This is a genomic window from Chitinophaga pendula, assembly GCF_020386615.1.
GTDB classification, from domain to species: Bacteria; Bacteroidota; Bacteroidia; order Chitinophagales; family Chitinophagaceae; genus Chitinophaga; species Chitinophaga pendula.
Genome location: NZ_CP077769.1, coordinates 4613720 through 4671390, shown reverse-complemented (window position 1 = coordinate 4671390; position 57671 = coordinate 4613720). Strand labels below are relative to the sequence as shown.

37 protein-coding genes (2 of these 37 running past the window's edge) are annotated in these 57671 nt (G+C 47.9%); 18 read left to right on the top strand and 19 right to left on the bottom strand.

The genetic code is table 11. The features are described 5' to 3' along the window. The 3 genes from KTO58_RS16700 to KTO58_RS16690 all read right to left on the bottom strand — a co-directional run. Positions 1–176, bottom strand: the beginning of a protein-coding gene (locus KTO58_RS16700; RefSeq protein ID WP_095838279.1) for a ParB/RepB/Spo0J family partition protein. 757 nt of this gene lie to the left of the window's left edge; 176 of the gene's 933 nt are visible here — the first part of the coding sequence; its start codon is at positions 174–176; its stop codon lies beyond the left edge, outside the window. Then, positions 160–981, bottom strand: coding sequence for a ParA family protein (locus tag KTO58_RS16695; protein WP_095838280.1), 822 nt, complete (start codon positions 979–981; stop codon positions 160–162). Before KTO58_RS16695 ends, KTO58_RS16700 begins: the two co-directional genes overlap by 17 nt. Before the next feature lie 162 nt (positions 982–1143). Beyond that, positions 1144–1824 (bottom strand): metal-dependent hydrolase, encoded by a 681-nt coding sequence (locus KTO58_RS16690; RefSeq protein ID WP_095838281.1) that lies wholly within the window; start codon positions 1822–1824, stop codon positions 1144–1146. A gap of 724 nt (positions 1825–2548) precedes the next feature. On the opposite strand from KTO58_RS16690, the gene KTO58_RS16685 reads away from it, so the two are divergent. The 9 genes from KTO58_RS16685 to KTO58_RS16645 all read left to right on the top strand — a co-directional run bounded on the left by KTO58_RS16685 (position 2549) and on the right by KTO58_RS16645 (position 16565). Then, positions 2549–3808, top strand: a complete 1260-nt coding sequence (locus KTO58_RS16685) for a metallophosphoesterase (RefSeq protein WP_095838282.1) — start codon at positions 2549–2551, stop codon at positions 3806–3808. A gap of 123 nt (positions 3809–3931) precedes the next feature. Beyond that, positions 3932–4885: a hypothetical protein gene (locus tag KTO58_RS16680; RefSeq protein WP_095838283.1), complete on the top strand. Its 954-nt coding sequence runs from the start codon at positions 3932–3934 to the stop codon at positions 4883–4885. Between the two features lie 404 nt (positions 4886–5289). Then, positions 5290–5892 (top strand): porin family protein, encoded by a 603-nt coding sequence (locus KTO58_RS16675; protein ID WP_095838284.1) that lies wholly within the window; start codon positions 5290–5292, stop codon positions 5890–5892. A 287-nt stretch (positions 5893–6179) separates the two neighbouring features. Continuing rightward, on the top strand, positions 6180–8582 hold the full coding sequence (gene lon / locus KTO58_RS16670; RefSeq protein WP_095838285.1) for an endopeptidase La: 2403 nt from the start codon (positions 6180–6182) through the stop codon (positions 8580–8582). Positions 8583–8758: 176 nt separating this feature from the next. Further along, on the top strand, positions 8759–9778 hold the full coding sequence (porQ, locus tag KTO58_RS16665; RefSeq protein WP_095838286.1) for a type IX secretion system protein PorQ: 1020 nt from the start codon (positions 8759–8761) through the stop codon (positions 9776–9778). Positions 9779–9964: 186 nt separating this feature from the next. Further along, complete coding sequence (locus tag KTO58_RS16660) at positions 9965–10552, top strand: RNA polymerase sigma-70 factor (RefSeq protein WP_095838287.1); 588 nt, start codon at positions 9965–9967, stop codon at positions 10550–10552. Between the two features lie 75 nt (positions 10553–10627). Continuing rightward, positions 10628–11605, top strand: a complete 978-nt coding sequence (locus KTO58_RS16655; protein ID WP_095838288.1) for a FecR family protein — start codon at positions 10628–10630, stop codon at positions 11603–11605. 32 nt (positions 11606–11637) lie between these two features. Next, the gene (locus KTO58_RS16650; RefSeq protein WP_095838289.1) at positions 11638–14994 is read left to right on the top strand and encodes a SusC/RagA family TonB-linked outer membrane protein; all 3357 of its coding nucleotides are present in this window, start codon (positions 11638–11640) and stop codon (positions 14992–14994) included. A gap of 11 nt (positions 14995–15005) precedes the next feature. Next, a complete protein-coding gene (locus tag KTO58_RS16645; protein WP_095838290.1) occupies positions 15006–16565 on the top strand; it encodes a SusD/RagB family nutrient-binding outer membrane lipoprotein in 1560 nt (519 codons plus the stop codon). Between the two features lie 61 nt (positions 16566–16626). On the opposite strand, the gene KTO58_RS16640 is transcribed toward KTO58_RS16645, so the two are convergent. The 3 genes from KTO58_RS16640 to KTO58_RS16630 all read right to left on the bottom strand — a co-directional run bounded on the left by KTO58_RS16640 (position 16627) and on the right by KTO58_RS16630 (position 23754). Then, positions 16627–18996, bottom strand: a complete 2370-nt coding sequence (locus KTO58_RS16640; protein ID WP_095838291.1) for an ABC transporter permease — start codon at positions 18994–18996, stop codon at positions 16627–16629. A gap of 159 nt (positions 18997–19155) precedes the next feature. Then, on the bottom strand, positions 19156–21264 hold the full coding sequence (locus tag KTO58_RS16635) for a T9SS type A sorting domain-containing protein (protein ID WP_225859796.1): 2109 nt from the start codon (positions 21262–21264) through the stop codon (positions 19156–19158). 276 nt (positions 21265–21540) lie between these two features. Beyond that, a complete protein-coding gene (locus KTO58_RS16630) occupies positions 21541–23754 on the bottom strand; it encodes a glycosyl hydrolase family 8 (RefSeq protein ID WP_095838293.1) in 2214 nt (737 codons plus the stop codon). Between the two features lie 290 nt (positions 23755–24044). Between KTO58_RS16630 and KTO58_RS16625 the strand changes: the two genes are divergently transcribed. Then, entirely contained in the window at positions 24045–24521 is a 477-nt protein-coding gene (locus KTO58_RS16625; RefSeq protein WP_095838294.1) for a VOC family protein, read from the top strand. Between the two features lie 153 nt (positions 24522–24674). Here KTO58_RS16625 and KTO58_RS16620 read toward each other — a convergent pair whose 3' ends face one another. Together KTO58_RS16620 and KTO58_RS16615 are read right to left on the bottom strand one after the other, a co-directional pair. Next, the gene (locus KTO58_RS16620) at positions 24675–25385 is read right to left on the bottom strand and encodes a LytR/AlgR family response regulator transcription factor (protein ID WP_095838295.1); all 711 of its coding nucleotides are present in this window, start codon (positions 25383–25385) and stop codon (positions 24675–24677) included. Next, entirely contained in the window at positions 25382–26413 is a 1032-nt protein-coding gene (locus KTO58_RS16615) for a sensor histidine kinase (protein WP_095838296.1), read from the bottom strand. The genes KTO58_RS16620 and KTO58_RS16615 overlap by 4 nt, the downstream gene beginning before the upstream one ends. Before the next feature lie 164 nt (positions 26414–26577). Between KTO58_RS16615 and KTO58_RS16610 the strand changes: the two genes are divergently transcribed. The 4 genes from KTO58_RS16610 (at position 26578) to KTO58_RS16595 (ending at position 32485) form a co-directional block, all read left to right on the top strand. Continuing rightward, positions 26578–27393, top strand: a complete 816-nt coding sequence (locus KTO58_RS16610; RefSeq protein WP_157752897.1) for a DUF3108 domain-containing protein — start codon at positions 26578–26580, stop codon at positions 27391–27393. Positions 27394–27531: 138 nt separating this feature from the next. After that, positions 27532–28122 (top strand): RNA polymerase sigma-70 factor, encoded by a 591-nt coding sequence (locus KTO58_RS16605; protein WP_095838298.1) that lies wholly within the window; start codon positions 27532–27534, stop codon positions 28120–28122. A gap of 56 nt (positions 28123–28178) precedes the next feature. Next, the gene (locus KTO58_RS16600) at positions 28179–29198 is read left to right on the top strand and encodes a FecR family protein (protein ID WP_095838299.1); all 1020 of its coding nucleotides are present in this window, start codon (positions 28179–28181) and stop codon (positions 29196–29198) included. A 77-nt stretch (positions 29199–29275) separates the two neighbouring features. Continuing rightward, on the top strand, positions 29276–32485 hold the full coding sequence (locus tag KTO58_RS16595; protein WP_095838300.1) for a TonB-dependent receptor: 3210 nt from the start codon (positions 29276–29278) through the stop codon (positions 32483–32485). A gap of 66 nt (positions 32486–32551) precedes the next feature. Here the strand turns inward: KTO58_RS16595 and KTO58_RS16590 are convergent, their stop codons facing one another. The 5 genes from KTO58_RS16590 to KTO58_RS16570 all read right to left on the bottom strand — a co-directional run bounded on the left by KTO58_RS16590 (position 32552) and on the right by KTO58_RS16570 (position 38282). Beyond that, entirely contained in the window at positions 32552–34015 is a 1464-nt protein-coding gene (locus tag KTO58_RS16590) for a thaumatin family protein (protein ID WP_095838301.1), read from the bottom strand. A gap of 67 nt (positions 34016–34082) precedes the next feature. After that, entirely contained in the window at positions 34083–35135 is a 1053-nt protein-coding gene (locus KTO58_RS16585; protein ID WP_095838302.1) for an ArsO family NAD(P)H-dependent flavin-containing monooxygenase, read from the bottom strand. A gap of 8 nt (positions 35136–35143) precedes the next feature. Continuing rightward, positions 35144–36043, bottom strand: a complete 900-nt coding sequence (locus KTO58_RS16580; protein WP_095841530.1) for a helix-turn-helix domain-containing protein — start codon at positions 36041–36043, stop codon at positions 35144–35146. Positions 36044–36144: 101 nt separating this feature from the next. Then, positions 36145–37734 (bottom strand): Na+/H+ antiporter, encoded by a 1590-nt coding sequence (locus tag KTO58_RS16575; protein WP_225859795.1) that lies wholly within the window; start codon positions 37732–37734, stop codon positions 36145–36147. A gap of 71 nt (positions 37735–37805) precedes the next feature. After that, positions 37806–38282, bottom strand: coding sequence for a hypothetical protein (locus KTO58_RS16570; protein ID WP_095838303.1), 477 nt, complete (start codon positions 38280–38282; stop codon positions 37806–37808). A gap of 36 nt (positions 38283–38318) precedes the next feature. On the opposite strand from KTO58_RS16570, the gene KTO58_RS16565 reads away from it, so the two are divergent. Then, on the top strand, positions 38319–38531 hold the full coding sequence (locus KTO58_RS16565) for a hypothetical protein (RefSeq protein ID WP_157752898.1): 213 nt from the start codon (positions 38319–38321) through the stop codon (positions 38529–38531). Positions 38532–38617: 86 nt separating this feature from the next. On the opposite strand, the gene treA is transcribed toward KTO58_RS16565, so the two are convergent. The 6 genes from treA to ahcY form a co-directional block, all read right to left on the bottom strand. Beyond that, the gene (gene treA, locus KTO58_RS16560; RefSeq protein ID WP_095841532.1) at positions 38618–40219 is read right to left on the bottom strand and encodes an alpha,alpha-trehalase TreA; all 1602 of its coding nucleotides are present in this window, start codon (positions 40217–40219) and stop codon (positions 38618–38620) included. 9 nt (positions 40220–40228) lie between these two features. Beyond that, positions 40229–43147 carry a TonB-dependent receptor gene (locus tag KTO58_RS16555; protein WP_095838304.1) on the bottom strand — a complete coding sequence of 973 codons (2919 nt, stop codon included), beginning with the start codon at positions 43145–43147 and terminating at the stop codon, positions 40229–40231. Between the two features lie 50 nt (positions 43148–43197). Further along, the gene (locus tag KTO58_RS16550; RefSeq protein WP_095838305.1) at positions 43198–44142 is read right to left on the bottom strand and encodes a FecR family protein; all 945 of its coding nucleotides are present in this window, start codon (positions 44140–44142) and stop codon (positions 43198–43200) included. A gap of 83 nt (positions 44143–44225) precedes the next feature. After that, complete coding sequence (locus tag KTO58_RS16545) at positions 44226–44747, bottom strand: RNA polymerase sigma-70 factor (RefSeq protein WP_157752899.1); 522 nt, start codon at positions 44745–44747, stop codon at positions 44226–44228. Positions 44748–44934: 187 nt separating this feature from the next. Beyond that, positions 44935–45681 carry a pyridoxine 5'-phosphate synthase gene (locus tag KTO58_RS16540; protein ID WP_095838307.1) on the bottom strand — a complete coding sequence of 249 codons (747 nt, stop codon included), beginning with the start codon at positions 45679–45681 and terminating at the stop codon, positions 44935–44937. Between the two features lie 136 nt (positions 45682–45817). Continuing rightward, positions 45818–47146 (bottom strand): adenosylhomocysteinase, encoded by a 1329-nt coding sequence (gene ahcY / locus KTO58_RS16535; protein WP_095838308.1) that lies wholly within the window; start codon positions 47144–47146, stop codon positions 45818–45820. 515 nt (positions 47147–47661) lie between these two features. Here ahcY and KTO58_RS16530 point away from each other — a divergent pair. The 3 genes in view from KTO58_RS16530 to KTO58_RS16520 are tightly spaced (at most 40 nt apart) and all read left to right on the top strand, a layout consistent with a single transcriptional unit that may run on beyond the window. After that, positions 47662–55848, top strand: coding sequence for a Calx-beta domain-containing protein (locus KTO58_RS16530; RefSeq protein WP_198315214.1), 8187 nt, complete (start codon positions 47662–47664; stop codon positions 55846–55848). Positions 55849–55888: 40 nt separating this feature from the next. Beyond that, positions 55889–56803, top strand: coding sequence for a PorP/SprF family type IX secretion system membrane protein (locus KTO58_RS16525; RefSeq protein ID WP_095838310.1), 915 nt, complete (start codon positions 55889–55891; stop codon positions 56801–56803). A gap of 22 nt (positions 56804–56825) precedes the next feature. Continuing rightward, positions 56826–57671: the 5' portion of an OmpA family protein gene (locus KTO58_RS16520; RefSeq protein WP_095838311.1), read on the top strand. The gene runs 1053 nt beyond the window's last position; 846 of the gene's 1899 nt are visible here — the first part of the coding sequence; its start codon is at positions 56826–56828; the stop codon falls past the right edge of the window.

Sequence of the window (57671 nt, the reverse complement as noted above, 5' to 3'; positions counted from 1 at the left end):
TTGACCTCAATCTGATCGAGCGGGATGCGTTCGATGCTGGTAGCAGCCGCCACTACTTTTGTGTCGAGGGCGGACGTTGTTTGTTTGAGGTCAGTATCTATATTCTGCAGCAATGAGCGGATACCTTTACCCAATGCTTCTTTCTTGCTCGGTTCTTTCTTACTCTGATTGGTCATTGTTGACAGCTAAGATTTTGTCTTTGGAATTGAGTTTAGTAAAGTTATGTTTTTGCAGGATTTCTTTGGCGAGGTTGAGGTAGTTGATAGCGCCGGTGGAAGCTGCATCGTACATAATGACGGATTTACCGAAGGAGGGGGCTTCGCCCAGTTTGGTATTCCGGTGGATGATGGTATTGAATACGGACTCTTCGAAGTGTTGTTTTACTTCGTCTACGACCTGGTTGCTGAGGCGGAGGCGGCCATCGTACATGGTCATGAGGATGCCTTCGATCTCGAGGTCGGTATTGAGCCGGCTTTGAACGATTTTGATGGTATTGAGTAGTTTACCCAGTCCTTCGAGGGCGAAGAATTCGCATTGAACGGGGATGATGACGGAGTTGGAGGCGACGAGAGCGTTGACGGTGATGAGGCCGAGTGAGGGGGAGCAGTCGACGATGACGAAGTCGTAATCGTCTTTGACGGCATCGATCACTTGTTTCATTACGCGTTCTCTGACCGGGTGGTTGATGAGTTCGAGTTCGGCGCCTACGAGGTCTATATGGGAGGGCAATACTTTCAGATTGGGGGTGTCTGATTCGAGCACCACATCTTTCGCTTGCACATCATTCACCATGCAATCATACAGGCTTTGCTGTATGTTGCGCAGGTCAAAACCGAGACCGGTAGTGCTATTAGCCTGGGGGTCAGCGTCGACCAGCAGTGTCTTGTATTCCAGCACTGCCAGGCTGCTGGCGAGGTTGATAGCACTTGTTGTTTTTCCTACGCCACCTTTCTGATTGGCGATTGCAATTATTCTAGCCATTTTGTAATTGAATGTTCTAAGGTTATTTATAGGATAAATAAGGGCAGGCAGTGGTGTGCTTTTTCAGGGCGCATTGTGCTGCCATGTGAATAAATAATTTGTAAGAACATATCTCCGGCGTGATGGGGGCCGGTATTGTCATCTTCAATTGATCCTTTATTCCTATACCTCGGTGGTACTGCCTATAGCTGGCAGTAACAGATTCAGTCCGGCTGTACTGAATGTTTCTTTCGCTTTGTTCTGATCTATTTTGATATATCCGAAGGTATCGTAGTGAACGCCGATTATTTTTTGGCATTCGACGAATTCTGCTGCTATGGTGGCGTCTTCTATGCCCATTGTAAAATTATCTCCAATTGGGAACACTGCAAAGTCGAGGGATGCGAATCTCGGGATGAGTTGCATATCGAAAGTGAGTGCGGTATCGCCGCTATAGTAGAAGTTACCCTCTGATGTTTTGAATACGAAACCTACGGGGTTGCCGCCATATCCGCCGCCTGGCAGGCTGGAGGAGTGTTGTGCGACTACGCATTTTACGGTACCGAATTCGAATTCCCATTTACCGCCCGGATTGAGGGGGTGTGTTTTTTCGATGCCCTGGCTTTGTGCCCATTCGGCTACTTCGAAGGCGGCCACAACGGTGGCGCCTGTGCGGCGGCCGATGGGGATGAGATCGGCGACATGGTCGTCGTGTCCGTGGGTGACGAAGATATAGTCTGCCTGGATGGTGTTAATATCTATTTTGCTTGCCAGCTCATTATGGGTGATGAACGGGTCAAAAAGGATATGTTTCCCTTTGATCTCTACTGCGAAGCAGGCGTGGCCGTAATAGGTAAACTTCATGCCGGAACAAACTTATGGTATCAAAAAATAGCCAGTTATAGAAACGTAAATAAATCATTATCAGTACAATACAGTTAAAAACAAGCTATATTATCTGAAAATGACCTCTTTCCCCAACTGACAGGACCTGACAAAAATACAACGAATCGCCAAATATCGGGAGTGGGAAGGTATTTATTTATTCACAAGCGGTGGGAACGGAAATTGTTAATTAGTTCATAATTAACAAATTATAAAAAGGGTTTAACAGCATTCCCGGCGTTTTCCCCGAAGCACTGTTAATAAAACAGCAGTGGAAAAATGTGGATATCTTATTAGCTATCAAGTGAATGTGCGGGGTTTGTATAGGCATTGTATAAGCGAGGTATAGGCATTGTATAAGCGATGTATAAGCGTTGTATAGTGATGGTATAGGGGAGATATACTGAAAGTATAGGAGCGGTATATGGTGGTATAGGGGTTGGTTATAGGTTAATTATAGGAATGCTATAAGAATGCTATAGGAATGATACAGGAGCGTTATAGGGAGGTTATTGGAAAGGGCGGGTGTTGCCGCTATGTGATGACAAAATGGTGACAAAGATGCTGAAATAATTCTGCTGTTGGTTCGTCTTCTTGCTATACCGGTGATGTAGGCATGGAAAGGTCTATGTAATTTAATTTTTTGCAACAGGCATCATGTGGTACCTTTCGCCGAGCAATTTACTTATGTAATATAAAGATAATGCGACCTGGATTTAGTTCTATTTTATTGTTGTTATTGACACTGTGCCTGGATATTTATGTATTCATGGCGATCCGTACGGTATTTATTGGTGCATCGCCGAAGTTGCGGCTGACGGTATTTACGATCTACTGGGTGATCAGTGGGGCGGCGTTGTTGTTATTGTTATTGATGCCGTATGTGAATTACCGGGAGTGGCATCCGTTGGTGCGATCGTATGCGATGGCGTTGTTGATGGGGTTGTTCCTGGCGAAGTTGTTGGCGGCGGTGTTTTTGTTGTTGGATGACGGTCGCCGGTTGGTGCAGTGGGCGATCCGTCAGTTTAACGGGCAGACGAAGGATCTGGCGCCGGCGGCGGGGATCAGCCGTTCGCAGTTTTTTACGCGTTTGGGGTTGTTGGTAGGCGGTAGTTTTTTTGCGACGCTGGTGTATGGATTTTCGAACAAGTACAATTACAAGGTGCATAAGATGAAGTTGCGTTTTCCTAATCTGCCGGCGTCGTTCCGGGGGATGAAGATTGTGCAGATATCGGATATCCACAGTGGTAGTTTTAATGACAAGCCGGCGGTGGAGAAGGGGATTGCGTTGATCAATGCGCAGCAGGCGGACCTGGTATTGTTTACGGGTGATCTGGTGAATGACCGTGCGGTGGAGATGGAGCCGTATATGGATATTTTCAGCCGGTTGAAGGCACCGTTGGGGGTTTATTCAACGTTGGGTAATCATGATTACGGGGATTATGTGCCCTGGACGGATAAGGATGCGAATGGTTACAGTGCGATGCGGCATGCGAACCTGGAGCGGTTGAAGCAGATACACGGGGAGATGGGTTGGCGATTGCTGATGAATGAGCATGTGATGCTGGAGCGTGGTGGGGAGCAGATTGCGTTGTTGGGTATTGAGAACTGGAGTGCGATGAGTCGTTTTCCGCGTTATGGCGATATGAAGAAGGCGTATGAGGGCAGTGCGCAGGCGCCGTTCAAGATATTGTTGTCACATGATCCGACGCATTGGGATGCGCAGGTGCGTACGGAGTATCCTGATATTGATCTGACGTTGGCGGGGCATACGCACGGGATGCAGTTTGGGGTGGAGATACCGGGATTGAAATGGAGTCCGGCGCAGTATATTTATAAAGAGTGGGCGGGATTGTATCAGCAAGGTGCGCAGCATTTGTATGTGAACCGGGGGTTTGGGTTCCTGGGTTATCCGGGGCGTGTGGGTATCTTGCCGGAGATCACGGTTATTGAGCTGGTGTAGGGGATACCACTGAACTATGCATGCAGCCGGAGGTGCCTTAATAGTCAATACCGTACCGCATTTTAGATTTTGGGATTTGCGCTTTGGTGGGTATATTGTGCCTGTAATATCAACCAAAAATGCATGCGATGGTCACTGTTTATTATATTCTTTCTGCTCAATAATGTAGCGGTAGGCCAGGCGTTGAAGGAGTTAGAGCGGCAGCTTGACTCATTACTGAATAAACAAAAAAAGAGTGAACTAATTATAGGTGTGGGATATGGTAACAATCCCGCCTATTCGGAGAAGCGGTTGCGTTTTGAGCAATCGCTGGAGTTAAAGCCTTTTGTTTCTCCTTCTCTTACGTATTATCACAAGAGTGGTTTTTTTGCCAGCGCGAGTAATTATTACATTTTCAATGGCAGTAAGCAACCCTGGTTTGAATGGGATTTTTCTGTAGGGTATGATTATACGGAGCATGATGATTTTCTTGCTGGTATATCGTATACCCGTTATCTATATGCCGACTCGGCGAATGTGCCGTTGACGCCTATTCTCAATGAGGCTTTTGCTTATTTCTATTACCGCAGGTGGTGGTTACAGCCAGGTGTGAGTATTGATATGGGCTGGGGTCGGGATAAGGATGTTATTGGTCCGTTTGATCATACTTTGCAGGGGTATGATTTTAATGTGATAGCGGTGTTACGGCATCCATTTATTTTCCTGGATGTGTTACGGAAGAAGGATGCGTTGTTGATGACGCCTTCTTTTGGATTGACGATGGGGACGGCTGCTTATGACAGTCATTTGTTGCGTCGTGCAGGTATTGCAGCGAGTGCGTCATGTGATAAGGGGCCGGAAGGTAATAATGGCGGTGCGCCGATCTTTAATATTCCGAATGAGTTTACGATACATGCTTTCAGTGCATTTTCGCCGAGGGCATTGGATGTGACGATGAGTGTTTCTTATATCGTAGGTCCGTTTACGTTTAATCCTTCTTACACTTTATATCGCCCATTGGGTATGGATCAGGGTCTGGCGGGTTATTTCAGTGCGCGTATATTTTATACATTACTGAGTGGGGGTAAGTGGCAATAGCTATTTTCTTTTTACGGCAGGAGATATGGTCATTGGGGTTTGTTATTCTGTCGGGCGGACAATTAATAGTAGCCAAAAGAACGTATCCAGTACCCTTTATATTGTTGGTATCTTAATAAATACCGGATCGGCTGTAAGTGTTGTAGTACCTATATTTTTCCTAAAAAATTTTTCTCCTTATAATCTATTGCTTTCCAATATAGTTGGTATTTGGCTGGCGGAGTATATGCGTTCCGTCAGCAGTATGTATATATGCTTTTGGGAAACGAGCATGGAATTTGTTTGTAAAAAAAAGTTAAAGTTGCATAGGGGGGGTAGGTATGAATTACGTCTTATAAAGGAATTTGCAACGTTAGAGATCAATCTTCTTTTTAAATTTTAACCAGTTATAAAACAACAACAACATGAAAAAACTGTTTCTCGTGATGGCAGTATTAGGTATAACTGCCCTGTCCACGGTACAAGGCCAGAGTCTTATCCGCTTTGGTATTAAAGGTGGTGCCAACCTTGGAAAACTGCAGGGTAATGGTTACCAGGATGGCTTCAAACTGGGTTATCACCTGGGAGGTCTCGTACAGGTTAATTTTTACAAAGGCTGGGGTGTGCAAGGTGAGGTGATCTTCTCTCAGAGCACTACCCGTACAGTAGATAACTTCAGTGAGATTTACAAAGGAGAGAATATCAGCACAGATGCTAACGGCAAGAAGATTAAACTGAACTACCTGAGTATTCCGATCCTGGCGAGCATTCCTTTGGGTACTCCCCGTGTGAAATTGCAGTTAGGCCCTCAGTACAGCATTTTGCTGAGTGATAAGAACGTGATCCAGGGTGCGAAGCAGGCTTTCAAGAGCGGAGATTTTTCTGCTGTAGGTGGTTTGTGGGTGCAGCTGCCTGTTGTAAACCTGAGTGCCCGTTATATTGTTGGTCTGAGCAATGTTAGTGATATTGCTGCTACTGACAAATGGAAGAACCAAGGCATACAGTTGGGTGTGGGTGTAACATTCTAAGGAAAATTATACGGCAACCTGTATATGAGGGGCTGACCTGAGGGTTGGCCCCATTTTTTTTGTGTTTTTTTGAGGGGGGTGTGGGCGGTATTTTCAGGGGGAGGGGTGTGGATATTTGTTATTTTATAATGAGCCTATTATAGTCGCCCTTAGTTAACTTTGCCGACCGTATAGCGGGGATGGACCCTTGGCATTAATCTTGACTATATAGGTATCATACTAATAATAAGGGGTTTTTTACAAAAAAGCTGACAAATTGTCTTTCCCCAGGAGCTTAAAAAATTGCGATGAACAGATTTTATTTAGGTAATTCAGAAGAAGAAATGGAGTTCATGCCTATTATCCCTTTGAATGAAGAAGGCGATGGACAGGAAGACGAGGAGATACCCCAGGAGCTGGCATTATTGCCGCTCAGAAATACTGTGCTTTTTCCGGGCGTAGTGCTACCGATCACGGTGGGCCGGGATAAGTCGATCAAGGCGGTTACTGATTCTTACAAGACTGACAAAATGATCGGTGTTGTGGCGCAAAAAGACAGTAACGTGGAAGATCCTAATATTGCTGATATTTCCGAAGTAGGTACGGTGGCCCGGATCATCAAGCTGATCAAGATGCCGGACGGTGGTACTACTATCATTATACAAGGCAGAAAGCGATTTAAGATAGAGGAGATTACTACGGAGGAGCCTTATTTCAAGGCCCGTATTGAGGTATTGAAGGATGAGATCGCGGAGAATGATGAGGAGTTTGATGCTTATGTATCTTCTATCAAGGATCTGGCTGGCCAGATCATACAGCTTTCGCCGAATTTGCCATCTGAAGCGAGTATTATCCTTAAGAATATAGAGAATCCATCTTTCCTGGTGCATTTTGTGTCTTCCAACCTGAACTGCGATTTAAAAGATAAGCAGCAGCTGTTGGAAATCAATAATTTGCGTACCCGTGCGGAATTGTTACTGAAGTTATTGCAGGTGGAGTTGCAGTTGGCGGAGTTGAAGAATAAGATCACTAACAAAACGAAAGCGGACCTGGACAAGCAGCAGCGGGAGTATTTCCTACAGCAGCAGATGAAGTCTATCAAGGAGGAGTTGGGTGGTGATACGAATGACCGTGAGGTGAAGGAGATGTTGCGGAAGGCGGAATTGCGGACGTGGCCGGCGGCGGCGGCGGAGTTGTTCAAGAAGGGGATTGAGAAGCTGGAGCGTATGCATCCGAGCACGCCGGATTATTCGGTGGTGTATAATCACCTGGACCTGATGTTGGATCTTCCCTGGAATGAGTATACGACGGACAGTTATGATCTGAAGAAGGCCAAGAAGGTATTGGATAATGATCATTACGGCATGGATAAGATCAAGGAGCGTATCCTGGAGTATTTGGCGGTATTGAAACTGAAGGGGGACATGAAGTCGCCTATTCTGTGTTTTGTGGGACCTCCTGGTATTGGTAAGACATCGCTGGGGCGTTCTATTGCGAATGCGATCGGCCGGAAGTATGTGCGGTTGAGCCTGGGAGGGTTGCATGATGAGAGTGAGATCAGGGGTCATCGTAAGACTTATATTGGTGCGATGCCTGGCCGTATTTTGCAATCTATCCGTAAGATCAAGTCGTCTAACCCGGTGATGATACTGGATGAGATTGACAAGATCGGGAATGATTTCCGTGGCGATCCCAGTTCTGCGTTGCTGGAGGTGCTTGACCCGGAGCAGAACGGTACTTTTTACGACAATTACCTGGAGCTAGAGTATGACCTGAGCAAGGTGTTATTTATCGCGACGGCTAATAATATTAACGCTATCAGTCCGGCATTGCGGGACCGTTTGGAGATCATTGACCTGAGTGGTTATTCGATAGAGGAGAAGGTGGAGATTGCGAAGCGTCACCTGTTGCCCAAGCAGAAGGAGGCGCATGGGCTGAAGGATGTGAAGATACGATTCAGTACGTCGGTATTGGAGCGGATCATACAGGATTATACGCGTGAGAGTGGGGTGCGTGAGTTGGACCGGTTGTTGGCGGCGGTGATGCGTGCATTGGCGAAGGATGTGGCATTGGAGGTACCGTTGCCGGAGGTATTTACGGAGGATACGGTGGAGCGGATATTAGGTAAGAGTAAGTATTCCAATGAGATATACAAGGTAGGTCATCCTCCGGGGGTGTCAGTGGGGTTGGCGTGGACGTATGTGGGCGGCGATATCCTGTTTATCGAGACGAGCCTGAGTGAAGGGAAGGGAGAGTTAAAGCTGACGGGTAATCTGGGTAATGTGATGAAGGAGTCTGCAGTGACGGCATTGAGCTATATACAGGCGAATGCGGCGGCGTTGAAGATAGATCCGAAGTTATTGCGGGAGCGTAATGTGCACTTGCATGTACCGGAGGGTGCGGTACCGAAGGACGGACCCAGTGCGGGTATTACGATGCTGACGGCGTTGGTATCTGCCTTTACGGGTCGGAAGGTACGATCGTACCTGGCGATGACGGGGGAGATCACTTTACGCGGGCAGGTATTGCCGGTGGGAGGTATTAAGGAAAAAATATTGGCCGCAAAACGTGCGGGTATCAAAGAAATTATACTCTGTTGGCAGAATGAGAAGGATGTGAAGGAGATCAATGCAGATTATATTAAGGGATTGAAGTTCCATTTTGTGAAAGAAATGAACCAAGTCCTGGAAATTGCGTTATTAAAAAGGTAAGTGTTAAGTATTACCGCCATTCCTGGCAGTAACCAATTTCCTTTCATTCGTGTTCTTGTTGTTATCACGAGTGAATATCATGTTGATTGTTTTAAGGGTTAAAAAAGCAAAGCCATCCCGGTAACCGTGGGTGGCTTTGTTATTTTTATGCGCTAATTAATTATTTTGTGCACGCCATGCGCATATACCTGATCCTATTTTTATTCCTTTTTCCTGCGGCGCCTGTGATGGCGCAGTTGTTGGGTGGCCAGTCTGTATATTCTTTTCTGGAGCTGCCTGTTTCTCCTCAGCTTACGGCTTTAGGGCAGGTCAATGTCAGTCAGCAGCATCAAGACATTACTTTATCGGCGATGAATCCTGCGTTATTGCGGCCGGCTCATGACGGGCAGTTGTCGGCCAGTTATGCCCGTTATTTTGGGGATGTGCAGTATGGGCATGCGATGGGTGGTTATTATGCGGAGGGTATCGGGATGACTTTTGCGGGAGGTATCCGGTACATTAACTATGGTAACCTGACGCATACGGATGCCGGTGGTAATGTGCTCGGTACTTTTACGCCCCGGGATATGGTGGTGCAGGTGAGTGCTTCGCGGCGGTACTTGCAGCGATGGCGTTATGGGGTGACGGTGAAATATATCAGTTCGCGTTATCAGGTGTATCGTTCGAGTGGAATAGGGGTAGATGTGGGTATTACTTACCAGGATACGACGCATGGGTTGCAGATAGGGTTGGTGGCTAAAAACATGGGGGGGCAGTTACGCGCTTATGTGTCCGGTATGCGGGAGCCATTACCTTTTGATTTGCAGATCGGTATTTCGAAAAGATTGACGAAGGTGCCGTTGCAGTTGTCGGCGGCATTGCATCACATTCATCAGTTTGACATCCAGTATGGGGGAGCTGGTATCGACGGGGAGGAGGGGAGTAAGGGCAGTGGTATTGACCGTTTTTTCCGGCATGCGGTGGTATCGGCGCAGTGGTATATAGGCCGTTATGTAGAGTTGGACCTGGGGTATAATCATTTATTGCGGAAGGAGCTGGCCTGGCAGCAGGCGGGGTTGAGCGGGTTTTCGGGAGGGGTGGGTATTGTAACGAGGAAGTTGCAGTTGCGTTATGCGCGGTCGTGGTTCCAGCAGGGGAGGGCTTTTAACCAGTTGGGGGTGCAGGTATCGTTGCCGGCGTTCCGTATGAAAGTATAGGGTATTTTGTAAATCTCTTTGTAGCATGTCAATATTTGCTATCTTGTAAGCACCAAAATCATCGTTTTACTACCATTGATATTATTTTTATTTTAAATGATCCACACTTGCTTTGTACAGCCGGTTTGTGAGCTGCTATAGCTATATATTTGACACTTATTTCTTATCGTTGTAATTGTTGTATTTATGGTCCATTCAACGGATGAAGAACTATGCCTTCAGATCGTGGAGAGCAGTCAACCAGCTTTTCGTGTACTCTATGAGCGGTACAATAATGCTATTTTCTGTTATGCGTTGAAGTTGTGCGGATCGCGGGAGATGGCGTTGGACGTGGTGCAGGAGGTGTTTCTGCGGGTGTGGGTGAAGCAGAAGACGTTGAATCCCTCGTTGTCTATCAAGGCGTACCTGTTCAAGTGTGCGCGTAACTTTATATTAGATCATCTGAAGAAGGCGGTGTATGATGAGCAATTCCGATTTAATTTCCTGAATTCCTATGAACATGACCCGGCGCCGGTGGTGAATGCTTTGTATTCGAAGCAGCTGGAGGAGATCCGGATGGATGCTATCGGGCAGTTGCCGGGGCAGCGTCAGTTAATATATAAGCTTAGTAAAGTAGAGGGACTTACCAACCAGGAGATCGCTTCTCAGCTGGGGCTATCTATCAATACTGTCAAGGACCAGTTATCGAAGGCTTCGCGTTTTATCCGTCAATATCTTCATCAGCACGCTGACCTGGCGGTGCTACTTGTCGCTTTTATCGAGGTGGCAGCCTAATAAAAAAAATTTTATGGCAGGATCGTACGATGCTATTAATAGATCGTATTACTATATATACACTACATTTTCGACATGGGACAACAGGCAGTGATCAGGGAATTATTTATCCGTTATGCAGCGGGGAAATCGTCTGTGGAGGAGCGGGCAGCGTTGCTGGCTTATCTGCAAGGTGATCCTTTTCCGGAGGCTATTCCCCCTGTGGAGGAGTTGTATGTGAACGACCGGATTGCGCCTATTACTGTAGCGGAGTCGGAGGCTATCTTTCAATTTATTGTGCAGCAGCCGGTGGCAGCGCGGGAGATACCTATGCGTCCATACCGATGGTGGTTGCGTATAGCGGCGGTATTGCTGCCTTTGGTGGCGGTGAGTGTGTTGTTGTATCACTACCTGCGAGCACCTGCTATGATCCGGTATTCGAATACCGGTACCGAGGTGCGGGTGATATCGTTAGCGGACGGTACGCGTATACATCTGAACCGGCATAGTGCGATACGGCTTGCTAAAAATTATCTGCAGCAAGTGAGGTGTGAGGTATGGTTGGAAGGGGAGGCTTTCTTTGATATAGCGCGGGATGCGAACCGCCGGTTTACCGTGCATGCGGATGTGTTGGAAGTGAGTAACCTGGGTACGGCATTTAACATTAACACCAATGGTGGTAACCCGGTTGTTATCTTAAACTCTGGGGCGGTGAAAGTGGCTGCTATGCAGGTATCTACGGTGCGGATACTACGGCCTGGGGAGGCTGCGTATTTTGATGCCGGCAGTCGTGCGTTGCGGGTACAGCGGACGGATACGTTGTATCATACTGCTTGGAAGTATAACCTGTTACCGTTCCGGGCAGCTAGATTGGAGGAGGTGCTGGAGACGATCCGTCAACATTATCATATAGACACTATTATATTTAAAGAGGAAGGAATAAGGGGGCAACAATTTACCGGCTATCTGACATCGAACAATCTGAAGCAGGCATTAGTCACACTGGAACAAGTATTTAATTTAAAGATCACACAGGAGAACAATCAAATCGTTGTGAACAATAAGAAGTCCTAACCAAGTCAACGTACTATAAGTAAACATTTATTATGAAAACAATTAAATCAACCGGCATCCGGCTGGTAATGGTTGCGGGCATGCTATGCGGTGCCGGCGTCCATGCGGGGTATGGCGGTGGAAAAGCGTATCACGAAGATCAACCAGCGACGGTACCACTTGTATCTTTTATTTCGAGGCTGGAGGGGAAATTTGATATACGATTCAGTTATGATACGCGGTTATTGAAAGGGAAGCAGATACCCAGTCCTGATGTGGATGAGTTTACGCTATCGAATATGGAAGTGATGCTGAAGCGGTATATTTCGCCATTGGGATTGCTTTGTAAGCGGATCGACAACAAGCTGTATATTATCAGTGCTATTCAGCAGCCTGCGATAACAACGAGCGGGAAGGTGCAGCTGGCGGTAGCGGAGCAGGTGCAGGCGGTGCGAGGCGTGGTGAAGGATTCGAGCGGTAATGTGCTGGCCGGTGTGGTGGTGAAGCTGAAAGGTACTTCCCGCGGTGCGATCACTGACGGGCAAGGTGTATTTGTTATTGACAATGTGCAGGAGGGGGATGTGTTGTTATTCAGCCTCATGGGATTTACTAACAGGGAGGTGGTGTACCAGGGACAGCGGGATATTACGGTGGTGATGAAGGAGTCGACGGTATCGCTGGGACAGGTTGTGGTGACGGCGTTGGGTATCAAGCGGGAGGAGAAGTCGCTTGGATATGCGGTGCAGCAGGTGAAGGGGGATAAGGTGCAGACGGTGAAGGGGGTAGATATTGGTACTTCGTTGACGGGTCAGGTATCGGGGTTGGTGATTAAAAACTCTACCGAATTTTTTGCACGACCTACTATTGAGTTGCGCGGAGAAGGTGCGTTGCTGGTGATAGACGGCGTACCTTATGGGAATATGACGCTGCGTGATATCCCTACGGACGATATTGCTGCTATCGATGTGTTGAAGGGACCTACGGCGTCGGCTTTGTACGGTTCACGTGCGGCAGGCGGTGTGTTGCTGGTGACGACTAAAAAAGGAGGTGAGCCTGGACTGTCGATCAATGTGAACAGTAATACGATGGTGCAGACGGGATTTCTGGCGATACCTAAACCGCAGACCTCTTATGGCCGTGGGCAGTATGGTAAGATCGACAATGACTATGTGTGGGGGCCTAAGCTGGATATAGGCGGTACGGCGAGGGACTGGAACCCGGAGACGAAACAGTTTGAGGATAAGCGTCCGCTGGAGTCTGTAGGCAGGAATAACCTGAAGAATTTCCTGGAGTTGGGTGTGGTAACGAATAACAATATCAATGTATCGCAGAGTGGTAAGTTAGGTAGTTTCCGGGCATCGCTCAATCATATTTACAACAAGGGACAGTTTCCCAATGCGAAGCTGAATATGTTCAACTTCACGTTAGGCGGGGAGTTGAAGGCCAGTGAAAAATTCAAGCTGGAGGCACATATGGGATTGAGTCGCCGGGAGTCTCCGCAGGTATGGGGGGCTGGTTATGGCAACCAGGGCTATATTTATCAGCTGACGATGTGGACGGGTCCGGAGTATGATATCCGCCAGTATCGTGACTACTGGAAGGTGCCGAATAAGACGCAGAACTGGATGTATACGAACTGGTATGATAACCCTTACCTGATTGCTTATGAGAAGTTAAACGGTATACAGCAGCATACTATCAATGCGAGCCTTACTGCCAATTATAAATTCAGCAATGACCTGAATCTGTTGGTGCGTACGGGTTATGATGTGTATAACAACAAGGAGACATTCCAGAATCCTACTGCCAACATCTTTTCTACGCGAGGTGGCTGGAATGCGAGAGGGCGTTATTCTATTAACAATGCGTGGGGATGGAGTATCAACAATGATGCGATATTGAGTTATACCAAAAAGGTGGGGGACTGGTCATTTGATGCGATGGGGGGAGGAACGATCTATTACTGGGTGGATGAGGGGTTGAATGCGAGTACGAAGAACGGCCTGGTGTCGCCTACCTTTTATTCTTTAGCGGCGTCTGTGGAGCCACCTACTATTTCCCAAAGTTATACGAGCCGGCAGGTGAACAGTTTGTATGGCCGGTTAGCTATCGGTTGGAAAAATGCCATTTTCATAGATGCGACTGGACGGAAGGACTGGAACTCTTCGCAGCCGGAGAATAGCCGAGCTTATTTCTATCCATCGCTTGGAACGAGTGTGGTATTGTCTGAGCTGACCAAGATGCCGGATGTGTTGGATATGTGGAAGATACGCGGTGCGTGGGCGACCTTTAAAACGCCGGCGGATGTATATGCGATCAACCGTTTGTACAGTACGACTACTTCTGCCTGGAACACGCTTAATGCTGCCAGCTATCCCAGTAACCTGTTAGGTACTGACCTGCTGCCCAGTTCACAACGTACCTGGGAGATCGGAACGGCCGCTTACCTGTTTAAGAAGCGACTGCATATCGATGTAGCTTATTTTAACAAGTACTATTACAACCAGCAGCGCTCTGTGTCTATTCCTGGTTCTTCCGGTTTTTCCAGTACGCTTGTCAATACTAATGAGACCTATGTACGTAAGGGGGTAGAGATCACATTAGGAGGGACGGTGATCCGCAAGAAGGGTTTTGAATGGACGACGATGGTGAACTGGTCTAACCAGCACCGTTACTATGTGAATATTGACTCTGTATATTCTGCCAAGAATCCCTGGACGAAAAAGCATGAGCGGATGGATACGTATACCGGTCGTTACTGGCTGACGGATCCCAGTGGTAATATCATTCACGTGAACGGTTATCCGGTGAGCAGTGATTATGATAAGAAGTATGGTTATAGTGATCCTGTGTTCAGTTTTGGTTTTATCAACAATTTCCGGATCGGGCAGTTCAATGTAGGTATCAATATTGACGGCCGTGTGGGAGGTTTGCTGTACAACTATACGTATGATAAGATGTGGGATACGGGTACTAATCCGGAGTCGGATAACTCTTACCGCTATGACGAGGTGGTGAAAGGATTGGCCAATAACTATGTGGGTAAAGGTGTGAAAGTGATATCCGGTAGTGTGACGTATGACAACTTTGGCAATATCACCAGTGATACGCGTCAGTATGGGCCTAATGATACGAAGGTGTCTTACCAGGATTATGCGCAGAAGTTCAGGGGTGGTGACAATGGTATCCAGAAGAAGACTTTTGTAAAGGTGCGTGAGATATCTGTGGGATATAGTTTCCCCGGTAAGTTATTGTCCAGAACGGGTATTAAGCAAGCTTCGGTTGCTGTGACGGCTCAGAACCTCTTTTTGTTCACCGGATTTAAATTTTCTGATCCTGACGTAGATGCGGAGAATCTGAACTCTCCATCGCAGCGGCTGCTGGGTATCAATTTCCGTATAGGATTCTAAAGTAAATACATATGACAAGTACAATATCTAAATACATGATCGGCGCTGCGTTGGTAGCCAGTGTGGTGGCCGGCTGTTCAAAGTTTGACCAGATCAATACGAATCCTAACCGGACTACGCAGGTGAGTGCACCGATGCTGGCTACTTCGTTGATACTAGGTATTACGAGAAGTGATATCAGCACGCAGAAGTCCTTTATGCAACCCTTTCTGTTGGGTAAGTACCTGACCTGGGGGGAGGGGCAGGAGAATTCCCAGTATAACCGGTTTGGGCGGACGTCGACGAACCGTATCCCTATATTGCGGAATGTGGCGCCTATGATTGCCAATGCGCAGACGGAGGGGGAGCGTAAATCTTACCAGGCGTTGGGTTATTTCGTGCGGGCGTGGCAGTTTTTCCAGACGACGATGGAGGTGGGTGACATTCCATATTCTGATGCGTTAAAAGGGGAGTCGAACGGTATTATACAACCTAAATACGATCTGCAGCGGGATGTATTTAAGGGTATACTCAGTGAGCTGGACAGCGCCAACAATCTTTTTGCGCAAGGGGTCAATTTTGACGGTGATCCTATTTATGGCGGGAAGGTGGATAACTGGCGGCGGCTGACGAATAGTTTTGCTTTGCATGTGCTGATGAACCTGTACAAGAAGACGGGGGATGCGGAGTTGAAGGTGGTGGAGCGTTTTCGGGATATTGTGGCGAACCGTCCATTGATGCGGACGTATGCGGATAACCTGGCGTTGACCTATAATGGTCTGGCGGGGCAGAACTATCCCTGGTCGGACATTCCGGCAGGATCTGGTAATCCGTTTGTGAAGTCTAACTATACGATGTTGTCGAGTACGTTGATAGATCCGTTGAAGCAGTTGCAGGACCGCCGGTTGTTTTATTATGCGAAGCCATCGCCGGTAAGGATTGCGGCAGGTAAGACGGAGTCGGACTGGGATGCTTATATCGGGGCGGAACCATCTGATGCATTTCCTGATCTGCAGAAGAAGCGGTTGTCGAAGGATTATTCTGACCTGAACAACCGATATGTGAATATGGTGAATACGGAGCCGGTGAGTGTATTTAGTTATCAGGAGTTGCAGTTTATATTGGCGGAGGCGACGCTTCGTGGCTGGATCAGCGGTACGCCGGCGCAGACGTATTATGCGGCTGGTATCAGCAGTGCGATGAACTTTACGGCAGCGTTTACGCCGGACTTGCAGGATTATCATCACGGTATGAAGATCGACAATGCTTATATCAACAGTTATATTGCTGCGGTGGCATTGAGTGGTTCGGTGCAGGAGCAGCTAGGGCAGATCATACAGCAGAAGTACCTGGCTAACTTCTTACAAGGGTCGAATTACAATGCTTGGTATGAGAACAGGCGGACGGGATTACCTGTATTTAAGCTCAACAGTGCTACTAACCTGAACACGCCTACGACGAAGTTTCCTGTGCGGTGGTTATATTCCGGTAATGAGTTAAGTTATAATACGACGAACCTTTCTGTGGCTATTCAACGTCAGTACAATGGTAATGACAATGTGAATGAGGTGATGTGGTTGTTGAAAGATTAGCTTTCATTTTGTGTGTTTATGCCCTACGGCTGCCTGGCAGCTGTAGGGCTTTTTTGTGTTCTTATGTTTCGTTGAGGTGGCGGGCGGGGTTATCGGTGGCTGCTTTGACGGTGAGGCTGCCTACGGTGATGAAAGCGATGACTATGGATATGGTGCCTGCCAGTGCGAATATTTGCCAGGAGGGGTTGATATGATAGGCGTAGTCGTTGAGCCAGTTGCGGATGATCCACCAGGCGAGTGGGGTAGCGATGATGAAAGCGATCATGGTGAGTAGCAGTAGTTCGAGGGAGAGGAGGCGGACTATTTGTATGATGGAGGCACCCAGGACTTTGCGGATGCTGATCTCTCGTCTGCGTTGTTCTGTGGTGAACTGCGCGAGACCGAGGAGGCCGAGGCAGGATATGAGGATGGCCATGCAGGCGAATTGTTTGGTGAGTGTTTGTATGATCTTTTCGCTGGTGTACAGTTGTTGGTATTCCTGATCGGCGAGGCGGTAGAGGAATGGATATGCGGGATTGATCTTTTTGCAGACGTTTTCGAGGGCGGTGAGTACTTGTGGTGTGTGATCCGGTGAGGTGCGGATGACGATATTTCCCCAGCCTTTGTTGCCTAATGTGATGATGAGCGGGTTGATATTCTGGTGGAGGGAGCCGGTATTGAAGTCTTTGACGATGCCGATGATGGTTTTGGGGTGGCTTTCGTTTTCGAGGGTGATTTGCTGACCGATGGGGTCTTTGAGTTCCATTTTCTTTACGGCAGCTTCGTTGAGCAGTACATTTGCTGAGTCGGCGGGATAGGTGTGGGAGAAGTCACGGCCTGTGAGCAATTGTATGTTCATGGTGGTGGTGAAGTCATGTTGTACGTTTACCACTTCGAAGGTAGGGCGGAAGTTGTTTGGTTTTCCTTTCCATTTTACGTCATCCTGTGAGCCATTAATCTCGACGGGGGAGTCGGTCATGAGTGTGACTGATTGTATGCCAGGTATCTGTTGTATTTGTTGTTTGAAGTAGTCATATTGAGTGGCGAGGTTGCCTTCTATCGGGATGGTGAGAAGGTTTTTTCTATCGTATCCCAGGTTTTTTTCGCTGATGTATTTTACCTGGCTGGATATTGTGATGGTACCTACTACGAGGAGGGTGGATAATATGAACTGGCATACGACGAGTGCTTTACGGAGATGTTGTTCTCTGTTGCCGGGGCGTAGTGTGCCTCTCAGTATTTTGATTGGTTCGAAGGAGGCCAGATAGAAGGCGGGGTAGCTACCAGCGAGGAGACCGGTGAAGGTGCCGAGGAGGAATAGCTGGAGCCAGCAATAGGGTTGATCCAGTGGTATTATGATGGCTTTGCCGGTGATGCTGTTGAAAGCTGGCAGGAGTAGTTGCACCAGTCCCAGTGCGAATATGATAGCTATAAAAGAGAGGAGGAGTGCTTCGCTGATGAACTGGCGGACGAGGTTACTTTTGCCCGCGCCAGCGGTTTTACGTACGCCTATTTCTTTGGCACGTTTCATGGCTCTGGCGGTGGACAGGTTTATGAAATTGATGCAGGCGATGATCAGTACGAAGGTGGCTACTATGCTAAAGAGTATGACATAGTCGATGCGGCCGCCACTGACTTTGCCATTGGTGAAATTGTTGTAGAGGTATTGTTTGTCGAAACGTTGTATGTCTAGTTCTTCCCGTAGTCCGGGGCCTTGGTTGATGTAATAGTGGTCGAGGAATTTCCGGATGTTGCTACGGAAGTTGGGTATTTCGGTGTGTTTGTTGAGCAGGAGGTAAGTCCGGACGCCGGTGCTGGCCCAGCTGGTGGCCCAATCGGTTTGTCTGATAAAGGTTTGCCAGTTGAGGAGGTAGTTGAACCGGAGGGAGGATGTAGCCGGAGGGTCGTCGAATATGGCGGTGACGGTATAATCTTCTTTGTTATTGTGTTTGATGGTTTGGCCCAGGGCAGCGGGTACGGTGCCGAAGAAGGCGATGGCCATTTTTTTCGACAAGGCGATGCTATTGGGGGTGTTCAGTGTTTGTGCGGGATTGCCTTCGAGGATGGGGAAGCTGAACATGCGGAGGAAGTCATTGTTGGCGAAGGCGCCCTCTTCCCGCATGGATGTGTGTGTGGTGCTGAACAGGCTGCGGTCGTAGCTAAAGCCGGAGGCCATGGAGACATCCGGTCTGTTTTTTTTGAGTTCTTCTGCCAGTGGTGCTGGTGTGCTGTATCCTGTCCATACTTTACCCTCGGCATATTCGCTTTGCACTACTGCGTAGAGATGCTCTCTATTGGTATGGAAGGTATTGATCTGTAATTCATCCTGTACACATAGCAATATTAATAAACTACAGGCGCAGCCGATGGAGAGGCCGATGATGTTGATGGCGGAGAATATTTTGGTTCTCCAGAGGTTACGCCAGGTTATTTTTATATAGCTCAGCAACATATTAAGGGGATTGTCTGGTGGGGGTGTACCAAAACGGTGCCCTTTTTCTAAGATATGAAAATCAGTGTTTTATTGGGAGGAGGGTGTTCGTTATCTGACGGATATTGTTCGATAGTGGACGGTCCCGGTGATGGCCGGGACCGTTGGAGGTATGTCTTTTTATTTTGCGATGAGTAGTCTTTGTGTGGTGGTTTTTCCTTCCTGGCTGATGCGAACGTAGTATAGGCCTTCGGGTAAGTTGCTGACGGGGCATATGAGTTGTCCCTGGTCGATGTTGACGGACCTATGGCTGATGACGGCGCCGCTGGCGTTGAGGATGGTCATGTGTCCGCTGCCGTTCCATCCTTTACCGAATTTGATGGTGGCGGAGCTTCTTGCCGGTTGGGGGAATACTTGTATGTCATCCTGTATGGCGGCGGTGATGCCCGGATGGGAGGCGGTTGTTTCGGTGCGGAGGAGGGATTGGGCATCGTCGCTGATGACGATGTCGTCGAAATAGGTTTTGAAGGCGCCGGTGGCGGCGGTTTGATCGTATGCGATCATGATCCTGTCGATGGTTTTACCATTGAGCCAGCTGCCGATGTTGGACTGGATACGTTGCCAGGTGTTGACGGTACCATGGCCGGCGCCGGGGTGCATGGAAGCGCCATTCTGGTCGGTGGCTCCTATATCCCGGAGGGTGGTACCATCGGTCATGACGAGGTCGACGGATGTGAAGCGGGAGATATTGTTGGTGGGGAAGGTCCAGAAGCTCAATTTGGTATTGGCGTTGACGGGTATGTTGACATCGAATACGCGGAAGTAGTGGTAGGAGCCACCGGTGGCGGCGTTGTCGGCGCCGGAGATGCGGATGGCGGTATTGCCGGAGTGGCTGGTTTCGCCGGTTACGGTACCGCAGAGAGGGGTACCGATATTGCGCGGTACGGAGGACGGGTCGGCACTGTTGGTCCAGGTGGGGACGGCATCGTAGTCTGTTTCTACGCTGGTTCGGAACCATACGGGGCCGTTGGAGAAGGGGATGCTGACGTTGGTGGTTAGCGGCGCGGCGCCTTTGAGTACTTTGGTAGCCTGGCCGGCGAGCCGGAGGTAGAAATCGGAGGAGAGGTATTCGCCTTCGGCGCTGGAGGTGAGGAAATATTGGTTGTTGGGTACGGAGAGGTAGCTGTCGGCCATTTTGAGGATGTTGGTGCCTTCATCGTATTCGTCGAACATGGCGATGTAGGCGGTATTCATGCCCAGGTTTTTGATATTATAGAGTTGTCGCCAGAAGAATTCTCCTTTGTTGCGTCGGAAGTCGTTGCGGGGGCCACCGTTCCAGTTGCTCCAGGCGAATCCGGAAAATATCACCGGTTGATAGGCGAGGTTGTTGGCGTTGCAGAAGGTGAGGTCGGGTTGCAGTTGGTTGTTGCGGAAGTCGTCAGCGCCGCTGTTTTCTTTAAAGCGGCCTACGGACCAGGGGGATATCATATCAAAGGCTTTGTATACCTGGCTGTAGGAGGCATAGGAGTCGCCGGTACCTTCGCGCCAGTGGGTGGGGACGCCACCGATCACGTAGTAGCCTTTGGCTTTCAGCCAGTTGATTATGGCGAGGCTGGCGGCTGGTGCTTCAAGGCGGTGATTGAAACCGAATCCCCAGATGCAGATGACGGGTTTACCGTTTTGGTGAGCATAGTAAGGGGATTGGGTGGCGCGGAGGTCATTTTCTATATGGAGCCAGTCATTTTTGAAGAAGGTGGTATCGTCGGCGGCCATATCATACATGATGTAGAAGCTGCGCTGATATTTTTCTGCAGCGCGGCGCATGCGGGTGGTGACGCTGTCTCGCTGGGCTTTGAATACGCCATCTCTGGTTTCTCCCAGGAAACGTTGGAGGGCGACGCCGTCGATACCATATTGCTGCATCCATTTAAAGTGCAGGTCTATGGTGGCTTCGGGGTAGGAGGAGAACAAGCGGGCGGGTTGGCCGTTGTTGAGGTTGCCTAAAGCGGTCTGGAATAAGGTGTTGGCGGGGTATTCACTTACATCGGGGTAGGCCTCGAAGGTAACGGCGCCAGGCGCGGGGCTGCCGTTAGGGGAGTTGAAGGGGCCTGACGACCAATGTCGCCATCGTGCTACGGGTGAGCCATCACCATAACAATTGAACCATCCCTGGTATCCGCAGATCACTCTTCCGGTGACGGACTGTGCGATGGGAGCTACCTGGGCATGGGCCATAAAACCTGCGCTGCTGATGCAGGCAGTGACGAGAGATAGTATCAGTTTCCTCATAGGATTGTGGAATTTTAGTTGGTTGCAAAATAACCAGGGTAGACTAACAAACGGGTTAATAAAGCCATTAACAGGCTTAAAAGTGCCTTAAAAATATAGCTACGGCGGTACTCCAATCGAGTAACGGAGGTCAAAATTAGGGGTTTAATTGTTATCATGATATTATTTGTCAGATAGACAGTTTTCGCTTTGAATGGGGATGAAAAAAGGCTGCTACCTGCTACCTGTTTTAAGGGTAGCGGGCAACAGCCAAGAGTGGATGTTGATATTATATGCCTACTCTTTCAGCAGTTTGGTACTGATGGATTGCCCGTTGTGTACCAGTTTGATGAGGTACAAGCCGGCCGGTAACTGAGCTGCCTGGAGGGAGGCAGATTGGTGTCCGGCGGGTAGTTGGGTGTTGATCAGTATTTTAACGGGTTGTCCGTTGCTATTGTATACGGCGAGCCAGGTGCGGCCTGCTTCTTTGAGACGGAAGGTGATGGTTGTTTGTGTGTTGAAAGGGTTGGGGCTTACTTTGAGTAAGGAGATACTGGTTTCGGTAGCTGAGGTTTTATCGTCAGTGGCGGTACGTAATGCGTTATTGGCGGCAGCGGTGGACCTGATTTTTACTTCTGCGTAGCTGTTCCAGGCGTTTTGGTCGTTGCCATGGCCCAGCAGGCGGACATATTTGGTTGTTACTGCGGTGATATTGAAGGATTCGAATGCCAGTGAGGTGCCGCTGCTTTGCAGTCCGGCGGCTACGGTGTTCCAGTTATTGCCATCGGGGCTTACCTGGATATCAAATTTTGCTTTGCGGGCATCTCCTTTGTAGAAGGCGATGTCGACGCCATTTACGATGCTGTTGGTGCCCAGGCAGTATTGTATCCATTGACCATCGCCGGAGGCGGACCAGCGGGTGTTGAGGTTGTTATCGAGTGTGTTGGCCGCTACGTTTCCGTCGTCGCCGCTGGCGGTAACCGGTGTGCAGTTGGGGGTGCCTTGTACGGTGATGTTGACTGCGGCGGAGGAGGCGGTGGCGTTGTTGTTGTCTGTAGCGATGGCGGTGATGGTATAGTTGCCTGCGGCGACATTATTCCAGTTAACGGAGTAAGGCGCGGTGGCGGCTTCGCCTATTTTATTGCTGCCATTGAAGAATTCGACTTTGGTCACGGAGCCATCGTTGTCGGAAGCGCCGGCGGTGAGGGTGATATTAGCCGGGGCGTTAAAAGAGGTATTGTTGGCAGGGGAGGAGATGCTGACAGTGGGCGGTTGGTTGCCGGGGGTGCCAGCTTCGGGTTTCCACCAGTTGCCAGAAATGAACAGCTGGCAGAGGAGGCTGAAGGAGTCGCTGTAGTATCCTGATTTAGCGGATTTGAGGTAGTTCCAGCCGCTATTGAGCCATGCCTGGTTGGCAGAGTTGACTACGGAAGCGGCTACGAGCGGGCCGATGAATACGGCTTCCTGTCCGCTGCCGGTGTTGCCACCATCGAGTTTGTATCCATCTATGATATTGGTGGGGTTGCCGCCGGTTTTTTGTTTGACCCAGTTGACCAGTTTATTGGAGATATTGAGTGCGTTGGTATTGCCATAGAGGGCATAGTCCATTACAATGCGGAGAGGTACGCGGCAGGCGTTGTAGTTATATTCGTTTGTTTCCGGGAATTCGTCGAGGTAGTTTCTGGGCGCTGGTTCCGGCGGGTTTTTAACTACGAAGTCGGATATCAGCCCGGTGTTTGGAGAGTATTTGCTGGAGAACTGGTTATATACGCTATAGAGGTTGTTGATGACATTGAGCCAGGTGTTGTCGTTTGTTTCCTGATAGAATGCGCGCATGTGGCTGAGCATCCAGTCGGATGGGCGGGTATTGAGGGCACTTTTTTCGTCCCAGTCGCCGAGGTTGAGGCGGTTGTTGGAGGTGACGTTGCTGACTTTCAGTCCGTTGGTGATCATTTTTTTGGCTTCGGCGAGATAGTTGATGGCGCCGTTGGAGCCCCATTGGTAGTGAGCGAGGATGAGGGAGTAGGCAATATCGACATCGCCATCGGTGGCGGAGTCGAAGTGTCCCTGGGCATTTTTGTTGTCAGCGACTACCCATCCCATGAGGTTGTTGTTTTGGGAACTTTTGTAGGCTCTGGCTGTTTTAAAGAGGCCATCGTAGATGGTGCGGGCGTTTGGGTCGTGGCCGGCCATGAGGGCGACGATGACCATGCCATATCCTTGTCCTTCGGAGGAGCCGAGGGGTTTGTAGCCATCGGCGCTGCCGGTGATATCTCCTTTGATGTAGTATCCGCCGGGAAGTGATGACAAGTTGTTTTTGAGATATTGTCCTTTCCAGTAGTCGTAGTAGCTGGCGACGCTGGTGTTCATGGCCGCCTGGGTGACATTGTTGGGTTTGATGCAGTTAGGATAGCTGACGGCTTGTGGAAAGGGTTTGTTTTGGGCCTGCATGTTGATATAGCAGGAGGTGGCAAGCAGGGTGACTGCTAATTTGGTAAATAAGCGGTTCATAACGGTGTGTTTTTGGGTTTAGATAATGACTGTTGCAGGTACTGATATGGGATCAGTAAAGTAGGTATAACGTGTTGTTCAATCGATTGCAATTATCGGCCGATAATGTTATTTAAGTTAGTTATTTTATTCCTTAAAGGAATAACGAGGGGAATGAAATGTCTGATTGGTCAATTATAAAGGTTGTCTATTTTACCCCCGAGGAAGTCTTTTTTGCACCCTTTTTAAGCTATGATGGTGATGTAAGTTTGTATTGTTGATTATCATTTATAAAAACAAAACACTATCATATGCAAAAGATCACTCCTTTTCTTTGGTTTGACAATAATGCGGAGGAAGCTATGGGCTTTTATACTACGGTATTTAAGCATTCGAAGGTATTAAGTGTGTCCCGTTATCCGGAGGGGGGACCTATGCCGGCGGGGTTGGCGATGACGGTTACTTTTGAGTTGGAGGGTCAGCCTTTGATCTTGTTGAATGCCGGTCCGGTGTTTCCGCAGACGCCTGCATTTTCGCTATCGGTGGATTGTGATACACAGGAGGAGATAGACCGTTACTGGGAGCAGTTGACGGCGGACGGTGGTTCGGAGTCGAAGTGTGGTTGGTTGAAGGATAAGTTTGGGGTTTCCTGGCAGATTGTACCGAGGAAGATGGGAGCGTTGATGTCGGGGGAGCATCCGGAGCGGGCGCAGCGTGTTATGCAGGCGATGATGAAAATGGTGAAATTGGATATCGCTGTCTTGGAGCAGGCTTATGAAGGTAAATAAATGACATTATCCGGCGGATGGTCTTATCTGGCTTATCCGCCGGTTATACGAATGATATAGGAAAGGTACAGGAAAGGTGGACGTGAGCTATACGAATGATATAGGAAAGGTACGGGAGAGGTGGACCTGCCTTATAGCCGTTAGCGGGTCTTTTTATAATAAACGTTGGCGGATCATTGCCATAAATCCCTCTTTAAACTTCTCGCTTACAGGGAGTTGTTTATTATTAATGTAAATGAGATTATCCTGGAACTTATCCAGCTGGGTAATGTTTACGATATAGGATTGGTGGACGCGTACGAATGGGGGCTGAAGTTGGGCTTCTATGTCTTTCAGGCGGCGGTATACCAGTAGTTGTTCTGTAGCGGTGACGATGCGTACGTATTCTTTTTCTCCTTCAAAATAGAGGATGTCTTCCAGTAGTAGTTTACGGAAGGATTTGCCTGACTTTGCGAAGAAATAGTTTTCCAGCGGAGCGGGGGAGGGTATTGTATTGTTGGTACGGAAGCTGAAGTAGGCGTTAATCTTTTGTGTGGCGCTGATAAAACGTTTGAGGGTGATAGGCTTCAGGAGGTAGTCGATGGTGGTGAAGTTGTAGCTGTCGGCGGCGTGTTCGGCGTAGGCGGTGGTGAATACGATGGCGATATCGGGGGGTAGGAGTGTGGCGAGGTCTATGCCACTGAGTTGTGGCATATTGATATCCAGGAAGAGGAAATCGACCGGATGTTCGCGGAGATATGTCAATGCTTCGAGGGCGTCATAGCATTTATTGGTCAGTTCCCAACTGGTGGTTTGCGTGATGAGCATTTCCAGCAGGTTGACGGCGTTGGGTTCATCATCTACTATGATGCAGCGGAGGTTCATGTCAGTGGTATTTTAAGGAAGGCATGGAATTGCTGCCCGGTGGTATATATCTGCATTTCGTATTGTGTGCCATAGAGTAAGGTAAGTCTTTCCTGCAGATTTTTCAGGCCGAATCCGCCTTTGTGGTAGGTATTGTTTAGGTAGAGGGTATTGTAGGTGTGGAATGTGAGGGTATTGGGAGCTTGTACGAGGGAGATATGGACTTTATTGTCTTGCCTGCTTTTGTCGATACCGTGTTTGAACAGATTTTCCACGAAGGTCATGAGTAGCATAGGTGGGATGCGGGTGGCTGGTTCGCAGGAATATTTGAAGGAGATATCGATGGGGTAGCGGAAGCGGATGCGTTCCAGTGCGATATAATTTTCCAGGAACTGTATTTCTGCATTCAGTGCTACTTTTTCTTTGGGGCTTTCGTCTACGAAGTACCGCATTATTTCGGCCAGCTGTCCGATGAACAGGGCGGTGCGCGGTGCTTCTCGGTAGGCTTCGTAGTATATATTGTTGAGGGTATTAAAGAGAAAGTGGGGTTGTACCTGTGATTTGAGCAGGTTTAGTTCTGCTTTGCTTTTGTCGGCGATGATCTCTTTTGCCTGTTGTTTGAGTTTAAAATAGTCCAGTGCGAGTTTGAATACGAAACTGAGGAGGAAAAGCAGGAAGGTGCCGGTCGTTAAGTAGGTGAATGTGCGAAAGGAGAGGGTGGAGGACATATCTCCCGGGAAGAGGGTATCGTATATCCAGGTGATGGTTAAGGTTCGGAAGCCGCCTATTACCAGTATAAATAGCGGGGAAACGAGTATATATATGAGGCGATGTCCTTTATTATAGAGTTTGGGTAGGAGGAGGAAGATATTGCCGTAGACGGTCATGGCGTATGCGATGGTATTGATTGCTGCAAATATTGCAGCTTTGGGCCATCCATCCATTGGCAGGATAGCGCCGAAGTTGACGGCCAGCACGAACAGCCATAGTAGCCATTGTATCTTTACCGGGCTTATGTTTTCTTTTCCCACATGCATGGTTCCAAACATACAAAGTTTTTATCTACTACCTGATCTTTTCAACCATTGGGGGGATCTTTTCAACCATTCCATTAAAATCATTGCTCTCAGGGGATATTGAAAATATGGAGCTGACGGTTGAAATGTTCGTGTAATGTGGGGCGTGTGGATGAATTTTAGAAAAAATTCAACTTATGAGAGTAAAAAAAGCGCACCGCTTTCCACCTGCTGCCACAATGAGTATATTACTAATGATAGTGATCGCCGGGATATGTGGCCGGTCTTACGGGCAAGCTGATACGGTGAGGCCTGGCAGCGGGCATTTACGTACTGCTTGGTTGAAGCCGGGCGCCAAGCAGTACCTGGTATACTTCCAACGGCCGGGATCGTCCCAGCAATTGCATCTGAGCTTGTGGTTGCGAAACAGTAGTATTGTTGCGCAACAAGGCAAGCGGTTATATGTGATGCAGCAGTACTGGTACGGCAATGATACCAGTGGTTACCGGGCTTATACCTCCTACAACCGGATGGATGATTTTTCGCCTGTGTATCATAGTGAGCGTAATACCAGGGGAGTTGCTGCGTACAACTGGAGCTGGCAAGGTATACAAGGAGCGGATACGGTTGCTGCGAACACGAGGGCTTCTTTTCATTTATCATTCGATCTTCCTAACTATAACTGGAACCTGGATATAGAGACCTTTGAAATGTTGCCTTTGGCTGCGGGGAAACGATTTGCCATTCGTTTTTATGATGCGGGTCTTGACGTGCCTAAGTATATTTTATACGAGGTGACGGGTAGTGAGCGGTTGATCACATTTGATAGCAGGGCAGAGGACTGCTGGATATTGCTGACGGAGAGCGAGTTTCAGGGTAAGAAGGCTACGCAGCGGTTTTGGATCAGTAAGCGTTCGCATGAGTTCCTGAAGGAAGAGGATAGTTTTAATGGTATCTATCGTTATAAGGTGAAGTTGCCATCATTGGCGCCTGATATTTTAAGTCATTTTTAGTGTATTAATATAGGGGAAAGTACGGGTACAGCCTTCTCTTTCGGGAGAAGGCTTTTTGTATTGTTTAATGTTTTGATAACATTACCGTTCCTGATAAGCCGGGTGAAGGTTTATACTTTTGCCAGGTAAACTATTATCATGCAGGGAATCTTTTTTGAGGATGATGTTGCTGCCGCTGCTGCTTTGCAGGAGGGGAGTGTGGCTGCATTAGGGTATCTGTATGAGAAGTATTTTCACCTGGTGTATCGTTTTTTGTATCCTTATTGCCGTGATCAGCAGCTGGTGGAGGAGATCACGCAGGATGCGTTTGTACGGCTCTGGGAAAAGAGGTCAAAGATCAACCCCGAACTGAATTGTAAGAACCTTTTATTTACGATAGCCCGTAATTTGCTCACGGACTATCTGCGTAGTGCGCGGCATAGTGCCAGTACGTCCACCACCTCGGACCTCCCTGTTGAGCCGGCGACGGATACGACCTACCAGGATATACTGCTGGCGGACCTGCAGAAGCAGGCTGCTCTTGCGGTAACACGGTTGCCCGATCGTAGCCGGCAGGTGTATACGATGAGCCGTATGCATCATCTTTCACATAAAGAAATTGCCACCTCGTTAAACATTTCCATTAAGGCGGTAGAAAAGCATTTGTCTGTGGCTTTAAAGTATTTAAGAGCGTATTGTAGCGAACACTTGTTAGAGATCGCCATTGTTACCGGAATATTAAGTCTTTAAAAAATCTGTTTTTCGGGGTAGGGTAGCATTTAGTGCTAATCGTATAACTATTGTATATGGTACAATCACCTTTTGACAGCGAGATGCTGGATCGTTTTTTTAGTGGGACCAGTGCTGCTGAGGAGCATGAGGTGATCCTGCAATGGTTGCAGGGGCTTACGCCTGCGGAGCAGGATAATTTCTTTCAGTATCATTTATCGCGATTGGCGGAGTTGTCTCCTGTTGAAGGGGAAGGGGTACGGCCATCCTTTGCGAAGTTGCGGGCGAAGCTGCAATCAGACCGGCACCGGTCGGAATGGTTTCGCCGGGCAGGTATGGTGGCTGCTGCAGGCCTTATCGGATGGAGTATCTGGTTCATGCCGGTACGGACCGCTCCTGAGAAAAATGGTGTGCAGCCTATCGCCCAACATGTTACTCCTGCTGGCGAACAACTGGTGGTACGCCATAATACGTCGGGGCATCAGCAACGTATTGTATTACCGGATGCATCTGTTGCGTTATTGTCGGCGGATGCCAGTATCCGTTATCCTGCGGCATTTAAACAGGACCGCCGTATTGGGATGAGCGGTACGGTATATTTCGACGTACAGAAAGATCCGCAGCATCCCTTTATTGTGAGGGCAGGTAAGATGGAGACCCGTGTACTGGGGACATCGTTTACCATACAGGCAGGCGAGCGTAGTAAGGAATGGAGTATTGCCGTACATAGCGGTAAAGTGCAGGTAGATGTTGGTCAACAGCCGCCGCTGTTATTGGCAGCGGGAGATAAAGCAGATTATCAAGTAAATGCAGGTACGCTGGTGAAACATACGTCCATAATTAGGCCTAAGACTGTGCCGGCGCCAGTTATCAAGGAGTGGACGGCTATTGCTTTTGACCAGACGCCACTAAAAACGGTAGCGAAAGCGATTGCTGAAAAGTATCAGGTGACAGTGACTATCAGGAACAAGGAACTGGAGGAGCGTCCGGTGAGTTTGTCGATCAAGCAACAAACATTACCTACCTTATTGGAGGAGCTGAAAGCTCGCTTCAACATCAGCTATGAAATAACAGGAGAGCAGGTTATCATCTACTAATCAACAGAAAAAATATTGCAGCAGTACTGCCTGTCGGGGGACGGGTACAGGGACTGTATTATCTAAACTTAAGCCGTATGAAAAAACATTTCCAATTATTGTTCGCACTGCTTTTCAGTATGTCGGTGCTCTTGTTTATGAACGGGCAGGTATCTGCGCAAGGTACAACGACGGCAGCGGTGCAGGGGGTTGTGAAGAACAATCATGATGAGCCGATGCCGGGGGCAAGTGTGACGGTAACTTATGCTGCTACGGGGTCGAGGTACCAGGCAAAAACGTCGGAGAAGGGTACTTTTTATTTACAAAACTTACCGGTAGGAGGACCTTACCGGATAGAGGTGAGTTTTATTGGTTACCGCAATTTTGTGGATGACAAGGTATATCTCTCTCTGGGGCAGGCTTATAACGTGAAGGTATATATGAGTGAGGAGAAGGGGCAGTTGCAGCAGGTGGAGGTAAAAGGTAATCGTCGCAGTTCTCCGCATGATGCTACGAAAACGGGTGCCAGCCAGCAGATATCGCGGTCACAGCTGGATCGTATGCCTACGTTGAACCGATCTCTATCGGACTTTACGCGGTTGGTGCCGCAGTCGAGCGGGCTTTCTTTTGGCGGTCGTAATAACCGGTATAACAATATACAGATCGACGGTTCGCAGAACAATGATATTATGGGATATGGTGTTGGTGGTGGTGTCACTACCGGTGCTCCGGGCGGGCAGGCTGGTACGCAACCGATCAGCCTGGATGCTATTGACGAGATACAGGTGGTGCTGGCGCCCTTCGATGTGAAGCAAGGTAGTTTTACCGGTGCTGGCATCAATGCTGTTACCCGGAGAGGTACGAATACTTTTACGGGCTCTGTGTATGCTTATGGGAAGAACCAGGGGTTGGTGGGGCTGAGCCCGGATAACAACCGGCAGCGTTTCAATACTTTCCAGGACGGGCAGTTGGGGTTTCGCCTGGGAGGGCCTATTATCAAGAATAAACTTTTCTTTTTTGTGAACGGGGAGAGCAGCTATCGTAATGAGCCCTTGTTGTATCGTGCCGGCAGAGGTAAAGGGACTGCTGACGAATCTACTATCTCTTATGCGATGGCGCAGCAGCTGGCGGATACCCTGCGTGCCCGCTTTGGTTATGAACCCGGTAAATTCGAAGATATCAGCAAGGTGACCAGCAGTAATAAGTTCTTTATACGTTTTGATTATGCTATCAATGATCGTAACCGGTTGACATTGCGGCATAATTTTGTGAATGCGCGCCGGGATGATATCACTAATGGTGTGAATGCATTGCGTTTTGAAAACAATAAATATGTGCAGACGAACCGTACGAATGTAACGGTAGCGGAGCTGAACACTTATTTTTCTGATAAGTTATCCAACAACCTGATCATTGGTTATACGAATGTGCGTGATAACCGGGAGATACCCGGTAGTCCGTTTCCGCAGGTGACTATACAAGCCGGTGCGGCGGGTACTATTGCTGTGGGTACGGAAGGTTATTCTCCTTCTGCCAAGCAGCAGCAGGATCTGATACAGCTGACGGATAACCTTTCGTGGCTGAAGGATAAGCATCATTTTACTTTTGGTACGCAGAATGAATTTTTCCGTTTTAACAACCTGTTCCTGCAGAATATCTGGGGTAACTATCAGTATAGCAGTCTGGATGCGTTTTTAAACAACCAGGCACCTACATTGTACCAGCTGACGTATTCTAAGCTGCCTGGTGTGGCGGTGCCTACTTCTGTGTTCCGGTCTTTGCAGTTAGGTTTTTATGCACAGGATGAATATAGTGTGACGGAGGGGTTGAAGGTGACTGCGGGATTGCGGGCGGATATACCGGTGTTCCTGGACAGTCCGCTGGATAATGCGCAGGTGGCTGCGGGCTTTGCGAAGGAAGGTTATCGTACGGGGATGCGTCCGAAGACCCGGGTGTTATTGTCGCCCCGTTTAGGATTTAACTGGGATGTGCGTAAGGACGGTGGTACGATCATACGCGGAGGTACGGGTGTGTTTACTGGCAGGCTGCCTTATGTGTGGTTGGCTAATGCTTACAACAATACCGGTGTGGATCTGGGGCGTATCAATGCAACCGGTGCTGCGACGGCAAATGTGCGATTCAGCGGGGATGTATATAATCAGCCGAAACCTAATGCTATTGCTACATCAGAGATCGACCTGACGGATCCTAATTTCCGGATGCCGCAGGTATGGCGTACGAGTCTGGCTATAGATCAGCGGTTGCCCTGGAATATTACGGGAACGCTGGAGGCGATCTATAGTAAGGACATCAATGCTCCCTATATTCAAGACCTTAACCTGGTGGAGCCGACGGGTAAGCTGGGAGGTGATGGACGTGATTTGTATCCGGCGGGTAATGCGCGGTTACGTTTTCCGGAGTTCACGAATGTATTTATGCTGACGAATACGAATAAAGGGTATCAGTATAGTCTGACTGCGAAGCTGGAGCGGAATGTGGAAAAAGGTGTATCTGCATCGGCAGCCTATACCTATGGACAAGCGAAAGATATTTCGAGTATGAACTCGACGATTGCGTCTACGAATTTCAGGAACAATACTATTGCGAATAATCCGAATCTACCCAGGCTGACTTATTCTGACTGGAACCTGGATCATCGTATTGTGGCGACGGTATCTTACCGTGTTACGTATCTTAAGCACCTGGCTACTACTATTGGCCTGGTGTATAATGGTCAATCGGGTTTGCCTTATACTTACCGGGTGAATTCGGATATTAACGGTGATGGTCAGACGCAGAATGATGCGATGTATATTCCGAAGGATATCAATGACATTGTGCTGGTGCCTAACAACGCGCAGGACAAACGTACGCCGCAGGAGATCTATGAACAGCTGAATAGTTTTGTAGAGCAGGACCCTTATTTGCGTAAGCACCGTGGTGAGTATGCGGAGCGTAATGCGGCACGTACGCCCTGGACGCATATTGTGGACCTGCATCTAGCGCAGGATGTATTATTGAAGTTGGGTAATAAGACGCATGCTTTGCAGGTGGCATTTGATGTGTTCAACTTCACGAATATGCTGAACCGTAACTGGGGGTTGGTGAAGCTGCCTTCGATCACTACTACGCAGTTGCCAGCTACGTTGAGTGGTGCGATATTGATATATAAGGGAATGGAGACACCTGGTACGCCCGGAGGGGTGAGCCGTCCGATGTACAGTTATGTGCCGGTGAACGGGTCGTTTATCAATGCGCCGGTGGAGTCGCGCTGGCGGGGGCAGTTATCTGTGCGGTATAGTTTCTGATCATATCCTATCACCTATAAAAGGCAAGGCCGGTCATAGTAGACCGGCCTTTTGTTGTATGTACCATTACTTGACGAATCTGCCGGTTAGTTTTTTGACTGGGTGGTTGATGATGAGGGTATATATGCCAGGCGGTATGTCTGCGACGTTCAGCGTGTTGTCTTTAATTGTAGCGGTGCGTACTATGTTGCCATTGCTATTCAGTATTTGTGCGGACTGGCCTGACAGGTTGTATTTGCTGCGAACCTGGAGGATGTTGTTGACCGGGTTGGGGTAGAGGGTGAGGTCATTTTTCTCTTCTTTAGCCGGTGTGGATGTTTTACGGGCTGTGTTGTCTGCGGTTTTGCTGGCCGAGAGGGAGGTGATACGGAACCAATTGATGTTCCAGCCCCCTGCTCTGGCAGCGATGCCGATGTCGTAGGTGCCGGCGTTAACGGTTACTTCATGGGAGACGGTGGTCCAGTTATTCCAGCCGCCGGTGGCATTGATGTCGACGTAGCCGAATACGGTTTGTCCGCTGTTGGTTTCGAGGGCGAGCCTGCCACCTCCGTTGAGGCTGGCTACGCGATATTCGACGCTGTACCTGCCTGTTACGGGGAAGTTAATGCCGGTGTAGGCCATCCAGTCGCCAGCTTCGATATATCCAACGGTGACGGCGGGGCCGCCATCATTGGAGTTTTCTTTTACGACGCCGGACATGTAGGTGTAGTTTTCTGCCTCGATGAGCTGGCTGGTGTTGCCCGGGTTGGTGGGGTTGCCGCTGCCATAGAAGATGACCTGGTATTGTGCGCCTTTGCAGGTGTAGGTGCTTTTCTGGTCATCGTAGGCATAGCTGTAGGCATCGGGGCAGGCATTTTTAAATACCTGGGAGTAGTAGAACGGGGGGCATGTCTGTGGGGTGTTGTGAGCGCCGGTGCAGCAGTATTCGGGGGTACCGAAACGTTCGCAGGCGCTGACGCAGGCTACTACTTTTCCATTTTTGATGGATTGGAGGTCGACGGGGCATCCTTTGAGGAGATCTGCGCGGCAGCCGGCGATGCCATCGACGTACTTGTCGGTTTTGGGGCGGGGGACGAAGGTGCCCGGGATGGGTTTGATCTCTACCGGTACGTTGAATCCATCTACGAGGCTGATGTCATAATAATCGAGATCGGCGTGTCCGTTGAAGCGTATTTCTGCGAGGGATACTGCTCTGGCGGTGGCGCCATTGCAAGCCAGTTTGTTGCCGCAGTCGCCTGTTTCGCAAGGACCGATGCCATTGGCGTTGAAATTACAGCCGGTGCGTGCCCAGAACCTGCCTTCCCATCGCAAGGGGAAGTTACTGATGGTACGTTGCTGGTGGGCATCGAGGCGGAATCCTCCGCCTTCTGGGATGATGGGTGTGAGCACATTGTTGTTGATGACGCCACCGAACAGGCCTACCCAGATGGTTTGGTCACTGTTGTTGATGAGGGTAACACTGCGTTGTGCGAGCGCTAGTCCCGGGAGGAACAGGAGGAGAAGGTAAAAAAAGAGGGGTTGCGTTTTCATAGATTTTCATTTGGGAATAAGACAATCCTGCCTGGCTAAACTTTGATATTCCCATGAAAAATTAATGCTAGTGCTGTAAGAAGGCAGTGATCTCTTCTGCGGTGCGTCTGGCGGTGCGGCCTACGCCGATGAGGGTGGCGGAGGCGAAGCCTGTCCAGTTGCCATATCCTACGAGCCATAGGCCAGGGGTATTGGAGGAGCGGGTGCCTTGGGTGGGGATTTGGTTGGCGGTATTGAAGCAGTTCAGTGCGCGGAGGTGATCCAGTGCGGGCCGGAATCCGGTGCAGAAAATGACGACGTCGGCTGCGACCTTGCGGCCATCTTTCCAGGCGATGCCATTTGCATAGAAGTGGTCGAAGGTAGGGAAGGCATTCAGGACATGTCGTTCCCTGGCGGCGATGACGGAGGAAACCATAACGATGTGGCCCAGTTGGGGTGGTATGAAGGTTTGGCCCTGCTGCTGTGCGTGGTATTGTTGTGTGGCTATATCGAACAGGTATCTGCCATCGATATGATCCGGCAGGAAGGATGGTGATTGGCGGGTGACCCAGTGAGTATCTGCGATCTGTGATACATCGGCCAGGATCTGTGCACCTGAGTTGCCTTCTCCCACGATGATGACCCGTTTGCCCTGCCAGGTTTCGGGGGACCGGTAGTCGGCGGAATGGAGGATGATGCCATTAAACCCATCTTTGCCCGGTATATCAGGTATATAAGGAGCTGTATAGCTGCCGGTGGCACTTACTATTGTTCTGGCGTAGAACGGCCCCTGTGTGGTCTGTAATACAAATATTTCCTCCTCTTGTTGTACGCTCTGTACGGTAACTCCTCTTTGTATGGGAAAGCCGTATTTCTGTTCATATTGTTGGAGGTAGGTGATGGTTTCATCTCTGGTGGGGTAGTAGTCGGGACCACCAGGCATCATGGTACCGGGGAGGGAGCTCCATGGAGCCGGGGAGAATAAGCGGAGCGAGTGCCAGGTGTGCTGCCATGCGCCGCCTGTCTGTTCCTCTTTATCCAGCAGGAGGTAGCGGAGGGAGGACCTGCGCAGGTAGTAGGCTACGGCGAGGGCGCTTTGTCCACCGCCTATGATGATCACGTCATACAGCTCCCGGCTCATAGTATTGTTTAGCCTCTGAAGGCAGAGGGGGATAGGTCGGTATGTTTTTTAAAGAAATGGTTGAAGTGAGCGGGTTCTTCGAAGCCCAGGGCATAGCCGATCTCTGATATGTTCCAGTTAGTATGTTTCAGTAATGTTTTGGCTTCGCTGACGAGGCGGTCGAGAATGTGTTCGGTGGTGGTTTTGCCGGTGGTGAGCCTGATAGCGCGATTGAGGTGATTGGTATGTACGGACAGCTGAGCGGCGAAGTCCCTCGCGGATCTCAAAGAGAAACGCTGGGAGGGGGACTCTATGGGAAATTGTCTTTCCAGCAGTTCGGTAAAGATGGATGTGATGCGGGCATTGGCATCCACGTGCTGGTAGAGTGTTTCCGTCGGCTGCATTTTCAGTGCGTAGTGTACCATCTCCATGATGTAGTTGCGGATCAGGTCATACTTGTATACATAATCTGAGTTGATCTCTTCCATCATTTTTTCGAAGATCTGCAGGATGAATTTCTCCTGTGTTTTGTTGAGCTGGTAGCTGGGCTTATTGCCCGGAACAAACATGGGGAGGTCTTTGATCCCGCCTCTTATCTGGCTGGTGATGAAAGACTCTTTGAAGATGCAGAAGTAGCCGGTGGTATCTTCCGTTTGTTGTTCAAACTGGTAGGGTACCTGTGGATTAAAGAATAGCAGGGAGGTGCCGGATACTTCCAGGCTTTTGTCTGCGTAGTGATATACGTGTTTCCCTTTTACGATGGTAATTTTGTAGAAGTCTCTGCGGCTGTACTGTACTGGTGCTTTACCAGGTCCCAGGCAATCCTCCATCCGGAATACATTGAAATGACCGATGTCTTGTTTTAAATTTTCCGGCATCCAGTTGAACTTCTTCATGTAGAAATCTTCCAGGGTCTCTGTTTTTGCCATATATAGAAAATTAAGCGGATAAGTGACCTCAAAGGTACGGAACAGAACACCCTGTGCCGTTATCTTTTTCAAACAGGTACTTGCAAAATTCAAACAATTGGTCACGCATCTTGTTCATAGCGAAGTCTCAATTTTTCTTCTTCGAGGTCTAATAGTTCCTGGTATTTTCGGATGAGGCCGTCGTCGGTATCGGTCCCATTGTTCAATTCTTCGAGCCAGTTGCGCTGTTGTTCGAGCAGTTGCAGCTGCAGGCGGTAGTGGACGGGTCCTTCGGTGTGTTCGGGAGGGCTGGTCAAGGTTTCTTCCGACTTGTATTTTTCGCGTAGCAGTTGCAGGATGCTGTCGTGGTTGACAGTATCGCCATGTTCGCCATCGAGGAAGGCGAGGCTTTTTTGTCCCAGTATTTTTCGCAGGCGGATTTCTTGTTCGGGCAGTGGGAGGCTATGGTCGGGATCTTCCATATTGATCCATTTGATGACCAGAGGCAGGGTCAGGCCTTGTAAGATGAGGGTGACCAGTATGACGGAAAAGGTGATGAAGAGGATGAGATTACGCTGAGGAAAGGGGGTGCCATTGTTGAGGTGGTATGGGATGGACAAGGCGGCGGCGAGGGATACCACTCCCCGCATGCCTGTCCAGCCAAGGATCATAGGGCCCTTCCAGCCTGGGTGGGCGTCGGCGGTGGTGATGTAGCGGCTGATGAAGACGGTAAATGCGGAGGCGCCCAGTGTGGATAACAGGCGTCCGGCGATGAGTACCAATGATATCAGCAAGCTATAGCCGATGGCAGCTTTCAGGCTGACTGTTCCCAGTTCTTTGACGACGACGGGCAGTTCCAGTCCTATCAGCATAAAAACGAGTCCGTTGAGAACGAAGCCGAGCGAGGACCATACGGTAGAGCCACGCAGGCGGCTGCTATGAGAGAGGAAGCGTCTGCTCCGGTAGGACAGGAAGAGGCCTCCGCTCACGACGGCAAGTACGCCAGAGAAATGGAACCATTCTGCTGTCAGGTACATGACATAGGGCGTGGTGAGGGTGAGGACAATATCGATATTGACATTGGTGGGCAGTCGTTTGTGCAGCTGGTAGTAGCCGATGGCGATCAGCAGGCCGGTAGCTACGCCCATGACTATTACGACCACGAAACTCAGGGCAGCCTGGTGAAACACAAATCTGCCGGTATCTACGGCGATGAGGGCGAACCGGAAGATGATCAAGCTAGCTGCGTCATTGAGGAGGCTTTCTCCCTCTAGTATAGAGGTGAGTCTTCTGGGTACTTTAATATACTTCAGGATGGCGGAGGCTGATACGGCATCTGGCGGGGACACGATACCACCCAGCAGGAATCCCAATGCCATGGTAAAACCGGGGATGAAGGTACTGGATATCAAAGCAACGACGAAGGAGGTAATGATCACTATGAGGAAAGCGAAGCTGCCGATGACCCGTCGCCATTTCCAGAGGTCTTTCCAGGAGGTATACCAGGCTGCTTCATAGAGCAGGGGCGGTAAAAAAAGTACAAATATGAGCTCCGGGTCGATGCTGATCTCAGGAATTGCCGGGACGAGGCTTAGGAAGAGACCACCGAGCACGAGTATGACCGGATAAGCAACCCGAAGGCGCTGGGCCAGCATGATCAATAATAAGATGATGACAATCAGTAAAATGTAGACTTTAAAAGTGCCTTCCATGGACAATTTTTAGATAGAATGGTAATAAAAGAAAAGGGGTACTGAAATATATTACAATGAGTTGATATAACCTAACAGGAGCGACCAGAGCTGCAGGTAACTTGTTTGATCATCACGTGGATCAGTTGTGAGGCATAGTTGACGAGTAGTAGTTCTTTATAGTTGTACAAGGTATCGCAAGCCATTCTGATCTTTTCAAACAGGAGGCGGATATCGAGAGAGGGCATGGTTTCCAGGGTGAAGCCTTCTTTTGTAGAAAGCCGTAGTTGCTGGATTTTTTTTTCCAGCTGGGGTGGAAAACTTTGTTTGGGTAGCACGAACAACTGTCCGCCTTTCTCTGACAGCAGCTGGGGTGGGCACGGTTTATGGCGGCTGTCGTACAATGCTAATATGGAAGGGTCTGCGTGCAGGTAGCGGGAGGCACCTTCATGAAAATAGAAGGCGAAATAGGCCTGGTATTCGGACAGGAGTTGTGGCAGGTCGGTGTCTGCATCCAGTAGTTGGATGCCCGGAGGTAAGTCATCTTGTATGTGATCATATTTTGTCACTGTTCATTTTTAAAATGTAAAATTACCCTATCTGTATTGCCTTCACTTACGATTATCAATCAAAGAATTGCTAAAATCAAACACCGGAGTACATTTTTACCAAATGGCAAACATGGCCCGTCTAATGGGAAGGACATTTGTGAAGCGTTGTATACTACGGTGGGTGCCTCCTTGCTGGCGAAGCGAGTGGGAGAGGTTGCTGGTAGTGGCCAGGTATTGGTTGTAGACGGTGGTACGGTGTTGGTATAGCTGAAAAAAAGAACTTTTCCGCAACGAGGCGGAAAAGTTCCGGGGGGACGGGTTAACATAGTTATCTGAATGATATAGTTATTACATTACAAGACGGCTGGTTTGCCTTTTATAGTCTGCCGGGGTGGCTCCTGGATACCGTACTGTTTCATCAGCGCCAGTAATACACCATTCGTCCATCCGAAGCCATCCTGAGAGGGATATTCACCACCACCGGCGGTCAGTGTCATATCAACGACGTTGTATTTCTCCATTAGTTTACCTGTTTGCTGATATACCTGTATGTTGAGTTTCGCCCATCGTTGTGCGATATCCCTGGCAAGTGCTGATTGTCCGTATTTTTCCAGTCCCTGGATAGAAATCCATTGCAGCGGCGCCCAGCCATTGGGGGCGTCCCATTGTTCGCCGGTATGTTGCAATGTTGTGGTGAGTCCACCTGCTTGCAAGAAGGAGTGTCTGATCTGCTGGCTTACCTGTTGGATATGTTTTTTATCTGCCATGCGGAAGAAAAAAGGATACATACCTGCGAGCGTGAGAGCGTCGGCTGGTTTACCTTTTTCTATATCGTAGTCCACATACCATCCTTTTTCTGTTGACCAGCAGTATTTTTCCAGGCTGCGTCGTCGAGCTGTGGCCAATGCCCTGAACCTGGCTTCGTCTTTGGTATTGCCAGCGATGCGGGAGGCTTTGGCTAAGGTCGTTTCCAGGTGATATAATAAGGCATTGAGGTCGACTGGTACTAAGGCTGTTGTGCGGGTGGTACGCAGGTCTTTTGGATCTGATTGCCATCGGCTGCTGAAGTCCCAGCCACTCTCTGCTGCAGAGCGTAGGTCCCGGTATAAGGTAGCGGGATGTGTTACGCCGGCGGCGGTGGCTATATCTTCCCGATACGATTCCTGTCTGGGGATGCTGTCCTGGTCGTAGTACCTGTTAAGGAGGCTACCGTCGGGCATGTGCACTACATGTTGTGTAGGGGCGCTGCGATCCATCCAGTAATCATATTCCTGCTGCAGGGCAGGAAGATAGGCTTTGTATATGCTATCTCCTTTTTCGGCTGCCAGGAGTTCTACCATAGCGGAGAAAAAGGGAGGCTGGCTTCTACTGAGGAAGTAGGTACGATTCCCATTTGGGATGTGTCCATAGTTTGCTATGAGAGCTGCGAAATTGCTGACCATGTCTGATATGGTACTTATCTCTCCGGAAACGCGAAGGCCCTGCATGGTAAAGTAGCTGTCCCAGTAGTAGATTTCCCGGAAGCGGCCACCCGGTACTATATATGGATGCGGTAATGGCAGGAGGGAGCTATTGGTCTGCTGCGCTGCAGGGGATCTTTTGAGCGTGCTCCATAGTTGCTGGATATGTGCGGTGACAGGTTGCGTCTGGTCCTTATTGACCGGCGTAGCTGTGCCCGGGATATCGAAATGGGTCATTACAAATGACCGTAAGTTGAAGCCCTGCTGGTTTTTAGCGGATTGGTATGCCTGTAGTATCTGCGCGGGAGTTTGTTTGGGTACGGCGTCCACAAAAGTCTTACTATCCGGGAATACCCGTGCTGACTGCACAGCGGTGAATAGTTCTCCGTACACTTGGTCTGGTGTTGGTGGTCGCTGTGCCCATATGCCTGTGGTGAGGCAGATCAGCATGCCATTGATGAGGGTGATTTTTTTTAGCTGTTTGATGATTGTCATACCGGTCAATTAAAAGTCGATGGTCACAGATATTTTGCCGAAGCGTCCCAGTATTGGTCTTGCATAGTAGATGGCTCCCGGGGCAGAGGTGATACGAGGGTTGCCTTCGGTGAGTCCGATCGTATTGGTGATGTTGGAGACATCTACAGCAAAACGTACTTTATTGAGCTTGTAAGCTACTCCGGCGTCCAATGTGTGGAATGCCGGCAGTGCGAATACATTGGCGTTGTCAGAATACTTCTTACCAAAATACTGCCATTCTACATAGGCCATTAGCCGATCTGTGAATTTATAAGAAGGGCGCAGTGTTCCGTATACGGAGGGGATACGACGCACTTTGTTGTCTTTATAATCGTATCCGGTGCCTTTGAAGTCGGTGAATTTCGGATCCTGTAGGGTGGCGCTGAGACTTACATTGAAGCGACGGAGGTTTAGTTCTGTTTCCAATTCGATACCTATATTGTGTGCTTTTGCGAACTTGTTCTCCGATTGTCCGTTGACGAGGATATCTGTGAAGGCGATATTGTCCAGGTTCATGTAGAAGAGATTCGCGAATACGGCAATGTTACGACCCTGGTATTTGTAGCCCAGTTCATATTGATTTACGACTGTTTCTTTGATCGTGGAGAGTTTGTCGGCATTGTCATAGTAGGCTTCTTCTATCGGGGAACGGAATCCATTGCTATATCGGAGGTAGGCGGCCATGTTATCGGTAAATTTATAGTTGGCGGCGGCGCTATAGGAGAATCTGTCGATATTGTATTTCCAGTAGTAGTAGGGACCTTCCGTGCTGCTCATGGCATTGTCTGCTGTAGTGGTTTTGAAGTCTAATCCGAAGCTGGTGTTATTATCCAGGTTGCGAGGGGTAGAAGTACCTTTATAACCGCTGTAGCGATCAATATCATATCTTAGGCCGAGGTCGAAGGTAAGTTGTTTGGTTGCTTTTATTTCTGCATTGACATAAGGGGCATTGATATTGCCTTTTAGCTGTGCGTCTCTTGTGAGCCAGGATATTTCGGATACGCCGTTATAAGTACGGGAATAATTAGGAGAACTGGGTGTGAGTGATTCATCTACCAGGTTTAATAACTGCGGATTATCTGATACTTCTATCAGCATATTGCTCCAATTCCATTGCTGGTTAGATTTCCAGTTGGAATAATAATATCCGAATGACAAGTCTACCACTTGATTGGTGTATTTAAATCGCAGGTCGTTAGCGAAGTTATCCATCTGTTTGTCGATAGCCCAATAGCCTACTTTCGCTACCAGGTCGGGATTGACACGTTGACCTGTGTTGACATTGTAGTAGCCGGGATTGTTTACCGGGTAGGCAACACCATTGGATGTGTAGGTGCTTGCGAAGTTGGCTGCTGTTTTGGGTTCTTCGCCAGGGAAGATAGCTGTATAGTTCAGGTTTATTTTCGTATATCTCATCGCATTAGTTACAGAGAAGCCGTTCTTAAGATCGATATTGACTTCTCCTCCGATAGCATCTACTATAGGGTGCACGCCATTTTCCAGATCGCGCTGGTAGTATCCGCCGCCAAATTGTGGTACTTTGAGATTGCTGAAGTTGCGGGAGGTCAGGGTACCATAGTTGGGATCAAAGCCTTTGATACCTTTGGGATGGTCTTTGTCTGTCAGTGGTATTGGCAGGAGGAATAGGTTGCGGTCATCGAGCTTTTTATAGTACAACTTGATGTATCCGTTGTCGAGGTTATATTTAAGGTTCATTTTCACCTGTCCTCCCCGGTTGCCGGCGAAGCCCGGATTACGTACGCCATTGTCTACGCGATAGAATCCACCGATGTTAAAGAACAGTTTGTCTTTTACCAGTGGTCCTCCTACGTTCAGATCTGTTCTGAACAGGCTGGAGGTACCGGCTGTTAGTTTGGCAGTTCCGGCGAAGTTATTGCCACCGGTTTTGCTGATGAAGTTGATGATACCCCCTGGTGCGTTGGTTGCGAAGACAGCACCGGAGCCACCTCTTACGGCTTCCATGCGGGCAACTGTTTCATCTACGCGTAACCAGTTGTCGGCATTGGCAAATTGCAATGCGCCATCTTCGAATACGGGTAATCCATCTTCCTGTATCTGTACATATTCGTATGCGCCGGCGGAAGGAATGCCACGGGCGAACAGGTTATTTCCTACTTCACCACCGGAGGTTTCTACGACGAAGCCCGGTACTGCCTGTAGTAAGTCGGCTGTGCTTTGTGGTGCGAGTTCTTCTATCTTGGAGCTTCTGATGGAGGTGATAGCTACACTGGATTCTATTTTACGTTTGGGAGTGGTAGAGCCGGTCACTACTACTTCTCCCAGTGCGAGGAGGTCTTCCTGCAGGGTGAGGTTTTGCGTGATGTCTGCATTGACATCTATTTCAATACCATTGGCTTTGTAGCCTAAGGCGGTCACTGTCAGCATATATTTTCCGGAAGGCACGTTGAAGATGGCGTATTTACCTTTTTCATCGGAGATAGCTCCTAGTGCCGTGCCACGGAGGTTGACAGTGCTACCTGGGACTGGTTTGCCCTCTTTATCAGATATGATACCTTGAATGGTATGCGACTGTTTTACGTCAGCGGCCAGCTGTTGCAGGCGATATTGAATGGCAGCAGCATCCTTTATATGGTAGATGATGGTTTGTTTGCCGCTAACTGTGTAGGCCAGTTGATGTGGTTTGAAATAGCGCTCGAATAAGGAGGCAAAGGTGTAATAGCCTTCGCTCACTTTCACTTTGACTTGCAGTTGCTTTTCGTCATTATTAAAGCTAACGGGATCTGGTGCTGTTTTATTGAACTGTTCGCAGAGCGTCAGCAGTTTCGTTTCCCCGCCCGGGAGAAAGAAGGTATATGCGGCCGCTTGTGCCTGCAAACAGAAAAAGGAAAGGCAGCACGCCATCAGTAATTGGAGATGCTTTTTCATAATCGTGGTTGATTGTAATTCTGGAAACTATAGTAAAATCGAGTGTGTTATTATTGGATGATCAGTTTTTGTCCGACCTGTTCTACTTTTTTGCCCATTAATAATTCTAAAGTCCTTTTTATTTCGACAATGTTGCTATAGCGGAAATCGACTGTCAATTTGGTATTCATAAGCGAATCTTTTCCGGTGAGCAGTATTTGCTTGGTTGCTTGTAGGTCTTTGGCGATGTCTTTTACGGGTGTATTGTAGTATCGAAGCATCGTGCTATCTACAAAGGCTTGTTTGAGCAGGCTTTGGGTGTGGTGTTGATAGGAGGCCATTTCGCCACGTTTCAGGATCATAGCGCTATTATGAGCTGTCAGACTGGCTTTTATGGCTCCTTCCATTACTTTAACAGTGAAGTTATCCGTTGTATTGTTGACGGAAAAGCGGGTGCCGAGCACTGTGATAGTGGCTTTTGCGGTGCGGAGGTGGAAGGGATGTTCTGTTTGTCTTGGTACATCGAATATGGCCTCGCCGTCCAGTTCTACTTCTCTGTTCTCTTTACCGAATTGCCGATGATAGCGTAACTGCGCTCCTTGTTTTGCTACTACCATACTACCATCGGGCAGGTATAGGGTGTCTTTTATCTGTGCGGTGATCCAGGGAGAAGCAGGTATTGCATTCCGGAAGTATATGGCCCAGCAGCAAACCAGCAGTACTGCCGCGGCGGCAGCCACCTGGTACCAATGTATGTTTTGAGATTTCAGTCGGGGGCTTTCCTGTATGCTGCTGTTTACTTTTTGCCAGGCGTTATCAACAGATATGTGTGGTGCGGAGGTATTTTCCCATGCAGTATCCTGCAGTAACTGTTTAACTGCTTCGAGTTTTTCCTGATGGGTTTTATTTGCCATTGCCCAGGCTTCGACGGCCTTCATTTCTTCTGCGGACAGTTCTCCGAGACAATAAGCGGTCAGGTGTTCAAAGAGTTGATCCTCTTCGGTAAAAAGTTGCATATCGTGTATTTTACAAGGCTATCACCTGCTTTATGCAGTGGTCTATATATACCTTATACAACTTTTTGACGGGCTACCCCCACTCAGTGGAAAAAAATAAATAGCGCCGTTTTTAGAAGCGGGGTGATACGGGTGTATAGGTACTTGATAGCTTTTCCCATTTGATTTTCTACTGTTTTGACGGAGATATCCATTGTGCTGGCTATTTCTTTGTAGGATAGTCCTTGTTCGCGGCTCAGGAGGAATATTTCTTTTCTGCGGGGAGGTAATTCGTCCAGGATATCTTTTAATTGTTGTTGGAGGCTATAGGTAGATTGAGACAGGGGGGCCTGAGTTTGATCCAGGTGTGCTACCTGGTCTGTTAATATTGTTTTGGAGCGGTAGTCAGATTTGAGGTAATTAAGGCAGGCGTTCCGGGTGGCGCGGTAGAGGTATGCTTTTACGGATTGATTCGGGTCCAGGCGTGACAATTGTTTCCATGCATTGATAAATACGCCCTGTACGATATCTTCTGCGACATCGAGGCGTAGGACAAGCTTATTGGCGAAGCAGACCAATTGCTTATAATTGGCATAAAACAGTTGTTCAAATTGATCTGATGTCAACTTTGGACTTTTATGAATGATGTTTATCCGTAGATAGCAGCTACGGTCTCTTGGTTGATGTGGCTACAATTTAGGTTATTTTTTCATATTCGTTTTTTTGCGGCCAGGGGGGCTATAAAAGTGAACATCCCTTGATTTGTCAGGAACAAATCGAGGGATGTTCACTTTTATTATCTGTGATGTCTATTTATTGGGCTTCCGGCGCAGCTACCAACTGACGTTTATAGAGCTGGATGGTATTTTCCAGGCCGAAGTATAAGGCATCGCATACGAGGGCATGGCCGATAGAAACTTCGAGGAGCTGTGGGATATGTAATTTAAAGAATCGAAGATTTTCCAGGTTGAGGTCATGGCCGGCATTGAGGCCAAGTCCTATGGCGCTAGCTTCCCTGGCTGTATTTTTATAATCGTTGAACAGCTGCAGGTTTTGTGGTTGTGTACGGGCGTTGGTATATTCTTCTGCGTAGGGGCCGGTGTATAGTTCGATACGATCGGCACCTGCTGCTTTTGCACCTTCGACCATGCTAACATCAGCATTGAGGAAGATGGATACTCTTATACCCGCGGCCTTTAATGTACTGATGACATCTTTCAGCTGTGATTGATTGGCTTTGGTATCCCATCCGGTGTTGGAGGTGATGGCATCGGGGGGGTCGGGTACCAATGTGCATTGGTCGGGTTTGGCTTGTAATACCAGGTCCATAAAGGAGCTGGAGGGATATCCTTCAATGTTGAATTCGGTGGTGACTAATGGTTTGAGGTCCAGTACATCCTGGTAGCGGATATGTCTTTCGTCCGGCCGAGGATGTACTGTTATGCCTTCGGCCCCAAAGCGTTCACAGTCCTGTGCTACCTTTAATATATCGGGCAAATTGCCACCTCTTGCATTGCGCAGGGTCGCAAACTTGTTGATGTTTACACTAAGCTTTGTCATACTGCAAAAATAATAAATCGTGGGTGAACAATAGGGAAGAAGTAGCGGCTGCGTAAAAAAGAAAAGGTCAAAAGGCCTGGAGACCTTTTGACCTTTTACAATTTATCGTAATGATAAAGTAATCGTACTATATCGACTAGTACCTGTAATAGTCAGGCTTGTAGGGGCCTTCTGCAGGTATGCCGAGGTATTCGGATTGTTCAGTAGTGAGGGTGTCGAGTTCTACACCGATCTTTTTCAGGTGTAAACGAGCTACTTTCTCATCCAGGTGTTTAGGCAGTACATATACTTTGTTCTCATACTTGTCAGTATTGGTCCAAAGTTCGAGTTGAGCCAGTGTCTGGTTGGTGAAAGAGTTACTCATTACGAAGGAGGGATGTCCTGTAGCACAACCGAGGTTTACGAGGCGGCCTTCAGCCAGCAGGATGATATCTTTACCATCGATGGTATATTTATCTACCTGAGGCTTGATTTCCACTTTAGTATTGCCATAGTTGTTATTTAACCAGGCAACATCAATTTCGATATCGAAGTGACCGATGTTAGATACGATACATTTATCTTTCATCAGTTTGAAGTGTTCGCCAGTGATGATATCGCGGCAACCAGTGGTTGTTACGATGATATCTGCTTCTTTAACGGCATCAGCCATTTTCTTCACTTCGTAACCTTCCATAGCGGCCTGCAGAGCGCAGATCGGGTCTATTTCGGTGATGATAACACGGGCACCGGCACCTGCGAGGGATTCTGCAGAACCTTTACCTACGTCGCCAAAACCGGCAACTACGGCTACTTTACCAGCGATCATTACGTCAGTTGCACGACGGATAGCATCTACGCAGGATTCGCGGCAGCCATATTTGTTATCAAATTTGGATTTAGTTACGGAGTCATTGATATTGATAGCAGGGATGGGCAAAGAACCATTTTTCATACGCTCGTATAAACGGTGTACGCCGGTGGTAGTTTCTTCGCTCAAGCCTTTAACGTGTTGGATCAGTTCAGGATATTTATCCAATACCATGTTGGTGAGGTCGCCACCATCATCGAGGATCATATTCAGGGGGCGGTCAGCGCCACCGAAGAAGAGGGTTTGTTCGATACACCAGTCAAACTCTTGTTCGTTAAGGCCTTTCCAAGCAAATACGGGAACGCCGGCGGCAGCTACGGCAGCAGCGGCATGATCCTGTGTAGAGAATATGTTGCAGGAACTCCAGCGCACTTCAGCGCCCAGATGTACGAGGGTTTCTATCAGTACTGCTGTTTGTATTGTCATGTGCAGGCATCCGGCGATACGCGCACCTTTCAGCGGCTGTGATGCACCATACTCTTCTCTTAAAGACATGAGACCGGGCATTTCTGCTTCTGCTAACTCTATTTCTTTACGGCCCCAATCGGCTAAGCTCATATCTTTTACCTTGTACTGGAGGTTAAAGTCAATGTTTGAATTTGCTATTGTAGACATTCTGTTTAAAGTTTAGGCAAAAATACTTTTATTTTAACTCTTCACATAGTACTACCAGTTAAATCTTCGCATACTGCATTAATATTGCTTTTACTGCTCATTTTTAAGCCACATCCTCCCCCTCTTTTTAAATTTTATTTTGACTGCTATATTTTATTATTTAGATTTGCAAATTGTAATATATGATTATATATTTAATCGTTTTTGTCTATATTACATTTAAGTGAGTATATCATAATAGTGTAAATTGATGTATTAGTTGAATTTTTTGCCCTATTTATCGATAGAGAGCGACCGGGAAGGCCCTCGATTTCCGCTTCCCTATACCGCAGCCAGCATGGATAGAAGCTGTATCATTATTACAGTGTAAGAGAGCGTCATATTTAATGGTTTTTCTATACGGCTGGCCGCCTTCATTCCTATACCGGTATTGGCCTTGTTATGATTATGGCTATGGATAAATAGAAATTACACGTTAATTATGTTATTCCTATCCTGTGAAGATTATGATTCCTATGTCTAATATCCTCTTGTCCAGGTGGGGGCAATATCTCCTGATTGCAGTGCTGTCGATGTTTTGCAGTCGTTCTATAGCTCAGATAGCTGTTACTATCAATCCTTCGGGAGGGGTATCGTTATCTGATCTTAAGATAGATATATATAAGGACGGCAGTTATGCGGTTACTCGCAATAGCAAGACAGAAACTTATAATGGAGCGGGTCTTACAAAAGGCATTAATACCAATGTCAATTTTATCAGCCTTGCCCCTTACGATACTTCCGGTTGGCATCAACCTCAGATATGTTATGTTTCGCCGTTAGCGGGTACAGGTACCTTAAATGATCCCTGGCAGGTACAGATGGTGGGTACGGTACAGGGGCTTTACAATACCACTGCCAACCTGATAATGAACCTTAGCTATCAACAAGGTAAGGACTATTTCATGTTGGACTATGTATTGCAGTTACCTCCGGAGACCTATCAGGGGGAATGGTTTATGACCAATGCCCATCTGTATCTTTCGGAGGTGGGTGTAATGGGGGCAGATCCGGCGCTTACTAACCAGTTGCCTGTCAGCAGTAAATCTACCGGCTTTATTGCACCATCATCTAATCCGGCTACCGTAGGTTTATACAGGGCTGCCGGGCAGGATGGCGGATTGGGGTTAGAGACCCCACGTTCTCATGTTTTTAAGACTTACCCTAGTTTCAAATCTTATAATATCACGTCGGCTGGTAACCATTTACGTCGTTATGATGATGGAACGTTACCTTCTATTGTAAAAACCATCATGGATGCTGTTCCTGTTGGTATTTCCGTGCATAAAGACCTGGGAAGCGTATTTGAACAGCAGTTTAAGACTGCCCGTATCATGGTAGGATACGGTGTTTCTAAGAACCAATATGATCCTGTGTTGGAAGTACAGGATGTGCCGGGCATCGATTTCTCACCGGTACAGGTAGCATTTGCCAGCCCTACTGCTCAACATGCGGAAGGTAATACGGAAGCGGCTATACAGGGATTGAGTATTAAAGTATCGGGAGGTAAGCTGAATACGCCACAGTTTGTACGGATTGTTCATGACAATACCTATACATCGCCGCATCGTGCTGAAAAGGGAGTGGATTATGACTATCAGGAAGGTTTTTTGATCCCTGCAGGAGACTATCGCATGGGGGAAACGGTGTTGGCGCTTAATAATATCCGCATAAAGGGGAATACAACATTACAGTATAGCCGTAGCATGAAGTGGAAGCTCGAATCTACCTGTAATACACTGGTAAATATTGACCCGGCGGCATCCTCATGTGTCTATGAGATCACCGATGATGAACCCAGAGAGCTTTCATTGGCCGTACTACCTATAGATGAGGGAAGTACACAGACGGCTGTTGTGCATCTGCCGACAGGTGTACTGGCCTCCGAGGCCATAGCAGTGACGGTTAAAAGTGCCTCATCTTCTACTGCAAGTGAAGGAGCGGATTTTACTATTCCGTCCACAGTTACTATACCAGCTGGGAAAAACGGTGCTGATATTTCCATTGTAGCTTTACCGGATATGATCCTGGAACCCTTAGAAAAGCTGAATTTGACGGTGGAAGCAGATGTGATGGGGCAGGCTAAGTCGGCTGCTGCTACAGTAGACATCAGGGACATAACGCGGACCAATCCGGCCTATACGGTTGTCCGGGTGGCGTTAGATACTGCCAATGTGACGCTACCATTAGATGAAGGCTATGATGGTAACCTTGTGCTACATCTACCAGAGGGCATTACAACGGTAGTGCCTATCACTATTCAGTTGACGGCTACAGGGGGTGCCGGCGTAACTGCTTCGGACTATAAATTGAATACCACGACTGTCACGCTTAACACGGGAAATAATACAACGATTCCTTTCAGCATATTACATGATGACTTACTGGAAAGAACAGAGGAACTTACGATTGGCGGCAGTGCTGGTGATGGATTAACCACTTTTACCGTGGCTGCCGGCGTTGTACAGATGAAGGATGCAGATTTTGCAGACCACCTTGTTTTATCTGTTACAAAAGCGGGCGTAGCCGCGACGGCTGAGATCAATGAAGGAGGAATAGATAGCCGTGATGTCACTTTTTCATTGCCGGACGGTTTGAAGGCCGGGTATGAAATTCCCCTGACAATTACAAAAGGTATCAGCAGTACTGCTGATGACGGCGATCATAGTAATGTGGCTGCTGTATTACATATCAGTGAAGGGAGCAAGTCGACTTCCCTGAGCGGCGTTACTGCTACAGCAGATAATATACTTGAGGGAGATGAGCAGTTAGTGATTGTAATGGATGCCTCCGGCTTTAAGAGAGACTCCGTTACATTTATATTGAAGGATGCAACTGCCACGGCTGATAACTTAAAGATGGAATTGGTAGCGGATCAGGGTGATCTGAAAGAGGGAGAGAGCAGTAATGTGACTTTACGATTTAAGAACAGTGGTATAAAGGCCAGTGTGCCTATCACGGTAACGCTGACGAAGGACCTGCTATTGCCCGGAGCTGCAGCGGCTGATTATACTTTATCGGCTACTACGATCACACTTGGAAGTATGGAGACGTCTGTGGTGTCGACGGGTCTTTTGGCAGCGAATACAGATAAGATACTGGAGGCTACGGAAGCCTACCGGATAACGGGTGTAGCGAGTGGTATCTCCGGCTTGACGGTAGCGCCTGTGAATGGTAATATATCCGATGCAACGGGAGATGATCCCGCTAATAAACGGATCAGTGTGAGTGCTGCTACTGTGATGGAAGAAGGGAAGGATTATCCGCTTACGTTTAGCCTGCCGACGGATATCAGCACAGAGGTGGACATCCCTATTACGACTACTTATTTTGTAGGATCTACCGCAAGTACCTCAGATTACAGTCTGCCGGTAGCAGCCAAGATCATGGCCGGTAGTGCGAGCAGTACAGTAGATATCCACATTACAGATGACGACTTACTGGAAGGTCCTGTGAATGAGTTGTTAAAGCTGGAGAGCAGTTCGTTTGCTTTCTCCGGCATACAGATCAGTCCTGTGACTATCCAGTTGAAGGATATGGATTATACGCCGGATATGGCGTTGGTGCTGAGCCGGAGTGAAGCTACTATAACCGAGGGTGATGTTACCGGTGCCAAGGTTACGGTGAGCTTACCCGGTAATTTGAAGGCTGGTTATCCGCTGGTGCTTTCTATTAGCAAGGGCAGCAGTTCCAGTGCTTCAGACGGAGATCATAATAATATTGTGCAGAGCATTACAATCCTACAAGGTAGTAGTGATGCCACTACTACGGCAATTACCGCGATGACAGATAATATCCTGGAGCCTGATGAGGTGTTGCAGGTAGTGATGACAGCCGGCGGCTTCAAGACGGATTCGATATCGCTGACATTGAAGGATGCAACTGCCACGGCTGATAACCTAAAGATGGAATTGGTAGCGGATCAGGGTGATCTGAAAGAGGGAGAGAGCAGTAATGTGACTTTACGATTTAAGAACAGTGGTATAAAGGCCAGTGTGCCTATCATGGTAACGCTGACGAAGGATCTGCTATTGCCCGGAGCTGCAGCAACTGATTATACTTTATCGGCTACTACGATCACACTTGGAAGTATGGAGACGTCTGTGGTGTCGACGAGTCTTTTGGCAGCGAATACAGATAAGATACTGGAGGCTACGGAAGCCTACCGGATAACGGGTGTAGCGAGTGGTATCTCCGGCTTGACGGTAGCGCCTGTGAATGGTAATATATCCGATGCAACGGGAGATGATCCCGCTAATAAACGGATCAGTGTGAGTGCTGCTACTGTGATGGAAGAAGGGAAGGATTATCCGCTTACGTTTAGCCTGCCGACGGATATCAGCACAGAGGTGGACATCCCTATTACGACTACTTATTTTGTAGGATCTACCGCAAGTACCTCAGATTACAGTCTGCCGGTAGCAGCCAAGATCATGGCCGGTAGTGCGAGCAGTACAGTAGATATCCACATTACAGATGACGACTTACTGGAAGGTCCTGTGAATGAGTTGTTAAAGCTGGAGAGCAGTTCGTTTGCTTTCTCCGGCATACAGATCAGTCCTGTGACTATCCAGTTGAAGGATATGGATTATACGCCGGATATGGCGTTGGTGCTGAGCCGGAGTGAAGCTACTATAACCGAGGGTGATGTTACCGGTGCCAAGGTTACGGTGAGCTTACCCGGTAATTTGAAGGCTGGTTATCCGCTGGTGCTTTCTATTAGCAAGGGCAGCAGTTCCAGTGCTTCAGACGGAGATCATAATAATATTGTGCAGAGCATTACAATCCTACAAGGTAGTAGTGATGCCACTACTACGGCAATTACCGCGATGACAGATAATATCCTGGAGCCTGATGAGGTGTTGCAGGTAGTGATGACAGCCGGCGGCTTCAAGACGGATTCGATATCGCTGACATTGAAGGATGCAACTGCCACGGCTGATAACCTAAAGATGGAATTGGTAGCGGATCAGGGTGATCTGAAAGAGGGAGAGAGCAGTAATGTGACTTTACGATTTAAGAACAGTGGTATAAAGGCCAGTGTGCCTATCACGGTAACGCTGACGAAGGATCTGCTATTGCCCGGAGCTGCAGCAACTGATTATACTTTATCGGCTACTACGATCACACTTGGAAGTATGGAGACGTCTGTGGTGTCGACGAGTCTTTTGGCAGCAAATACAGATCAAATACTGGAGGCTACAGAAGCCTATCAAGTAACTGGTGTGGCCACTGGTGTACCTGGATTGTCGGTAGCGGCTATTAAAGGCAATATAATTGACAAGACCAGCGAGATAGCAGCTAATAAAATGATTACTGTCAGTGCGGCTGCTATAATGGAAGAGGGGAAAGATTACCAGCTGACCTACCGGTTACCTGCCGGGATTACTACAGAGGTTGAGATACCACTAACGATAGTACTTTCTGCAGATGCCAGTGTGACTGCCAGTGCAGAAGATTATAATCTGTCCGTACCTGTTAAACTTATCGGGAATAGTGTAGACGCTACTATTCATATAATGGATGATGACTATCTGGAAGGGCCTATGGACGAAGTGCTGCAGCTTGATGCCAGTGGTAGTGGGTTTACAGGGATTACAGTAGACCCAGTCAGCATACAGTTAAGGGACATGGACTACCAGCCTGATATGGCCTTAGTACTAAATGCCAGCCATAACAGTATCGGGGAAGGCCATATGGTGGGAGCCACTGTAACAATTGGTTTGCCAGGTAATTTGAAAGCCGGTTATCCATTCGTATTAAATATTAGCAAAGGCAATAGTTCTACCGCTGCCGACGATGATCATACTAATGTTAATCAATCGGTTACTATTGCAAAGGGCACTTCTGCCGTTACAACAACGGTGATCCGGGCGTTAGCGGATAATATATTAGAAGAAACGGAAACGTTACAAGTCTTGATGACAGCTCCTGGTTTCAAGAAAGATTCTATCAAGCTGATGATCACTGATGAAACGGGTGGTAACCCAGCTAACAGGAAGGTACATTTTGAAGTGGTACCAGCTGGCAACAATCATGTAGCGGAAGGAAGTGTGCTGAAGATCCGTGCTGGCTTACCAGCAGGTATACGCCCTTATAAACCATTGCAAGTAAGTATCGATCGTAGCGCTTTATCTAAGGCAGTTGTCAGTGATTACGCGGATGTGCCTGTTGATTTTACTATACAGCCTACTGAAAGTTATGTAGAATTTTCACTGAAGGCTTTAGCTGATAATATTCTGGAGAAGACTGAGTTATTGAGATTGACGGGGACGGTGACTAATTTCAGTGGTGTGTCTGCAGATAGTATTGATATCCTGATAGATGACATTACACACACTATTCCTGGTAACAGGCAGCTGCGCATGTACATTGATTCTGCGGTGCTGCACGAGGGTAGTCATTCACAGGTCGTGATAGGGTTTGTGAATAACCAGATCACTGCAGACGAGGATATTACTATTGATATTGTAAGGGATGCCGTGTCTACGGCAGATAATGCAGACTATAATGGTATTCCTGCGAAGGTTGTTATCCCTGCATATACCAATCAGGAGGTGTTTACGCTAAATATTACAGATGACAATATCGTAGAGGGGCCTGAGACGTTGAAGTTTGCTGTTACGACAGCTGATTATCCGGTTACTCAGCCAGCAGCGGTCACTATACCGGAGGCAAATGATTTTAAGATACAGTTATTAAAAACAGCGGATGCGGCGGAACCTTCCACAGATGGTGTCTATGTTATTAAACTGCCAGGCACTTCGGTGGCCGGAGCTGATATCCGGATCTTCTTTAATACCAGTGCTACAGCGGATGCAGATGATATGCAACCATTGGGGAATACAGCCATTATTACAGCAGGAAAGAATAGCACTGAAGTACGGGTAAAGGTAAAAGATGATCTGCTGATAGAAGGGGATGAAACCATTACATTGACCCTGCAGGCTGCTCAGATGAAACGAAATACGGGTATTATCGCTTTTGACGTAGAGGAGTTACCACTTACAATGACTATAACGGACGATGAAAGTGCAGAAAGCGGGTCAAAGGCGGATGAAAGGCGTATTATGATTGAGAAGATCGCAGACGCTTCAGAACCGGCTACAGCAGGAACATTCCGTGTCAGATTCAGTAATACGCAGCTGGCAGCAGTGAAGGACGTACAGGTTGACCTATCTACCGTTGGGACAGCTACCGCTGGTGTCGATTATATTGCATTGCCCTCAAAAGTTATTATCCCTGCATTCCAGAATGGTGTATTACTTACCGCTATCCCAATAGACGATGCATTAGTAGAGGGTACGGAAAGTATAGATGTTACGTTACAGCACGCAAATGCGCCTATCTCCGGAGTAAAATGGATGTTAGCGCTTGATCCTACAGCGAAGATGTCATTAATGGATAATGATACGCTTATAGTGGAGTTAATAACGGATGCAGTAACGGTAGACGAAGGGGAGCCGGTATCTTACAAAATAAGGTCAGCGAATACGGCAGTGTATGATCTACCGATACGGATCCAAGTGAAAACAGACAATGCGCGGGTTGCTGAATCGGATGCCGGAGCCATTAGTGATGAGACGTTGTCAGTTGTATTACCGGCCGGAGCTCACGAGTATGTATTTAAGGCCCGTACGAAAGATAACGATGTTAACGATGATGAAGGTTTCCTTGACCTGAATGTTCTGCCATATCAGCCTGGTAGTAGCACGCCTTTATATAAACAAGGTATAAAGTACCAGACGAAGGTGGCTATTACAGACAATGATCCGATGGAGCTATCATTCAGTACAGGAGAGTATCGCAGTAAGGAGGGGAGTCCCGGTAATGAGCAACAGCTATCTTTTGATATTAAAATGAACCGTCGCAGTTCAAGGCCAATTACTTTACAGTATGAGTATACAGTTGTTCCGAATGGGGGGGCTTCTATTATGACAGATGAAGCGACACCAGGTGTTGACTTCGATAATAGCGTCACCACCGTCGTTATTCCTGCCGGGCAATCTGCGGGAGCAATTAGGGTGCCGCTTGTCGGGGATACTATTTTTGAGCGTCATGAGTCGTTTGGCATACATCTGCTGAAGGCGACGGTGCCATCTGGTCAGTATGTTCCTAATATCATTCAACCAGATAAGGCAGTCGGTATCATTTTAAATGATGATGCAATGTGTATGAAATGTGATTCGGATGGGGATGGGTTAACAGACGGGGAGGAAGACGTAAATGGTAATGGAGATCCTTACGATGATGATACAGATGGTGACGGTATTCCGGATTTTCTGGATCCGGATTCTGATAATGATGGTGTGCCTGATACTGTGGAAAAGTGGACTACAGATAAGCGGTGGAGAGATGATAACAGGGGATTGATCCGGGTGCATCCTGCTATATCACCTAATGGGGATGGTAAGGGTAATGATGTCATGTATATTGAAAATATAGAGAAGTTCCCACGTAACGAAGTGATAGTATTCAATCGTTGGGGTGGTGCGGTGTTCCGCTTGAAGGGATATGATAATAAGTCCAACAACTTTAAGGGACGTTCCAATGTAGGAGCCAGTGGAGATGTTGCTGATGGTACTTACTTCTATATTGTCAATATATGGGATAATAACGGAAAGGCCGAAAGATATACCGGATTTATTGTAATAAAACGTTGACAGATATTTACAGGATGTCCATTTATTAAGTTCGAAACCTATGAAGCAATTCCTTTTAAGAACATTTTACCTGGTAGTATTTTATCTGTGTGGTTGTTTGCGAGTGCAGGCACAGCAGGACCCGATTTATTCGCAGTATATGTTCAACGGTATGATCATCAATCCTGCATATCCCAGTATGGATGAATCTTCCAGTTTGACTGTAGTAGGAAGGAACCAGTGGACGGGAATAGATGGAGCGCCGAAGACCGCCACTTTTTCTTTCTATTCACCTGTAAAAGCGACTAGTACCAGTTTAGGATTCAGCGCGCTTAGTGAGAAGATCGGTGTACAATCCAGGACGGGAGGTAGTTTTCATGTATCTCAGCGGGTGAAACTTAATGAAAAACTTTACCTGGCTATGGGGGTAAAGGCAGGAATGGTGCAATACCGGGAAAACAATAGTTTGCTGTCGACAACTGATCCGGTTTTTGCGCAGGACCAACGATATTGGAAGACGGATATAGGATTTGGCTTCATGTTATTTACGGAACGTTTTTTTGCCGGATTCTCTGCACCTACCTTCCGCAGTTTTGATATAGGAAAGAGTGTGAATAAAGTGTCTACCCGTACTCACTATTATTTTCAGGCAGGCTATTTATTTGACCTGGATGATAAGGTCAAGTTCAAACCTAACGTATTGATAAGAAAGGTGCAAGGTACTACCTGGGCTTATGATTTGAATGTAAATGTGTTGTTGAAGAATCTGGTTTGGTTGGGAGCTTCCTGGCGTTCGGAGAAGACGGTTACCGGACTTGTGCAGGTACAAATATCCAAACACTTTCAGGTTGGTTATGCGTATGACGCGCCTATGGCTTCTAACCTTAAGATGGGGCAATCCGCTTCCCACGAGCTTATGCTTAACTACCGTTTTGCCTGGTCAAAATGGAGGGTGGTATCTCCACGATATTTTTAATTTCTCAAAATAACCATGTATAATGATCAGAACTAGACGTCGTCAACTGTTCGAGGTACTGCTATTTTTGCCAGGTTTGATGATCTTGTTTGCGTCCTGTAAAATAACCAACAGTGCTCTTGGTGACCGGGGTAAGGTGCAACGGGCTGAGCGGTTATATAAGAGGCAGGAATATGAAAAAGCGATTTCCCTATGCAGTGCGGTGTTGAACAATGGCAACCGGGATGAAGCTTTGCTTCGCGGTGCCAAATTGCAGCTGGCACGTATTTATTTTGAAACCCGGCAGTTCGAGAAAACGATCAGCCTTTATGATGAATTACTACAGACACCGCAGAAGGATGTTTGGGTAACGGATGTGATCAACTATATAGATCTGCTGAAGCGTACGGGTCGCATTTCGAAGGCCAGGAAAACTACGGAGCTTTATGCAAAGAGCTTTAATGAAAATGCCCGATTTACGAACTTGCAGCGTTCACTGGATAATTTTTATAGCTTTTTTAATCCGGATTCCTTACGTCATATGAAGGTGGACAGTCTCCGGCTGAGTTTACCAGGCTATCAGTATGGTCTTGCCTTGTACAGGAATGATATTGTGTTTATATCTAATGAAGTAAAGAAGGATAAAGCACAATCATTCTATACGAATTCCAGGTTGTATATGATCACGGAAGATGGCATAGCTCCATTCAATCATACGCTTCGTGGTGTTTTGCAGGTAGGGCCGGCAGCATTTTATGAAGACGGGCATAAGGTAATTTTTACGTCGAACAGGTATAATGATGTAAAAACTGAAAAGCAATCTTTCATTAGTAATAAAAACACCACACAATTACTCAGTGCCAGTTATCAGCCGCAGCAGGATACCTGG

Excerpts from the sequence above, each read along its gene's own strand:
- KTO58_RS16575 (WP_225859795.1), bottom strand. The coding sequence starts at position 37,734 with ATGGAAGGCACTTTTAAAGTCTACATTTTACTGATTGTCATCATCTTA.
- KTO58_RS16540 (WP_095838307.1), bottom strand. The coding sequence starts at position 45,681 with ATGACAAAGCTTAGTGTAAACATCAACAAGTTTGCGACCCTGCGCAAT.
- KTO58_RS16695 (WP_095838280.1), bottom strand. The coding sequence starts at position 981 with ATGGCTAGAATAATTGCAATCGCCAATCAGAAAGGTGGCGTAGGAAAA.
- KTO58_RS16675 (WP_095838284.1), top strand. The coding sequence starts at position 5,290 with ATGAAAAAACTGTTTCTCGTGATGGCAGTATTAGGTATAACTGCCCTG.
- treA (WP_095841532.1), bottom strand. The coding sequence starts at position 40,219 with ATGACAATCATCAAACAGCTAAAAAAAATCACCCTCATCAATGGCATG.
- KTO58_RS16605 (WP_095838298.1), top strand. The coding sequence starts at position 27,532 with ATGCAGGGAATCTTTTTTGAGGATGATGTTGCTGCCGCTGCTGCTTTG.
- lon (WP_095838285.1), top strand. The coding sequence starts at position 6,180 with ATGAACAGATTTTATTTAGGTAATTCAGAAGAAGAAATGGAGTTCATG.
- KTO58_RS16650 (WP_095838289.1), top strand. The coding sequence starts at position 11,638 with ATGAAAACAATTAAATCAACCGGCATCCGGCTGGTAATGGTTGCGGGC.
- porQ (WP_095838286.1), top strand. The coding sequence starts at position 8,759 with ATGCGCATATACCTGATCCTATTTTTATTCCTTTTTCCTGCGGCGCCT.
- KTO58_RS16525 (WP_095838310.1), top strand. The coding sequence starts at position 55,889 with ATGAAGCAATTCCTTTTAAGAACATTTTACCTGGTAGTATTTTATCTG.
- KTO58_RS16585 (WP_095838302.1), bottom strand. The coding sequence starts at position 35,135 with ATGAGCCGGGAGCTGTATGACGTGATCATCATAGGCGGTGGACAAAGC.
- KTO58_RS16630 (WP_095838293.1), bottom strand. The coding sequence starts at position 23,754 with ATGAACCGCTTATTTACCAAATTAGCAGTCACCCTGCTTGCCACCTCC.
- KTO58_RS16600 (WP_095838299.1), top strand. The coding sequence starts at position 28,179 with ATGGTACAATCACCTTTTGACAGCGAGATGCTGGATCGTTTTTTTAGT.
- KTO58_RS16595 (WP_095838300.1), top strand. The coding sequence starts at position 29,276 with ATGAAAAAACATTTCCAATTATTGTTCGCACTGCTTTTCAGTATGTCG.
- KTO58_RS16580 (WP_095841530.1), bottom strand. The coding sequence starts at position 36,043 with ATGGCAAAAACAGAGACCCTGGAAGATTTCTACATGAAGAAGTTCAAC.
- KTO58_RS16555 (WP_095838304.1), bottom strand. The coding sequence starts at position 43,147 with ATGAAAAAGCATCTCCAATTACTGATGGCGTGCTGCCTTTCCTTTTTC.
- KTO58_RS16635 (WP_225859796.1), bottom strand. The coding sequence starts at position 21,264 with ATGAGGAAACTGATACTATCTCTCGTCACTGCCTGCATCAGCAGCGCA.
- KTO58_RS16625 (WP_095838294.1), top strand. The coding sequence starts at position 24,045 with ATGCAAAAGATCACTCCTTTTCTTTGGTTTGACAATAATGCGGAGGAA.
- KTO58_RS16610 (WP_157752897.1), top strand. The coding sequence starts at position 26,578 with ATGAGAGTAAAAAAAGCGCACCGCTTTCCACCTGCTGCCACAATGAGT.
- KTO58_RS16640 (WP_095838291.1), bottom strand. The coding sequence starts at position 18,996 with ATGTTGCTGAGCTATATAAAAATAACCTGGCGTAACCTCTGGAGAACC.
- KTO58_RS16660 (WP_095838287.1), top strand. The coding sequence starts at position 9,965 with ATGGTCCATTCAACGGATGAAGAACTATGCCTTCAGATCGTGGAGAGC.
- KTO58_RS16685 (WP_095838282.1), top strand. The coding sequence starts at position 2,549 with ATGCGACCTGGATTTAGTTCTATTTTATTGTTGTTATTGACACTGTGC.
- KTO58_RS16680 (WP_095838283.1), top strand. The coding sequence starts at position 3,932 with ATGCGATGGTCACTGTTTATTATATTCTTTCTGCTCAATAATGTAGCG.
- KTO58_RS16620 (WP_095838295.1), bottom strand. The coding sequence starts at position 25,385 with ATGAACCTCCGCTGCATCATAGTAGATGATGAACCCAACGCCGTCAAC.
- KTO58_RS16590 (WP_095838301.1), bottom strand. The coding sequence starts at position 34,015 with ATGAAAACGCAACCCCTCTTTTTTTACCTTCTCCTCCTGTTCCTCCCG.
- ahcY (WP_095838308.1), bottom strand. The coding sequence starts at position 47,146 with ATGTCTACAATAGCAAATTCAAACATTGACTTTAACCTCCAGTACAAG.
- KTO58_RS16530 (WP_198315214.1), top strand. The coding sequence starts at position 47,662 with ATGTCTAATATCCTCTTGTCCAGGTGGGGGCAATATCTCCTGATTGCA.
- KTO58_RS16550 (WP_095838305.1), bottom strand. The coding sequence starts at position 44,142 with ATGCAACTTTTTACCGAAGAGGATCAACTCTTTGAACACCTGACCGCT.
- KTO58_RS16690 (WP_095838281.1), bottom strand. The coding sequence starts at position 1,824 with ATGAAGTTTACCTATTACGGCCACGCCTGCTTCGCAGTAGAGATCAAA.
- KTO58_RS16655 (WP_095838288.1), top strand. The coding sequence starts at position 10,628 with ATGGGACAACAGGCAGTGATCAGGGAATTATTTATCCGTTATGCAGCG.
- KTO58_RS16615 (WP_095838296.1), bottom strand. The coding sequence starts at position 26,413 with ATGTTTGGAACCATGCATGTGGGAAAAGAAAACATAAGCCCGGTAAAG.
- KTO58_RS16645 (WP_095838290.1), top strand. The coding sequence starts at position 15,006 with ATGACAAGTACAATATCTAAATACATGATCGGCGCTGCGTTGGTAGCC.